A 57,671-nucleotide genomic window follows, 5' to 3' on the forward strand; every position below is an offset into this window, starting at 1 on the left:
GAGAGGAAGATATTCCTGAATAGTAAAAAACTGATCTGGTATAAAAAACAATACGACCGGATTGTACTAAAAATTATAACAATGAAAAGACTAACTCTAATTGCAGTGGCAGCATTATCTCTTACAGCTTGTCAACACGATCAACTGGCAGATTCATCATCTCCATTCGAAATGAAATCTACTTCTGCTGAGTACCTTACAGCTTCGGCTCTTCCGGTAACCAGCGTAAGCGGCGCTATTACTACCAATACTACATGGAGTGGTGTAGTTGAATTAGATGGAGTTGTAACCGTAAAAGATGGTGCTACCTTAACAATCCAGCCGGGTACATTCATTAAAGCTAAGCCAAACACCAGCAATACGGCTACAGGAGTTTTGGTAATTGCTAAAACAGGAAAAATCAATGCAGCAGGTACAGAAGCTCAGCCTATTATTTTCACCAGCTACAAATTGTTGGATGGAAACGAAGATACAACTGCTGCTCCTGGTGACTTCGGAGGGGTTATTATTTTAGGGGATGCTCCTACCAATACGCCTTTCACAAAAACAATTGAAGGATTATCCGGTCCTGATTTCTATTACGGAGGTACCAATCCTTCTCATAACGGGGGAACCTTGAAATATGTACGTATTGAATTTGCAGGATATGATCTTTTAGCTCCGAATTCAGGAAACGAAATCAACGGTCTTACATTAGGAGGAGTAGGAAACGGAACTACTCTGGATCATATTCAGGTATCTTTCGGGAAAGATGATTCTTTTGAATTCTTCGGAGGTACTGTAAACGCTTCCAACCTTGTTTCTTTTGCAGCGGATGATGATAACTTTGATTTCGATAACGGATATACAGGAACGATCACTTGTGCATTGGCTCTGGCAGATTACAATTCTACGCACAGTCTTAGCGGATCAAGCCCTGATTCTAACGGTATCGAGCTTGACAACAACGCCGACGGTTCTTCTACCTCATTGCTGACCCATCCGGTGATCAACAATCTTACCATCATCGGAGCAAAAAACTCAAATAAAGGTGCTTTGTATGAAAATGGTATCCACATCAGAAGACACGGAAGATTAACACTAAATAACGCCGTGGTTACAGGATATCCTGTAGGAATCAAAGTAGAAGGTACAGGTTCTGAACTTTCTTCAGCTTCAGCATACAACACCATTCAGATCCATGGATTTACTACTTCAGTTACGGGTACAGGAACATCAGGAATTCCTGCAGCTAATCTGTTAACAGGTACTCCTGCAGCACTGTGGGGGATGAGTCAGCCATTCTTCAACGAAGGAAGCTGGAATGTATCTCCAAGAAACTGTGGAAACTTCCAGGGAATCTGGACAAAATACAATTTCACGATTGTAGAATAACAAAAAACTTCAAAAAGCAGGGAACAGCATATGCTGATTCCTTGCTTTTACTTCAAAAATCTTAATCATCAGCATTATGAAAAAAATAATTTTATCATCTGTTCTGTTTTTATCTCATCTGGCTGCAGCGCAGTCTCTGGTGTGGGGAAGTTCTTTTGACACTCCTGCTGATCTTCAGGGATGGACCTTCCATGATCTGAACAATAATGGCAACGGATGGGTGCAGGGACAAAATATCTATCACAACGGAACATCGTTAACCTATGGAACGGCAGGTGTTCTCCGCCATTCGATCAGTTTGGTTCCAACCGGAAATGCTACAGGATTTGCAACGGAAAATGACTGGATTATTTCTCCTCAGATAGATCTTACAAATGTTTCAGGAACTGTCACTTTAGCAGCTTATATCGGAAGACAGAGAACTACCCATGTTCTTGTTGCCAGGGATCTTTTTATTTATGTAAGCACACCACAGAAAGAAGTTCCTGCATTATCAGACTTTCAGGCAATGACCGTGGATGCCAATGGGAATGATATTCCAAGTGCCTATAAAATACAGGTAGGAGATTCTGCCAATCCATTTCCGGCAGATCTTAACGAGTTTGTAGAATCTCTTGTAGACCTTTCTGCTTTTGCAGGGAAGAAAATCTATATCGGAATGTGGGCCAACAGAAAAGCAAGCGGAAATAATATCCAGAACATTAATATTGATGAAATAGGAATTTATGCCAATTCATTTTTAGGAACTAAGGACGTAAAAACAAACAAAACTGTAACACAAATAGCAGAAAATCCTGTAAAAGAATCTTTACAGCTGAAGCTTAATCCGGCATTAAAAGAAAATATAACCGTAGTCAGTATTTACAATGCAGCAGGGCAAAGAGTATTGGTTGCTCAGTATTCCAAAGTTATTGATATAGCTGGTCTTACATCAGGAGCGTATATCGCAGAAATTACAGACGGAAAGACTACGGAAAGGCTGAAGTTTATTAAGAAGTAATCATTCTATCCCCCTTAGAACCTGATGTTAGAAATACCATGAAATTTTAATATAAAATAATGGATAGCCTTGAAAAAGGATATCCGGAACATATCCAACTAGTTTTTTTATAATTATATATTGCCCGGCTCAAGGGTTGGGCAATATTTTTTAAGTTTTACAAGAATAATTGAAGAAAGATGAATAAAATCTTCGCATTACTGCTATTACTCACTGTACTGTTTTCATGCACAGACAGCAATACGATGGAGCTGTATGATAAAGTACAGAAACCGGGAGAGGTTAATATCAAAGGATTTTCCAAACCTGATGTACTTCAGCTGAGATTCAATGGACAGCCTGTAGCCATTGATGGGAAAACGTCTTATACCAACAAAATAGAAACCCAGCTTCAGTTTGTTCTTGATCAGGGAGAAACCAATAAACTCTCTGTGTATAACAATGAAACAGGAACCGAAATTGCAAAATACAATATTACCTATGACAATATAAACGATTATAAAAACCTTTACTTTTTTAACCTTCCGGGAATTTATCTGCAGACTTACGCTGTAAAACCACAGGTGAATCTCGGGAAAGTAGGTTTTGAATTTATTTTTCCTAACCTGGGCGAATTTTCCGGAACATCCCTGGTAAATGTGAAGGGCATTTTGAAAAGAGAAAATGGAGTGGTGCTTGCCGAGTTTGATAATATCGGAAAAGATAGTTTTACAGCAGTAAAAGTCTATAGTTTCTTCAGCTCTACAGCTCCGGTATATCTCGAATTATATAAACCGGGAACTACAGAACCCTACGCAGGATCTAAGATGGTTCAGGTAAAATTAAAACAACACACGGGCGCCAATATGATTGTTCTTCAGGAAAAAATGGAAAATGGAGAATGGGTAGTAAAAGGAGATATTGACGTATCAGAATATCTGTAATCACCTATGAAAAACTATTTAACATTTCTATGCTTTGCCATGGCAGCCTTTCTTATTTCATGCACGAATAATGATGAAAGTGCACCTGTTTTCCCTGAAGGAAGTACAGAATCTGTGAATCTCTGGGTTCAGGACAGTATGAAACGGTACTATTACTGGGCAGATCAGATGCCTGCAAAACCTGACTACAGCCTCCCCGTAAAAGATTTTTTTAAAAGTCTGCTGTCTTCACAGGACCGGTTTTCTTTTGTGGTTAATACTGAAGATTCCTCCACCTATCCACGCTCCATAAGAAATATGTATGGTTTTGATTATACTATTGTCCAGCTGGCCAATAATGAAGTGGTTACTGTGGTTAAGCTGGTTCTCCAAAATTCTCCGGCTTTCAATGCAGGGTTGGAACGGGGTATGATCATTACTAAAGTCAACGGAAAAGTAATGACGGCTGCAAATGCTGAAGCTATGGCAGCATCTATTAAAGATCAGACTGTTGTGGAACTTACGGTAGGAAAGTGGCAAAATGGAATGGTTACCAATGAAAACAATATTACTGTTTATTACGGTTTCTCTTTTGAACAGCCCATTTTATCTAAAATTTTTAATAAAAACGGTAAAAAAGTGGGTTACCTGTATATCTATGATTTCCCGGACGGAATGACGCAGGCCCTGAATCAGAAGTTTGCAGAATTTAAAGCCGCCGGAGTACAGGAGCTTATCCTTGATCTCCGATACAATTATGGCGGTTCAGTATCATCTGCGGCTGCACTTTGTTCCCTGATCCCTTCAGGTTTATCATCCGGCTCGCCGTTCATTATTTTTAAAGGAAATAAAAACGGAGGTGAAGTAAAAAGGACATTTGCAGAGCAAATTGCCTATGATTCCAAAGCTTTGGACTTTACCACCTTACGGGCCAATGCATTGGGGTTACAGAAAGTATTCATCCTTACCTCAAACAGTACAGCATCTGCCGCCGAAATTGTCATCAACAATCTGAAACCGTACATGCAGGTCATTCAGATCGGAAGTACTACACTGGGGAAAGATATGGCAGGATTTGTAGTAGAAGACAAGCGTAAACCCAGAAAAGTTTCCTGGCAGATTCACCCGGTGATTTATAAAGTATTCAATGCCAATGGTGCCGGAGAATATAGCAATGGGATTTCACCACAGATGATCGTGAATGAATACGCAGGGCTTCCGGTATTACCTCTGGGTGATCCTGATGAAACCCTTATTTCTTCAGCCCTCAACGGAGGTTATTTCAAATCTGCAGGTCAGGAAAAGAGCGGAAGCATTACAATTCTCTATCAGAGTGATGTGCCTCCGGTGATGATGGAAAAATAGAATTTGAATAGAGAAATGTAGTCATATTTTTAAACCATTAAGAAGTTTGAAGAATTAAAGTATAGTTAAGACCGATCATTCTGATTTTAAGTTAAAGCGAAGCTTATCTTAATAATCTTAACAACTTAATACAATCTTAATAGTTCAAGAAAAAATTAAAAGGTTTATTTAATAATAAAAAATAATATCGAATAGTAAGAGGCTAAAACCTTTTTGCCCTTTTACCTATTCAGGAACACCATAAAATCACAAAATCATGCAGGGAATAGAACCAAAACTTCACATGAACCTGACCAGCCGTATTGAATATTACCGTCTGCTGATAGAAGCTGCGGAAGATCCTGAAAGCCAGCCTTCAGAGGTGATTACCCAGATTTCAGAACTGAGCCATCTGTATGAAGAGTATCTGCTTAATAAAAAGAATCTGGAAAACAGCATCAAAAATTACCGGGAATATCATAATAATTTAAGAAAAAAGCTGACGTCAAGACTGCGGGAGCTTAGAAGAAAGGCACGACAGAAATAGCACAAATAAGGACTTATAGCTGACTTTACGGTGAAATTCATACCTTTATGAGGTCAAGTAGAAGGATGAGGGATTTATGAATTTTAATCAAGCTGAACTTTCCGGTTACCTAAATATATTCTGGCAGTTTTCCTGGCCACAATGGATTGTATTCAGTCTGGTTATGAATTTCATCCTGTACCTTTTTTCTATAGGTTTGTATATTTTTATTGAAAAAACCTGCCGTAAAAGCCAGCTACAGGAGAAAAATCATCCTGTAACAAGATCCGATTTTTATCTCAGCCTGTTGACTGTTCTATGTAACAGCTTTGTCATGTTACTGGGAGCTTTCTTGTGGAAGAGCGGATGGATTGTACTTGGAGAAAATCAATCGGGAATTGGGATAGCAGCTGAAGTCATTGCCCTGCTTCTTTTGATGGATCTTCTGATGTATTTTTTTCATTTTGCAGCTCATTTACCGTTCATCTATAAAATCCTGCATGGGAAACACCATGAGCATGTCAGTACGAATTTTTTGAGCCTTTTTGTGCTGCATCCTTTTGAAACGATAGGGTTCGGACTCATGATACTGGCTTTACTCATAGGATATGATTTTTCTGTCATTTCCATTTCAGTTTACCTTATGCTTAATTTGACCTGGGGAACCATAGGGCATCTGAACAGAGAATTTTTTCCAGCTTCCTTTGACCGCTTTTTTGTGGGAACAACAAGGTTTCACAATCAGCACCATTTGGATGAAAGTAAAAACTTTGGGTTTTATACATCTATTTGGGATAGGGTGTTTGGGACGTATAAGTAGAAAGGAAGAGGGGCTGGAAGATGGAAGTTGTTGCGGTGATATAACAATGCAATTATTATTCAAACGCAAAGTTTAAAAATTAAGCTTCTTATTTCTAAGGTTGCAAAGATTTGCCGCAAGCGGCTTGAAAACTTATGGATAAAAATTTAGCTTCATTAATTGAATGAAATGTCTATATAATTTTACTGTATAAATGAATAGAAAAATTAATTATAGAGTACTTACAAGCAGGATTAACTTGGCAAGAATTATCCAAACAGTTTAAAATGATGGCATTAACCCAAACAGTCTAAGTTCAATTGAAAAGCGAAACAATAAAATCAATGAATTTTATGAAGCAAAAGCATTGTTTCACCTTGCATGTATTCTATATAATAAAAAAGTTTTAGTAAATACTAATTCCCGTAAGTGTGATTAATAATTAATTCATATAATTGTAACCAGATTGCAATCACAAATATGTTATTAATTTAAAAATTAAACATTTATGAAAAAAACAATTTTATTAGGTGCTATTTTATTAGCTGGTGTGGTAAGCGCATTTCCATTCAGAACTTCATGTGGAACAGTAGTAAATGTTACCCAGACAGAAGGATATACAATGGAGCAAATAACAAACTTCTTACAATTTGTTAATTATAATGAATGTGGTACAAAACCTAAAGGAATAACTCTTTATATTCATTAATTAACTCTAATTCAAAGTTTCAAGCAAAGCTTTATTTATGCTTTGCTTGTATTATTTAAATCATGAAAATTTACTACAGCCTATTTTTCTTTTTCTTTATAATCATAATTAAATCTCAAGGAGGGTTTAATGTTGTATATGAAGCCGATTATAAATTGATTTATAAAAACCAAACCAAAAATGCTATTGTTCAAGATGCTGCGTTTGCTCTTTTGATGAATGAGAAAGAATCCTACTATAAAAATATTAATCAATATGTTGGGGATTCACTTCGTTTAGAAAAAAAGCTTCATGAAAACAGCCCGATTGACGAGCAAATGAAATATATTTCTGACTTTCCAGAAAATATAGGAACAACAACAGGAAAAATTTATGTGACCTTTAAAACATCAAATGAATACTTTAAATATGAAGAAACTAATGATATCAAGTGGCAGCTTTTAAATGAATTTAAAACAATTGGAAAGTATAAATGCCAAAAAGCTATAACAAAAAAGTATGGTAGAACCTGGATTGCATATTTTACAAAAGAAATACCCTTACCTTTTGGTCCATACAAGTTTAGTAAATTACCAGGATTGATTTTAGAGGTATTTGATGACAAAGATGATTATCATTTTACAATGTATAACTTTAGAAAAAGGAAATATTATTGTAGCTCTGCTAATTTACATCCTAATGCTAAATTAGTGGGAAAGGAAAAAATATTTGACTATCAGCGTAAAGAATTGACAAACCCAACTCTTTATAACAAATTTATTGAAGACCCTGAAGAGCGACGTAATCTCCTTAAAAAAGCAGAAAATAGAGCAAAAAATTACAATCCTATCGAGTTAAATATATATTAGGATTCATGGTTATTAGTTTTGAAAAAAGCACCTGCGAAGGTGCTTTTTTATTATTTATATTCATATAAGTTAAAAGAAAATTTAAAATTAAGCACTAAACATTTAAAGTAAATTTAACGTCTTTACTTTCTATTAATTGTTTTGTAGCATCACTATTATTTTCGTAAATATGGACGTTCCCTAAAAACAATGTTGGTTAAAATTATTTTTATTTACCAGCCTTCACAGCGGTTTTAATTGCTTTTTCAACCATTCTCCAGTCATAATAATGAAATACTCTGCCATTGCTCATCGCAACAAAAACGCCTTTTGGAAATTTCGGACCTAAGTTAGCATTGGTTACTTCGGAACCGTCACTTTCCAGTGTGGAAACCGGAATTTCTGCAATCCTTCCTTTAGACTGATCTTCCCTTAAATAGACATTGAAAGTATCATTCTGTTGATTCGAAACCAGAATATATCCTTTCCTTTTGGAAGTAGGATAAATGGAAATTCCTTCCACATCAGATTTAAAATCACCTTTTCCGAAAACTGCCAGTTCCTCATTTCCTTTTTCCGGATCAGCATAATATTTATGAACCCCGAACTGCTCATCAGAGTAATAGATATAACCCATTTCGTCATCTACGGCAATGCTTTCAATCTCCTTCAATCCGCTGTATTTCCCGAATTTACGGACAACTTCACCAGTGATAGAACCATTTTTCTCAGAAAGCTTATACTGCCATAGATAGCCGTCAGCCGGGCCGGATTTTCTTCCGACAATCACAAATATATCTCCCGTTTTCGGATTTTTATACATTGAGATCCCCATGGGGCCACGTTCTGATTCTCCTTCAAATACAGAGATTTCTCCCACTTTTTTCAGTTCAGGAAGCGAATATAATTTTATTGTATTGGTTTCTCTTTCAGTGACTGCTGCAATATCGATTTTCTTTCCATTTAAAGTAAAACCATATTCAAGATCAACATTGTTAGGACGTTTTAATCCTGAAACTTTATTGATGATTTTTCCGTTAAGGTCAAAGGCGTACAACCCACCGTCAGTATCTTTATCTGTTCCGATGATGATACTTTTTGAAGCGTCCTGCGGATTAATCCATATCGCAGGATCATCGGTGTCATGAACCACTGTCTCTGTAACTACCATTGGTTTTAATTTTTCTGTTATTTGCTGTTGCCCGTTACAGCTGATCACAAAAGGAAGAACTGAAAGAGCCAGTATATAATGTATGTTTTTCATGTATATATTAAAAATCAAATTTCACGCCCATCGTAAACCTCGGTCTGTAATATTCAGCCTGAGCGGTTCTGCCCGGGATTCCCTGATAGTATCTTAACGGCTGATTCGTCAGATTATTGGCCTCTGCAAAAACTCTGAGCTGGCTTGTAATTTTATAGGAAGCATTGGCATCAAGGAAAAACTGTTTGTCATAATAACGGTCATCAAATGCCTTGCCACCAAGCTCATCAATATAATGAGAAGCATAATTCATGGAGATTCTGGCTGAAAAACGTTTGTTTTCCCATGAAAGAGACCCGTTGAACATATGAGGCGCTGCTCCCGGAAAACCTACATCTGTTCTTTCAATGCCTTCTTCATTGGTAATTCCTTTTGCTTTAGATTTGGTGTATGTATAGTTGACGTACACTCCAAGTCCTTTCCAGAAAGCTCCGGGAATAAAGTCAAGCTGTCTTTGTAGAGCAACCTCGAAACCATAAATATCTACATTGTCACCGTTACGCTGCTGGGTAAATTTCCAGTTGCTTTCTCCGGCTGGAATCGGGTTGGTTTGTCCTGCAAAATCATTGGCAAAATCATTGGCCGTATAATTCCTTTTCGAATAGGTATAAATAAAATCGTTCAGGTTTTTGTAGAAAACACCTCCGGAAAGAATCCCGACAGATTTAAAATATTTTTCTGCCATAAAATCAAAATTATAAGCATAGGTTGCTTTCAGATTCGGATTTCCGGCGGCAACGATTTCATCTTCTGAAATTACATTCAGGTAAGGAACCAGCGAATAGTAATTCGGGCGTGCAAGAGCTGTCGTAAACGCTGCACGAAGTACAAGATCCTGCACTGGTACATATTTGAAGGAAATATTCGGAAGCACGTTTGTGTAGGTATTGGTATTATTGATTTGTCCTACCAGATCCTTTTCATTCATGACATAGTTTCCGGTGTAATCAATCTGTGTTGTCTCTATACGGGCTCCAACGATCATCGATAGTTGATCATTAAAATCCTGATCCCAGCGAATATACCCCGCATAGATCTGCTCTTTTGCATTGTAGTTGCTGGATAAATACTTTTCAGGCTTCAGCTTGCCATTGAATAGCGCCGGATTGAATAAATCCAGATTTCCAAGGTAAGAAGGATCAACGAATGTTCCCGGAACATAATTTCCCGGCTGGAAGTTCTGACCGTCAAGATTTATTGTCGGAACGGATAAAAGGCTTCCCATATTGTTGACAGGCGTAAAAGCGTAGAAATCATTCTCTCTTTCCTTTTTCTTCAGACGCATACGGAAACCTGTACGAAGACGTCCTTTCTGCCCCTCAATTACAGAAAACGGAAAACGTACATTCACTTTTGCTCCCAGTTCCTTCTCCTGTGTAAAGCTGTTGGCATCCGAAAGATCACTCAGTTTATAGCTGCCCAGATTATTTGCTGCGAGAAGGTTGATTATGGGTTTCTCGGGATTACTGAGGTCGGGAGAGAAATTCATTTTGCTGTTTTCAAACTCTATATAACGCTGGTGAGGCTTATCTTCACTTGCGATGGCATAGTTGACAGACCAGTCAAGATCTACTTTAGAGCCTAATAAATGTTCCCCTCTTAAAGCATAATTCTGAACTTTCTGCTTTTCCAGACGGGTGTTGTCATTATCAGCATCACCCCCTTTATTCTGTCTTGTAATGCTTCCTTTCCAGTCTGTAATTTCAGTTTCATCAGCACTGTAAACAGGTTTTATTTTATATCCTAGTGCGTATCGGGTTTCCCTGTCATTTCTGAAATTGTACATCGCAGAAGCATAGATCTTGTTTTTGGAATCGAATTCATAGTCCATATTAAGATCAAAGCTGTGTCTGATACGGTGCTCATTATAATAGCGTACTCCCATTTTACTTACATAGACCGTCTGCTTAAGATCATTGGCCTGGCTCCATACAGGTTCTATATTATCTGAACCAAAATTGTTGTTATTATAAGAAAAGCTGAATACAGCACCTAATTTTTTATCTAAAAACCGGTTTCCATAGACAAAACCGGCTGTATAATTTCCTTTTTCACGGATCGGGTTGTATCCTCCGGCAAGGGTAGCTGAGATTCTCTGTCCGTTAGGGGATGCTCTGGTGATAAGGTTTACAGAACCTCCGATAGCATCAGCATCCATATCCGGAGTCAGGGTTTTATTAACCTCTATCGTAGAGATCATATCTGAAGGAATCAGATCCATCTGTACATTCCGGTTATCACCTTCAGCAGAAGGAATTCTGTCGCCATTGAGGGTAACGGAGTTAAGGTTGGGTGCAAGTCCCCTGATAATAAGATTTCTTGCCTCTCCCTGGTCATTCTGTATGGTAATTCCGGGAACACGCTTCAGAGCATCCCCAATATTGGCATCAGGGAAGCGGCCAATCTGATCGGAAGAAATTACATTGGTTATATTGGCGTTGTTCTTTTGCTTGTTTAATGCTCTTGCCTGATTTTTTAATGTTGCTCCTGATACTACAACTTCTGCAATAGATGTTTCTTTCTTGTCAAAAATAATATTCTGACGGGTATTTTTTTCAGGCTCCACGGTCACTTTGTACTCATGAGTTCCATACCCCAGATAATCAATTTTCATGGTATAAGTTCCTGGAGGAACGTTTAGGAAAACAAAATTTCCGTGTTCATCAGAAGTTGTATAGATATTTCCCGGGCTTAGGGAGATCTTGGCTCCCGGCAGGGCTATTTTCGAATCATCGTTGATGTTTCCGGAAAGAGAGCCGGATTGTGCATAGAAAAAGACAGAGGCACAAAATAAAACAGTTGTAAAAATTTTTTTCACTTTTCCTTTTTTAGATAAAAATTGAAACAAAAGTAATCTTCAGTAAGGAAAAGGGGTTGAAGAGAAAATTAAGGTTTTTTTAATAATTGTTAATACAGAGAATTGATAAAAGATAAAAGATAAAAGATAAAAGATAAAAGATAAAAGATAAAAGATAAAAGATAAAAGATAAAAGATAAAAGATGTTCCTTTAAACATCTGAATTCAATAGGGATGGCTTTAGCCTAAAATTAAAATTCTCGTTTAATGTGGAGTATTAAGTAGGTCATATACGATGATCTTAGATTTTTCGATCAGCTCATTAGACCTGTAAAGCTGGCTGGTAAGTATAGAGCTTTCAAAAAGAAGATAGATATGAGCCGAAGTAATATCATTCTGAATATCCTCATTAAAGCCTTCTCTCAGTTTATTTTTATGATGACGGATGACCTTGTGGATTTCTTCTTTATCGGCAGGAATCTCAGACAGGATATTCAGAAAGCTGCATCCCCTGAAATCTTCTCTTTCATTCATATGAATCAGAAAATCAAAGGATTTCTGAAGTTTTTCCTGTAATGTTTTTGATTCTGATGTGAATTTTTCAAGTTCAGATACCCAATAATCGTACCTTCTGTTGAGGAATTCGATACAAAGATCATCTTTGGATTTAAAATGCTGGTAGAAACTTGCTTTTGATACATCGGCCTCATCAATAATCTGATTGATTCCCGTATTGTTATAACCCTGTCTATGGAAGAGTACCATTGCTGTGCTTAATATTCTTTCTCGGGGTTTGGGCATGATGTGAAATTTTTACAAAGGTAAGCAAAATATGAACAGACTTGTATGTATTGGTTTCTAAATGAATCCTCTGGCATAATAAAGCTGGACCACAAAAAAGAGGACTGTGAAAAACCATACCACATATGGGTGATAGCTGAAATTATTCTTCAGAATATAATGGAGCGCTTTGAATAGCTTAAAGACTCCAATAATTCCAATGATAATAAAAACCAGAAAGACCAGAAAAAACAGATAATCTCTTGTTCCATATTCATTCACTTTACCAAGACGGTCCAGATAAGCTTCTACATTCAATGTTTGCCCCAGAAACATAGCTGAACTGATTAATATAAAAAAAGGAGTAGAGGTATAAACGGTTGTATAAATAAAAGAAAATAATAATGTTCGGAAAGTTACTGTATTTACTTTCTCCCTTTTGTACCATAATAAAGCAACACTGAATATGACAGCAGTAATATTATTCATCAAAAATATAAAGAGTGCTTTTTCTACCATGCTTAATCCCTTAATCTTCGAAATAATATTGTGCTCACCGCTGTAATCCATTAAAAGCACAGAGACAATTACAGACGTATAAACAGAAAGCTTAATAGGAGACAGGTAGTCATGAAAACGTTCGGTTTCTTCTTTTTCCATTTCGTGTACAGAAAGATCGTAGCAGCGGCGGGGATCCTGAAACAACTTGAAAATGGTGACCGGAACCAATAGTATTTCAATAATGATCTGAAGGCATAGCTTCTCAAAGCTGTCTATCAACTTTTCAAACATATACGAAGTATTAAGGGAACATCTTATGCAATTTAGTTAATTTTTACGTTATATTTTAAAAGGGAAATAAAAAAGAGTGGATGCTTGAATCAAAATCACCCACTCTTTTTTATTTAAAAGTTTTTTTACTATTTGGGAAGCCCTTTTTTCAAAGCAATATTGGCTTTTTCTACGGCTTTTCTTTCTTTCCAGTCCATATACCTCTTTTTGTAACGGCCTTTCATAAAGTTGTCAAAATTACGCTGAATGGCAAGATTCCAGAGAGAGTGAGCTTTTACCGCCCAGCTTTTATCCCATGCTCTCAGAGAAATAGAGAAAGATCCGTCCAGATATTTCATCCAGTGCCACCATCCGGTAGGCATGAATAAAGTATCTCCGTGTTCCAGAAAACACTCAATCCCTTCAATCCCATCCAGTGCCGGGAATTTTTCAAAATCAGGATTGGCGATATCATAATCTTCCAGTGCATAGGTAGCATAAGGAAGTTTATACAGACGTGTTTTCCATTTGTATTCAAACAGAAGAACGTGCTTTCTTCCATTGAAATGGGTATGGAAAATATGTGGCATATCAATATCATAATGAAGGAAAGTTACAGAACCTTTACCTCCGAAAAACATACTTGGATATTTATCTAAAAACCCCCCCATCAGATTCTTTGGCGGAACATAGTCTTCTAAAAGTTTTGGGGCAAATTTGATAGGATCAAAGAAAAATATTCTCAGGTCTGTAGGCTCCTTCTGAATAAGATCAACATATTCACTGAAAGGCATTTTTGTCGTTGGCGTATTGATAGGAGCTGCAGGATCTGCTTTCGAACTGTCGTAAAGGGGAACTATAACATCACCAACCACTTCTTTCATATACTCCATCGTCCATTTTTGATAAGCAGGCCACTTTCTTGCCATATTTCTGATTACCACTGGCTTACATGGCTTTAGATATTTTTCACGGAATTCTTCTTGTGAAATGTCATCTACAATATCAATCGGTTTAAGGCGTATTCCCATTCGTTTAAATTATTAAGCTAAAGTATTAAATATTTACGATAATAAATGAAAATAATTGAAATTATTTGGAACTATTATAAATAGAATTAAAAAATAAAATAATCTGCCGGTTTTGATAAATAATTAAAAAGGTATATTTGTATTTCATAAATAAGAATATCTTTTGATGGGTATTAAGATATACCATTGGAAAACTATACCTGTTAATATTAAAATAACCATGAAACGCATTTCAACAATCATTCTTTCACTTGTATTTGCAAGTGCTTTCTCACAGAAATCAGCAAAAATTTTTACTTCAGATATTGACAATTTTTGGGTAGCCTATGACAGCATTCAAAAAACAAACGATCATACCCAAAAACTTGCTCTGATTAAGAAACTCTATACAGACAAAGGAACACCAGGTCTGAAAGCCTTTATGAAAGCCAGGGATTATAATGATACGGTGTTTGTAAACATCATTGAAAAGTATCCTAAATTCTTGAACTCAATCAGACCCAACACTCTGACGATAAAAACCAAAACAAATGAACTGGAAGCCAGTATTATCAAGCTGAAGGAGATCTATCCGGACCTTAAAGAAGCCGAAATGTATTTTACGATAGGCGGGCTTAATTCAGGAGGAACGGTGAGTGGAAAAATGGTGCTGGTAGGAGCCGAACTTGCTACAGGGCTTCCTTCTACAGATATTTCAGAATTAAAAGATGAATGGCTGAAAAGTGTTTTTGCAATGCAGTCTCTGGATAATATCGTCTCTTTAAATGTTCATGAATATATCCATACCCAGCAGACCGGGGACCGCAGAAGGGTTTTAAGCCAATCTATCAAAGAAGGTGCCTGTGATCTGATGGCCGAGCTGGTCATGAATAAGCCTTTGGAAAGGAAGTATCTTTCTTACGGAGCAGCGCATACAGCTGAGGTGAAAAACCTGTTTAAAAAAGAAATGTTCACCGGAAATTTCACAAACTGGCTTTATAATGGAAGACAGAAAGGAGAAAGTGCTGATCTTGGCTATTATATAGGATATGAGATCTGTAAATCCTACTACCGGAATGCCAAAGATAAAAAAAAGGCAGTTAAAGATATTATTGAACTTAATTATAATAATGATAAAGCTGTTGAAGATTTCCTTACCAGATCAAAGTTTTTTACTGAAAAAATAGATAAGCAAAAATTGATCAGTGAATATGAAAAAAACTTACCCTATGTTGTAAAAACCGACCCTGCAAACGGGACAGTGAATGTAAATGCAGATATAAAAGAAATAAGAATTACTTTCTCAAAAGAAATGGTGCCGGGAAATTATTCATTCAATCTTTCCGATAAAGGAAAAGAATATATGCCGATCACCAAAGTTATCGGAATGGAAAATGGTGATAAAACTTTGGTTCTGGGAGTAGATCTGAAACCAGGTAAAGAGTATGAGTTTGTCATTACGAATAAAAGTTTTGCTTCTAAAGACGGTTACCCTTTGAAAGATGAAAACCTTCTTATAAAATTTAAAACGGGGAATAAATAATTTGGTGATCAATGAATGAAAACCAACTTTTATATACAGTTTCAATAGTCTGTTTTTTATTTATGATCATATCCTTCAGACACAATTGGAAGCTTGGCAGTGTCAATATGATATTATTTTGTTTATACAATTCAATATTATACTATCATTTTATATATGACAGCAATGGAGGAGCCAGGCTTGTATGGTGGTTTTTTCTGCTTGTTGTGTCTGGAGTCCATATGCTTGTGCTTCTGATTTATTTTGTCGCAATAACTATTATAAAGGACAGTCGCAAAAATCAGGATCAGAAGTAAGCATTATTCCAGAAAAATCTAGAGTAACCATGTATGGATGGGTCAGTATGAAAAAAAATATTTTAAAAACATTTGTTGTAAACATTCTTATATTATCTCTTATAGTCTATATTCTGGGGCTTACTGATTCGGCTTTCCAACAGGTATATCCATCGGATAATGTTGTGTCTTATCCGATCAATTCCCTGAAATACTTTATTCTATGGGTTTTACCATACTGGTGGTTAATGATCATAATTGGGGCGGTATTGCTGACTTTTATATACAGTATCTTAAGAAAATAATATTAATAGCCTGAAACAAATTTATTCTAAGTTATTTATGTTATATTGCCTTTAAAACTATTTTTTTCTGAAAAGCAGCATAATCAGAGCAGGAACAAGACCTAGGATGCCTGACCACATTATATTTTCTATACCATAATGAACAATCCAGACTCCTCCAAACAGCGTTCCGGCTGTAACAGCAAAATTTCCGCAGGAAGTAAAAATACTGTTGATGAACTCAGAGGTTTCTGATGCAGATGATGTTACATTGATATTACTGATCAGAAATCCTCCGGAATGAACCAGACCCCAACATCCTGTAATCAAAATCGCAGGTGCAAAATCGCTGCCGTAATGCCCCATCAGGAGATGAATACCTGATAATAAAATTAAAAAAAGAAGAGTCGTCTTAAACGGAAATCTGCTCATATATTTTCCGGCAATTTTATTTCCGGCAATGCCTGCCGTTCCGAACAGGAAAAGCATCATACTGATTTGTTTTCCATCCATTTTGGTGACATTCTTTAAAAAATCTGCCATATAGCCGTAGCTTGAGTACATTGCTGCAATGGTAAAGAATGCAAGAAAGAGCCCATTCCATAGATTTTTATTCAGGAATATTCTGTTTGGAAACTTATTTAATGATATGCCTGTATTTTGAAGAGATGGCAAATAAAACCATACTCCGGCAAGAGCAATTCCATTAATGAAAGCGGTAAGTAAAAAAGAAGATTGCCAGGAAAAAAGATCAGACATAAAAGCGGCTAATGGAACTCCCAGAACAGTTGCTGAGGTAAGCCCGGAAAAAATGATGCTTACAGCTCTGGATTTTTGCGCAGGATCTGAGGTTTGTCCGGCAACAGATAAAGCAATGGACCAGTATACAGGATGGAAAAATGCAGGCATCATTCTGATACCAAGAAGCAGATAAAAATTAGTTATAAAGGCAGACAGGATATTGGCTGCCACAAAAACCGATAAAGAAAGGATCAATAAGTTTTTCCTTTTGAAAGAAGACAATACAAGAAGCATAAATGGCCCAAAAACAGCAACGATCAAGGCAAAAGCACTCAACAGCCACCCCGCTTTTTCAATGGAGATTCGGAATGAGGAAGCGAGTTCCGGCAATACTCCTATCACTCCGAATTCTGTAGTGGTGATTCCGAAAACACCCAGTGCCAGCACATAAAGATTTCTATTCATTTTCATTATTTTTTTGCAAATTTGCAGAATAGACTTTCAAAAAATGATATACTTACCTTTTGGTTCTATACTTACTTTTTTGAAAGTTCAATTAAAAATAAGATTGCCATGCCTCAGTTTTTCCATGATAAAAGATTATATTATACTCCTATTGAATTCGCATTAAGCCATATCGGCGGAACCTGGAAAATGCCGATTCTGTGGAGGTTGCAGGAAAAGCCACTCCGTTTCAGCGAGCTGAAAAAGGATATTCCCCATATTACAGATAAGATGCTGACCAGCCAGCTGCGTGAACTGGAAGCAAAAGGTATGGTTTATCGTGAAGTATTTCCCGTAGTTCCTCCGAAAGTAGAGTACAGCCTTACAGAGAAGGGGAAGAGAGCCATTCCGGTTATTGAAACCATTATGAGTTTCGGATATGAGCTGATCAGAGAGGAAGGAATTATCTTTCCGCCGAAAGAATAATAAATAAGTATTTCTCTATCAGATAGAGCTTTTTTTATAACTTCACCATAAATTCATTTGATACTATGAAGTTGAAATTAGGGATATTAGATCAGTCACCTACAACAATGGGAGATCATGCCGCATCTGCCTTGAAAAATAGCCTTAATCTTGCAGTATTGGCTGAAGAAACGGGGTTTCATAGCATTATGTATTCCGAACATCATGGAGTAGAGGCCTATGGAAGTTCCAGTCCTGAAATTCTGGCAGCAGTTGTCCTCAGTAAAACAAACCGTATCAAAGTAGGAACAGCAGGTATCATGATGAGAAACTATTCTGCCTATAAAATTGCAGAATGGGCCAAAATGCTGTCAACTCTATATCCCAAGCGTTTTATTCTGGGTTTGGGAAAAGCACCGGGAGGGCTAAAAGATGCTGTAATGGCTCTCAATAACAACAGGCCTGTGATTTTATCCAATATGGAGACTAAACTGGAAGAGATTATCCAATACATCAGAGATGAAGAAGGTCTGTATGACGGGCTTATTGCCCAGCCCGCCCATGTAGACCATATCCCTGAAATCATGTGGCTGGGGTCAGGAATGACTTCTGCCATGGAAGCTGCAAAGCATGGGATTGGATATTCGTTCGCTGCTTTTATGAACAATGAAGGTGGGATGGAAAATACCGATGCTTATCTCAGAGAATTTGACAGAATAAAGTATTTTCCACAGCCTTCCTTACAGGTAGCAGTGGCTGTATCAGTAGCAGATACAACTGAAGCAGCCAGAAGAAATGCTTATGGAATGGCTTATCAGTTTTTGCAGTCCCGGCAATTGGCAAGTCCCAATGCTGTTCTTTCTCCTGAAGCTGTGGAACAGAAGATTTTGGGAACAAAAGATGAAGAAGAGTTCTTTACTGTTTTAGACCGGATTATTACAGAAACACCGTCATCTGTCAGTCAGAGGCTAGATCAGGTTTCAGAAAAGTACAATACGGATGATCTTCTGATATTGTGCAATATGCACCGGGAAGAGGACCGGATTAACACCTATAAAAGTATCATTAGAAATAATAAATAGTATCTACAGTGTAAAATTTCTGTTGTGCTGTGTGGTTGTTTTTTAATATAATCCAAATCTATGAAGCAGAATATGTCAGCATTATATATTATTACCGGGGGCCCGGGAGCGGGAAAGACAACCTTACTGGATGAATTAAACCATCAGGGATTGATAACAGTCCCGGAAGAAGGAAGGAGAGTCATTAAGGAGCAGATGGGCTCCGGTGGTGAAGGGCTTCCGTGGCTCAACAAAGAACTTTTTGCAGAACTGATGTTTGAAGAATCTGTAAAAACCTATCAGAAAATAAGTCAGGCAGTTCATACAAAACCTGTTTTCTTTGACCGTGGAATATTGGATACACTTGGTTATATGAGACTTGAAAATATTCCCGTTCCGGCATCAATGGCATCAAAAGCTGGGGATATGGTTTATCAGAACAATATTTTCATTCTTCCACCGTGGAAAGAAATCTACGAAAATGATGCTGAAAGAAAACAGACCTTTGAAAAAGCAGGAGAAACCTTTGAATGCATGAAAGAAATTTATCAGGAATACGGCTATACTATCATAGAAGTTCCGAAGCTTCCGGTACAAGACAGAGTAAACTTTATTCTTGGTAAAATCATATAGAGAATATTCAAACTCATCATTTATCTATCACCAATGATCATTTATACTATGAATTATCTTCCTTTTGAAAAAGAACTGATTGATCTGGCTGACAAAGATCTGGTAGTCAGAGAAAAACTGTTAACAACCGGAGAGCTTTATGGAGGCTATCATCCTGAAATGGAAAAAATCCATAAGGCCAATGCAGTGCGGCTAAGGGAAATCATCGCTGAAATTGGTTATCCTACCATCTCAAAAGTAGGAGAAAAGGCAAATGATGCTGCCTGGCTGATTATTCAGCATGCCATCAGCGAACCTGAATTTATGAAAGCATGTTATGCCATGATGGAAGAGAATTATCCTGATATCAGCCCTGTTCACAAAGCTTATTTATACGACCGTATCCAGGTTTTTCAGAGCAAGCCCCAAAGATATGGGACACAGTTAACCGCCGATGGAACCATTTATCCTGTAGAAAAGAAAGAAAACTTAAACAAAATGCGTGAAACAGTAAGCCTGCCGGCATTATCCATGACAGATATCAATAAAATTCCGGAACCTGAAGACATTCCGGAAATTGACAGCAAAGATGTTGAATATACGGTTTGGAGAAAAAAAGTGGGATGGATTTAATTAAAAGATGTTCAATGAAAAACACTTCAATTGTCACAACTTCCAGTCCCAATCTTCCATCTTATTGATTCACCTTCAAAACTTCACGGACCTCAATATTTCCTCCGATTTTAAAAATGGGATTTTCCTTCGCCATTTCGACGGCTTCCTCAATAGATTCAGCCCTTACAATAATATATCCGCTGATGAACTCTTTAATTTCAGTATAGGGGCCATCCGTTACAATATGGTCAGGTTTTACGGTTTTAGCTTTTCCCGGAGCAGGTAATAAAGTATTTCCCTTATCCACCAGTTTATTTTGAGCAGCAATATTTTCCAGCCATATCATACGTTCCCGGATCTGTTCCGAAGTAGGTTTAAAATCAGAAATATCTTTCAGTCTGAAGATCAATGCAAATTCTTTCATAAAACTATATTCTTTTTTATATAACGACTAAGGGAGAGGAATGGAGACGATCTTTTTAATATTTTTAAAACCACCTTTTACCTGTTGAAATATCTGTGTCCAAAAATTATAATCGGATTCAGTATTTATCAGGATTTAAATCATTCTTTATTTGTCCAGTAAAGGTCTGGGATCAAACAGTACCTTTAATGTTACGATTTTCCCATTCTGTATATGATACCATCCTGAAGATTCTATTGTTTTTTTTCCCATGTTGATATTATACCAGAAACATACATCTTCTCCGGATGTAAAAGCCTTAAGAATTTCATATTTGAATTTCATCTGCTTCATATCTTTTATATAAATAGAAGCTCCCTCTCTTTTTCCCAATACTCCTGTAAATTTAAAATCAGGATCAAGACAGCTTTCCGCCTTATCAAAGTTTTCTTCATTTAAATACTGGATAAACTGTTCTGCAATGTTTTGAATGGTATGGTCCATAAATATTGTTTTTTATTGTTGAATACAAAATTAACAGATCAGTGAATGTCCCACTTGTGACTATAATCACAAAATGCTGTACCCGTTTTCTGATTTTATTTTAAAGCAGGGATTCTTCCTTTTGCATAAGCAATCTGCTCTTTTTCCTTTTCCTGGTCCGGACTGTTTTTAAGGTACATCTGATAATATATTGCTGCATTTTTAGGCTGCTTCAGATTGAGATCATAAAGAAGTCCTAAACGGTAATAAATAATATTGCTGGTGCCAAAGGTTAGTCCTCTTTTATAAGCTGTCACTGCGTCATTATACTGGTTTTTAGCTTCATGAATACCTGCCAGCGCAGCATAGTAAACAGTGGTGTGCTTTGAAACCGCTTCATCAATAGTCTTTTGTGCATAGATTTCAGCTTTATTGTAATCTTTCAGCTCACGATAGCTCAATGCCATGTAATAGAAAGTGCCTTCATTTTGTACACCTATATCTTCCAAAGTTTTGTAAAGCGTGATACATTTCTGATAATCCTTTACATAGAAATAAGCCTGTCCCATATCGTTCATTACATTGACATCAGCATGATTTTTCAGCAGCTTTTCACCAATTTCAATCACTTCCTGATATTTCGTGAGCTGGTTAGCAACCGGCAGTAATGCCTGTTGTAAAGTGAAGTTTTCAGGATCAGCTGCGATAGCCGTTTTCAATACATCATAAGCAGGTTGGTATTGTTTAAGACTGCTGTAGGCTAGAGAAAGATCATAAGCAACATCAGGATCAGCAGCATTAAGAGTATTTGCTTTTTTGAGATAATTGAGCCTGGATTCAGGATTGTCTGCATAGGCTGCAAGCTGTTTATAAGCACTGAAGTTAAGGCTGTCAAGCTGAATGATCTGCTCAAGATAAGCTTTGGCATTGGCCACATTTCCCCTTCTGGAATTGATGCTGGTCAGACTGAATAGAGTAGGCAGGCTGTTCGGCTGAATGGTATTGATTTTCTGATAATTTTTTTCTGCTTCCTGCAGCTTTCCGGCCATCATATTGCAATAAGCTATTTGTGAAAGGGCTTTTATATCCTGTGTCTCTCCGGGATATATGCTCTGAAGATAGTTAGCAGCATCGGCATAACGCTGTGTTTCATAATATTCAAGGAGCTTTTCAGTATCAATTTTTGTGGATTGAGCCGTGACACAGCTGAAACCAGATAATATAATACACAAAGATATTCCTATTTTCATCATGGTTATTTTTTAACTAAAATATCGGTTATTTACGGAGATTCCAAATTTTAATATCGCTTATTGGTGATTTTTTTAACCTTATGGATGATTTATAATAAAAATCAAAATCTTATTTTCATTAGATTTCTTATATTCACTTGATAGAACAGGACCTGACAAAACAAAAATATGGAAATAAAAACAGTACAGTCATTCATAGATTATTATGGAAAAATAAGAGAGAGAACCAACCGTATTATAGAAGCTGTTCCTCCGCAGCATATTGATTTTTCCTATAAACCCGGAAAATTTACCATTGGTGACCAGATAAGACATATTGCAGCCATTGAGCGATATATGTATGGAGAAACCATTGCAGGGAGAAAAAGTGCTTATCCTGGATGTGGAAAAGAACTGGCTGACGGTTACGAAAATACAGTTACGTTTTTTAATGAAATGCACAGGCAAACCCTTGGAATTATTAATGGGCTTACCGACGAAGACCTCACCAGGAAATGCCTGACTCCTGCTAACAGTGAAATTTCTATATGGAAATGGCTCCGTGCTATGATAGAGCATGAAATCCACCACCGGGCAGAACTATACATCTATCTGAACCTTCTGGATGTAAAGACACCGCAGATCTATGGTTTCTCCGCAGAAGAAGTACAGGAAATGAGTGTGAAATTATAGTGTTGAAAAGGAATGACTGAGGTTAATTTGTATATTAGCCCATTCAAAAAATAATAATGGCCAGACCTCTTATCATTCCTCTTTTACTGTTTTTAAACAGTACATATGCACAGACCAATTCTATAATCAAACCGGGTGATACCGTGAAATATTTGCCACAATCTCATAAACCTTCATGGATCTCAATACAGTCTGCTGATGCCAATCTGGGAGTTGCATTGTTGATGGATGGAAAAAAAATAAAAGAACAGGATGATTCCCGTGGAATAAAAAGTATTGAACGTTTATATTTTACTCCTGAAAAAGGAAAAAAATATGAAGTAAAAATATGGGCCAAATCTTATCTTGAAAAGAGCAAAGCGGTAAAAGTCACTATCACAGAATCCAAAAATGTACCTGTTTTGAATGGCCAGTTCACTTCCGATCAGTTTGTAGAAGATCTGAGAACATTCCGTTCTATCAGGGAAAAAGCAAATTCCGGACTGTATGTTTACAGAAATAAAAAACAAATAGACAGCATCTACCAGCAGGCGGAAGAAAAAGCCCGGAACAGTAAAAATATTTTCGATTTCTATAAAGTTATTACCCAACTTACCGGATTTGAAGGGAGCTGTCATAATTATACAGATCTACCCAATCATGCTTCATATTATCTTACTCAGAAACCAGAATACCTTCCCATCACACTGAAGAATATTGATGGACGCCTGCTTCAGGACTCTAAAGATACAGCCGTGCCTCTTGGGGCCGAAATCCTTTCCATCAACGGAGTTTCTGCAAAACAAATGATAAGACGCTTTTCCCAGTACTATTTTTCTGACGGGTATTCCATGCCTTACAAGGAAACCACAGGTTTTGAAAGAGGGATGCTGGATAAATTTTATATAGAATTCGGAAACCATAAAGAGTATTTGATCCAATATCAATGGAATGGAGTTGTAAAAGAAGTTTCCCTGCCGGGAATACCCTTGGAAAGCTTTAAAAAACTTCAGGAATCAAGATATTCACTTACTTTTGATAAAAAACTGTTGTCTGAGAAATATAGTTTTAGTAAAGAAGGAGAAGGAATTTACAGACTTTCTTTGAGAGGCTTCGATTTTGCAACCGGAAAAGAAGATCCTGCTTATAAAAAATTCAGTGTTTTTCTTGATCAGATGATGGATACTCTGGAGCAGGAAAAAATACAGAATCTGATCATTGATCTCAGAGGAAATACAGGAGGTACGGGAGCTCTTTATGAAAAAGTATTTTCCTATCTTACACAAAGACCTTTCCGCGACAGCCATTATGCTTATACTCAATTTAACGAAGTTCCCCTGGAAGAAAAACTGGTCATAACACCTCTTTTTCTTTCCAATGGAGTACAGGATAAACATGGATTGAATGCCTATCTGAAACAGCTTTATCCTAAAAACGTACAGGGAAAATATTATTGGGCGGATGGCAAAAATCCATCCATTATGCCTAATGAAAGAACGTTTAAAGGACAGATTTACCTGCTTGTAGACCAAAGGGTAGCTTCCGCAGCTTCACATCTGGCTTCACTTATTAAATCTTACACCAATGCAGTAGTGATTGGGAAAGAAACAGTAGGTGGATATTATGAACATAACGGACATCTTCCGCTGGTATATGAACTTCCCAATACAGGGATTCAGACAGGATTTTCTATTGTCCACGTGATTCAGGATGCGCAAAATCTTCCGGATCAGAAAAAAGGACAGGGAATCATTCCCCACATTGCAATACAGGAAACTGATCAGGATTTTCTTGACCAGACCGATGTTTATCTGAAAAAAGTATCAGAACTGAGAAAACAGTAAGAAAAATATATACCGAATTTAATATAAACCAGCTGTCGTAATGCAGCTGGTTTTTTAATTGTTAATGATTCAGTATATTTTAGTTTATTTCTATTGATAGTGATAAATAAATTGCTTTTGTTTATTAAAAAATGTTAAATACTGATCTGGTATTGAGATATTTGTTTGTTTATTTTAATCATTTGTTTTAGAATTATTAATGGAAAGTCGTAGAACTACTACAAAATTTCAGATTACATGTAGAAAATTTTCTGAATAGCGGTTGCCGTTTTATATTTGTAATACCACCAATCCAATTACAAAAATTAATAATGAGAAAAATCTGCTTACCATAAAGTAAAACCAGAAAGAGTCTTAAAATTCAACGGGGATTTAAGCAAGACTACAGCTTTACTTTATTCATATCATATTACCCTGCTTTGACCTCAACATCTGGTTTCACTATCATAGAGGAATGGAACACGGATGATATCTAACTGATTTTTTATTTCAGATAGATTCAGATAAAAAAACTTGACACCCAATCAATCAAAATATTACAATTATGTTTCAGGATGATCGTTCACCTAAAATGCCTGTTTCCAAAGATAAAATTTCAGCTGTAAACAGTGTTGAAGAAACATTGACAGAGCAGGCAGTCAGCAAAACTGCTCAGAAAGTACAGGAAAAATCTAGTGGAACCGTTAAGAAAGCTACTGAAAAAATGGTTCAGGCCCAAGCCTATACCGGAATGGTTCAAAACGGTTCTCAAATGTTTATGAATCAGGTTAAACAGCCTAATCCTCCCACTCTGGTAGAAGATAGAGTATGGGCAAAGCAGCCAACTTCCGGAATTTATAATGCCAATACTATTCCTGGAAATCAGGTGGCTGGTATTAATCGTGTGGTAAAACTTGAAATTGTAATTGACGGAAAAGTGATCAAACATTTCAAGAGTTTTCAGCTAAAACAGAGTGCCGTAAGACATCATGAATTTGATCTGATGCTGGCCCATGATACACTGGGAAGTTCAGAAAACCATAATCTGGAGGAAGCTCAGAATTTTCTTGGAAAAAGAATGACGGTGATCTTCAGATATAAAGATGTTGAAGACGGTCCGGAAAGGAATTTTGTAGGAGTGATTACAGAAGTAGGTTTCAGCCAGGAAAAAGGAAGCCTGGGAAATATAGTTCTTACTGGTTCCAGTCCTACTGTTCTTTTAGATGCTGCACCCCATATTCAAAGTTTTGGAGGGGCACAGGAAATCAGTCTGAACAGTATTGCGGATCAGGTCATCAAAGAAGGGCTGGGACAAAATACCTTTGATTTCAGGGTAGATGCAGCTCATGGAAACGTTTCCTACAGCTCACAATATGAAGAAACCCATTATAATTATCTGGCCAGAATTGCAGAAGCCTATGGGGAACAGTTTTATTATGATGGTGAAGTACTGCATTTCGGAAAGCTTCCCCCCCAGGAAAAACCTGTAAAACTTACCTATGGAAGCAGTGTGAGTGATGTCAAGATAAAAATGAAAGCACAGCACGTGAATCCGTCATTCTATGGGTATAACAGCAGCAAAAATGAAAAATTGATGGCCGGAAGCTCAAAGATCAGCCATACCTCAGATATTGCTAAAAGGGCTTATGAAATTTCAGAGAGGATCTTTACCACTCCATCGCTGAGAGTGGCTCCTATAAAAGCCGTTTCTTTCATGGATGTTGAAAACTCCCAAAAAGGAACAGCAGGCAGTAAAGCTGCTGAAGTATTTGTTATTTCAGGGGTTACAACGGTGCCATTTCTTTATCCCGGCTGTATTGCCGATATCGAGATGAGAAAAGCTGAAAGCAGTGAAACCACCTACTTTACCAAACTGATGATTACAGAGATGTATCACGAAGTAGATGCAAGAGGATATTATACAGGAACCTTTGAGGCCATTGCTTCCGATACAGGATTTATTCCCCGACCGGAATTTCACATCCCAAAAGCGGATGCTCAGTTTGCGAAAGTGATTTCTAATGCAGACCCTTTGAACCAGGGAAGAGTGAAAGTACAGTTTGACTGGCAAAATGGTTCTACCACTACTGAATATATCAGAGTGATGACTCCTGATGGCGGAGGAAGTGAAAAAGTAAGTAAAAACCGCGGATTTATGGCCATTCCGGAAGAAGGAGATCAGGTGGTTGTTAATTTTGCCCACCAGCACCCTGACCGTCCGTTTGTGATGGGTGGAATGTTCCATGGAGGAGTTGGCGGAGGCGGAGGGGCCGGAAATAATATTAAAAGCTTAAGCAGTAAAAGCGGTCACACCATGAGCCTGGATGATGGCGGAGGAATTACAGTGAAAGATAAGGACCAGAACTCTGTTTTTCTGGATGGAGCCGGAAATATAACCATAGACAGCAAGATTTCCATTACCCTGAATTGTGGAAGCAGCTCTATTTATATGGATAAAGATGGCAATATTCAGATTAAAGGAAAAGAAATATTGGTTCAGGGAATTAATATCGGAGTGGGAGGAACATCAAGTATTGGAGTTGGAGTAGGCCCTGAGGACGGTGATCCAACTTCGGGTGTCGGGATCAAATCAGATACACTGGATATCGGAACTAAAACATTGTCTATGAGAGGAGATACCGAGGCCAATCTCAGCAGTGGGAGTAAAATCAATATCGGTGGAGGAAGCGAGACGAATATTGTAAGTGGAACTGTAAAACTGAATTGATGCAGATGAATCCGGTAGATTTGGAATTGGTTAAATTAAAAAGACAATGGCAGAAAGTTGTTTCAAAGAACGAAGAAAAACCCATGCTGATCTGTTTAGGAGAAAAACACGAAACTGATCTTTTTGACGGGTTTATCAAATCGAAACTTTCTGAAGATGAAGAAGGTGATGATGTTTTTTTACTCCATTATCAGGAATTTAACGGAATGAATTCTTTTGGACAGACCTTATTGGATGAATGGACAGAGTTTTATGAAATGCTGAAGAAAAGTGAAGAGAATATTCCGGATTGGGAACTTAAATCTCCGGGTGAAACTTTTAAAACAGATGCTTACAAAGCATTTTATCCTCTGCTGGAACTGAAGAAAAATTTCCCCAATATTAAGGATTCCAGGATTTACATTTATATAGCTCCGTTAAGAATTTGTGATACCGAAGAGCTTTCTTTGTGGGTAAAAGAATGGTGCAGGATCTGTGAAGCTTCAGAAAATAAAGATATTAAACTGGTCTGGGCAGAGCATCACACTTATAGGACACTGTCACAGATTCCTTCAGCCCATAGCTTCAGGGTAGAAGTAGACATTCACCAGTTAATGCAGAATACTGCTGCTCATACCAACCGGAAGAAGAACAGCCCGGATACAGATTTTCAGCAGCAGATTCTTATTGCAAGTAATCACTTAAGCAAGGAAAGATTTAAAGAAGCGGAGTACGCCCTGAAAACAGCAGTAAAGCTGGCCAGGGAGCAAAAGAATAAACAGGGAGAAATCTCTGCCTACTTTATGCTTGCCCAAGCTTATACTGCAGACAGGAAAAAAGACCGCGCCGAAGATACTTACAGAACAATATTGGAAGAAGTAGAGCCGGATACGCCCCTGGAAATTCAGATGTATATGAATTATGGCAGCCATTTATTGGGGAACTCCAAAAAATCTGCTGCGCAAAAAGTATTTGAAAAAGCTGCAGAAACCGCTCAGAAGATTGGAGAATATGCAATGGCTATTGAATGTTACAGAATCATTGGTACATTGAATGACACTGTTCTGACAAAAGACAAAATGATCAGGTACTTTGAAAAGTGCCTTGATATAGCAAAAATAATGGATCCTTCAGCACGGGAACAGAGTAGTCTGAGGTTTGTAGCCTCAATGCTGATTCTTAAATATGAAGGTGACCAGGATAAAAAAGCATTACTGGAAAGTGAAATGACAGCTTATTTTGGTAATGACTGGAGGGTAAGCGTGGAAAGACCAAAAGCTGGGTAATCTCAAACTAAAAGAATCATGGCAGATCTGGACAAAAAAACAGTAAAAACCATAAAGGTTGAAAAACCGGATATGAATCCGGACCGCTCCTTGAAGGTGAACGCAGATGTTACCTCAGTGAGCTGGGATAAAACCACGCAGGGCTGGAAAAACGGAATGAAAAATAATTTTGATTCCCTGAATCCTCTTTCTATGGCTAAATCCATTGCAGGAGGAGACAGCGCCCAGCCGGAAAAAAGTGGAAGTGGAGGTGGTGGAGACAGTGCTGTAACAGCAGAAAAAGCTGCTCCAGAAAGTAAAGTAAAGCTGATCAAAGTTAATACACCGGCAATGTCTTCCTCAGCGATTCAGCATACAAGCAAGCATTTTGATATTGTGCTGGCTATTGATATCCATTGGACGCTCATTCCGCCGCCGCCTTCATTTATGCTGATTCCACTGCCATTACCACATCCGTTTATCGGGATTGTTTTTGATATCATGGATTACATTACAATTACCATCCCAATTCCTCAGTTTGCCAGAAATCTTATGCCGTCACTTCCGGAAAGTATTCCGATGGGAGGTTCTATTTATGTTCATGGAAGGCACAAAGCAACTACGACTACGAGTGTTATGGGAGTTTTAATTCCGTTCAGGCATATCACCTCTCTGATTCCTGTTTATATTATTCCTTTTCCTCAGGAAGCTCCTCACGAAGGAGAAGTCTATTATGGATCACAGACCGTTCTGGCGCAGGGAAGTAAGATGAGTGGAAACCAGCCTCAGCAGGTCCTTACCTGTATGGGATTTCCTTTCGGAATGACTATGCTGCCCGCCATGCCAAATAAACCAAAGAAAAATCCACTGGCCTATTTTGCTTTCTATAATAACTTCTCAAGTATGTATATCCAGATCAATACGGGAGGTCCCGTACTGGTGGGAGGAGCGTTTGTTCCCCATGTTTACACACCCGGAGAAATGCTGATGCGTCTTGCCGGAATGTTTTTAATGAGAAGCTTAACAAAAAAGATAGGAAAGTTGGGAGCTAATGGTTTGAGAAAACTTAATAATAGTGTCCTTAAAAAAGCCCCACTCAATAAATTCAAATTTGCGAATGCATTATCCAGGAAACTATGCCATTTTGGACTTGAACCTGTGAATTTTGCTACGGGTGCAATGGTTTTTGAATGGGATGATTTTGTCATCCAGGGGAGTACACCTTTAGCCTGGAGAAATATATGGCACAGCGACAGACCTTATGATTTTGGGCCACTTGGAAACGGTGTTTTCAATAATCATGATCTGTTTATTATTCCGGATGAGGAAAATAAATGCGCCGGATGGATGCATCCTGATGAAAATATCGCTATGCTTATTCCTGTTCCTGAAATTGGGGAGGGAATGACTTACTTCAGAGATCAGAAAATCTGGCAGTACAGGCCCAGCAGCAGTATCTGGGTTGTGCGTAAAGGAACAGATATTTATACCTACAGACGTTTTCATCATCCTACAGAAGGAACAGTATATAAGGTAGCCCGTATTGAATATGGAGATGGAACCATTAGAGAATATGAATATGAAGACCGGAATATTATACTGAAAAATATAAAAGATGTCAAGAGTGACTGTAGTATAGAAACTGTTATTCATCCGGAATATAAAAAAATAACGGAAGTTTATTATTGTTATAAAAAACAGAAAGACTTACAGGTTCGCTATGATTATGACGAACGCGGTAATCTTACCCACGTCTGGGATATTCATAAAAAGGCCATTGTTTTTGAATATGATGGAGAAAATCATGTCGTAAGAAGAACCAACCGTAACGGAATGGGCTATCAGTGGAAATATGATAAAAAAGGAAGGGTAATCTATACCAAAGGTTTAGATGGATATATGGAAGGAAGCCTCAGTTATGACGAAGAGGAAGGATTTACAGAAGTAATATATCCTAAACAAAACAATAAAACAGAACGTTATTATTATGATGATAATTTTCTTGTTTACAGGAAAATAGATGGAGAAGGTGGAGAATATTGGTATGATTATACTGCTCATAACGAATTGAAAATGACAGGAACCCCAGAAGGGAAAGTTCAGGGATTTACTTATGATGAAATGGGTAATATTAAGATTTTCCATACCCTGGATGGAGAAGAATATCATTACCAGTATAATGAATTTGGACAGGTCATTGCACGTTTATCTCCTTCAGGAGTTTCAGAAACATGGAGCTATGATGAAGATGGAAAACTGATAAGCTATACCGATCCTGCGGAAGACCGTATTTATTACGAATATGCTGATGGAGAAAGGCTTCCGGAAAAATGTATAAGAGAAAATATTACAGCATATTACGGATATAATAATAGAGGCCAGCTCCTTCAGTTGACTAATACTGCCGGAATTGAACAGTATTGGAAATATGATGAATATGGAAGACTTTTGGCCTTCAGCCCGGAACCTTTGAACAGAATCCTTTGGAACAGGGATGCTATGGGAAGAGTGGTAGAGGTGATTGAACAGGGACAATTGCCGTTAAAGCTCCGCTATGATGCCTATGACCTTCCTGTATACGCTACAGATGGGCGTGCAGAATGGCTGATGAGCTATACTCCAATGGGAAGCCTGAAACGACAGGTCCGCCGGAATGCCATTACCGGTAAAAAAGAAGAAACGTTGGCTTTTGGATATGATGCTTATGAAAACTTAATGAGCATTACCAATCAAAAAGGAGAAAGTTACTCTTTTGAAAGAAATAACAATAGTGAAATAATCGGTGAAACAGGTTTTGATGGTCAGAAAAAATTCTTTGTAAGAGATAAAGACGGTCTGGTAACCCAAACCAGAACCCCACAAGGCAAAAATATTTTTTATGAATATGATCTGGCAGGCAGACTGACACAGACCCATTATCCTGATGGTTCCTGGGAAGCTTACCAGTATAACACTTCGGGGCTATTGATCCAGGCTGATAATGAAAATAGCACTGTCGCCTTTCAGAGAAATAAACTGGGACTGGTTACGAGTGAACAGCAAGGTGAGCATTCCATTCAATATAAATATGACAATCACGGGAATCTGACCTCTCTGAAAAGTAGTTTGGGTGCAGAAATTAATTATTCCTATAATGATCTTGATCAGCTAAAAATGGTGACAGCTGCCAATCAAGGTACTGAAATGCCCTGGCAGATGAACATTGAGCTGAGCCGCAACGGACAGATGCTTTCCCGTAAAATGGCAGGTGGTATAGAAAGTACTTTTGAATTTGACCATCTGGGAAAACCAATAAGTCAGAAAATAACAGTCAATAAAACAAATACTACATTCCATAAAGATTATGATTGGGGTGCCGGAAACCGTTTGCTACACATTCTGGACAGGATAACCGGCGGGAAAACAAGATTTGATTATGATGCTTATGGGAGCCTTGTGGCTGCAGAATATTCTAATGGCGAAGTACAGTATAAAAACCCGGATGAAATCGGCTGCTTATATGAAAGTGCCAGACAGAGAGACCGTATATATGATAAGGGCGGAAGGCTGATGCGTGATAAAAACTGGTTTTATCATTATGATGATGAAGGGAACCTGCTCTTAAAAAGTAAACGTCCTGTCAACAATATTAAGCCGGAGCGTGCCGAAAAACAAGATGAGGCTCACCCTTATTACAAACCCATAGCTTCAGACTGGCTGAACAATCCGAAAATGTCAGAAGGAATTAATTTGCCTGATGTATATACAGATTCCTTATCGGAAATTGAGAAGGCCGAATGGGAATCCGGGGACTGGGCTTACGCTTGGTATGCGAACGGAATGCTTGCCAGAGTAAAACGTCCTGATGGAAAAGAAGTGAACTTTGAGTATGATGCGCTGGGACGGAGGATTTCAAAAATTACAGAAAATAAAGTAACGCGGTTTGTATGGGATGCTCATCTTATTTTGCATGAATGGAGCTATGATACAGAAGGCATTCCTAAAACGCACATCAGTGATGCCGGTGAGTTAGAATCTGAAGATGAAATAACAGACAATCTTATCACATGGGTATACGAGAGAGGAGAATTTTTTCCCTGCGCAAAAATTATAAATGGAGAAAAATTCAGTATTGTTTCAGATTATATTGGCAGACCACTACAGTCCTATAATGAAAGAGGAGAGTTAATCTGGAGTGCTGAGTTTGATATTTATGGAAATATGAGAAACAGTATAGGAGATGCTTCTTTCATACCATTCCGGCAGCTCGGCCAGTACGAAGATCAGGAACTCGACGGGCTTTACTATAACAGATGGAGATACTATGATTCTTCTTCCGGATTGTATATATCAAAAGATCCCATCGGTTTATTAGGAAATAACGATACCATGTACGCCTTTGTGAGTGACACTAATACCTGGGTAGATATTTTTGGACTGCATAATGATCCTGTTAACTTTTTACAGGAACTGGTGAGGGATGCACACAGTACACTTGGTGATGCCAAAGGATTTAGTGTTACTGCGGTAGGAACTGATGGTAATGGTAACTACTACGTTTCTTCAAGTAAGAAATATGTGCCAAGGCAGATAAAAGAATGGGCAAAAGAAATGGGAGTCACTGTGATACAAAGTAAAGCAGACAATGTTCACGCTGAAGAAGCTTTAATTAATGCTAAAAAAGGAATTAAGGAAATTGAACCCAGCACGAAAATTTGTATTGATTGTGAGCATCACATGAACAATAATAATGTTAAATTTGAAGAAGGTACAACAGGTAAATTTAGTAAAAACAGACAGGAAGGAGGAAAGTACCATATTCCTGAAGGAAAATATCAACCAAAATATAAATAAACAGACATGAGCGAAAAGTCAGTTAAGGAAAAATCATTAAACCTAAGTAAAGAAAATAAAATCAAATTTAATCTGTCATCACTTATAAGAATTAAAGATCTTTATCAGCTTTTTGAAGAAGAAATTCAGGATGATGACTATGATTATGCCCAACGTTTTAAGAATGGAAGCACACAGCTTACTGAGTTTTCAGATTATGTTTTAAATAATGTTTTTAGTCGTAGCGAACTGAATTCCTCAGATATTGAGAGGTTTAATACCCTTGATAGTTTAGCTCCTGAAGACGATGAATATAGTAGCTATCAGGCCGCAATTGCTGTAAATATTGTCCTGATAGCAACCAATATTATAAAAATTGTAAAAGGAGAGGAGGCGAAGATAAAATCAACAATAGATTATACTTTGGATGTAATCAATAACCTGAAATCTGAAGAATTTTTTACTAACAATCCTGATGGAGATGATGAAGAAAGTGAAGAATATCTTGAACAGTTTTATGATAAAGAAATCTCAGCAGAAGATAGGTTGTTAGATACAATTGACAATATTTCACAAAATGATTTTATAGCATTTAATGAAGAAAATATAATCAATTAATAAAAAAGAAATATTTGTTAATCGACTAGTTTCAAAGATAAAACTGCTGGATTAAAAAACTCAGCAACATATTGATCAATAAGCACTATCTTCTATTTATGATCATCTGACAGACAATATAACTGCCTGTCATGCTTAAAATGGCAGGCAAAATCTAATCCAAATCCAATCCATATATGAAGAAAATATTCTCTGAACTTAAAGGTTTCGTTATATTTAGCCCACAACTTTTAGCAAACTATCTGCAGGATCATCATCTTTCAGGTAACAACATTTTAAAATATTTTGTAGAAAATGAACATGGAGATGAAATCACCAAATCCGGAATTGCTATTCCTATCATAGGAGTGGAAGAGGATTATTATGCATTCCAGATTTCGGTAAATGATGAAAAGATTTTGAATGATGATGAGGTAGAGGTAGAGTCGAAAGGATGGATATTTCAGACTGCCAATAATGAAGTAAAAATTGTTGGCATTGGTTATTTAAAAGATATTGCTGCTATTAATGAAGGTAATAGCATAACCCTTCCTCTGGAAAACGGATGGCATTCTTTGAAAATACGGGGTGGAAATAAAAATGGTGAAAGAGTATTTGAGCTGAATATGCAGAAACAGGGCATACATCCGGCTTTTAGCGGTGATGTAACTACAGAATATTACTATGATTAAAGATATTTTAGAAGATGGTAGTGTTTATGATGAGGCTAAATGTCTGATGCAGAGTAATTAACAGCTGTTTTTTTTCTGTTCAAAAAAGCGCGATTCTCTTTAATGCTGTAGAAATACAAATTTTCTTGAAAAATATTTTGTCAGTAATAAAAAACTTTCTATATTTGCACCACTGAAAACAACGGTATAGCCGGAGTTTAAGGAGAGTTGGCAGAGTGGTCGATTGCGGCAGTCTTGAAAACTGTTGACTGTAACAGGTCCGGGGGTTCGAATCCCTCACTCTCCGCAGCAAGGTACAAATCAAAGATTTGTACCTTTTTTATTTTCGACCTTCAAATAGGGTAGAGATTGGGGATCAGATGCAAAAGTTAGAGGCCAAGCAGAAAGTTTGGTTAATCTGAACAACAAAAGCTAAAATTCACCAGGAAATCTGAACAAAAGAAAAAATAAGCGAATTGAAAAAAGACAAAGGGAATAAATAAGATATTAACGATCAAATGATTTTATTTCTAAGTTCTTTATATTTTGATCGTCCTATCGGGAGTATTTCACCGGTTTTAAGCTGAAGTCCATACCGGGTACCTGGATTGATGAGTATTTTTTCAGCCTGCTGGAGATTGACGAGATAGGATTTATGAATTCGTTCGAAATCACCTGGAAGAAGTTGCTGCAACAGCTCTAATGATTTATCATGCAGTTCCTGTTGTCCGTTGTTCAGATGAAGCTCAGTATAAATTCCGGCTCCTTTAATATAAATGATATTGGTAATATTGATGAGGCGGATTTGCCCTGCTCTCTTTACTGCCAGATATTTAATGCTGTCATCAGATTTTAAAGAAGGATTGATAAAGCGATTCAAAGCCCTGAAAAGCCTTTCCTCATCAAAGGGTTTAGGAACGAAATCAAGCACGCCATAGGCAAAAGCGGTAATTGCTTTATCAGTATTGGCTGAAACAATAATTGTATGAAAAGAAGCCGCTACCATTTGTTCTAATACCTCAAAACCATTGTCACCATTGAGATTCAGGTCTAGGAAGAGCAGGTCCGGAATTTCCTTTGCTATATGCTCAAGCCCTTTTTGTAGGGAATCGCAAATGGTAATTTGAGCAGGTGTACTTCCGAAGAAATTAGCTGTCATACGCTGTATACGGTGAGCAATTCTGGATTCGTCTTCTATAATGAGTATATTCATGGCCTAATAATTTTGATGGTGGATATCCAGCCACTTTCCGTTTTACCCGAATCGAATGTCCAGTTCGTTCCATAACTTTCAGTTAAACGTGCCCGGATGTATTTAAACCCATTACCGCCCACACGTTCTGTTACGATTTGACGGTTTTGGGCAATGGTTTCAAATAGATATCCATAACTCTCTTTCGATACAAAATAACGAAGCACGAATTTAACGGTGTTTCCTGGCAGTGGTTCGCTATGGGTAATACCGTTTTCAAGCAGTGTATGAATAATCGCTGGTGGAATCAATTGTGTTTCGTCTATTCCAACCTGTTCCCATACATAATTGATTTCTTTGCGGAAGCCCATTACGGACAGGTGCTGACGGCAAAGTGCTAATTCCTTGGTTATCGGGATCAGGGTCTGCTCAGAAATTTCGTTCATGATATCAAACTCTGAAGCAAGTGCCTGTATAAAGCGTGATCCTTCTTTGGGAGATTCTTCTACCCAATCCATCATGGATGTCAAGGTATTCCTCAAAAAATGCGGCTGTATATTTTTTTTTAATAATTCCAACTGCAGTTTTGAAGAAAGCAGAATGGCATTCCGATGTTCTGCTTCTATCACATTTGTCCTGATCGAATGCAGGTAAAGCATGCACAATACAATGATCGTAAAGCTAATGAACAGGCTGTAATCATAAAACATAAATTTATTCATCAGAGCGCTTATCAAAAGACCCATCAATACAATGAAACCGCCCTTTTCTTTTTGAAAAATGCCATTAAGCACTATAATAAGAGAAGCGATGAGCATGGCCAGGCTGTAGAACCGGGCAGTAAGATCGTAATGTCCGTAATTATAAACATAAAGTAATAAAAGAGTGACGAGAAGGGCTGTCATTAACCATCTTCTCCATTTAAAATTAAATTGGATGATAAAATATAAAGGAACCAATACGGCATTGGTAAAGGTTAGCCAACCAATAATTTCTAATCGGATAAAAAAATCAGAGTAAGGAATGACCACATGAAATTTCAGGTATTCCATTATAAGTAAAGCAAAAAATAGCAGGCATATAGTACCAAATATCAGAATGTCCCAGGGCCTGCGTTTGCTGTTCAGATAGAGAAAAAAATAATACACAGCTGCAATAAGAAAGGCTCCGGCCATCAGGTTCATATAAGACATTGTGACCAATGGTTGAGTCAGTAATATTTTATAAGGATCTATTTTAAATCCAATGCTGCGTTGAACATGCGGAAGTAATGACTGTGAGCTCCGAAGGGCAACGGTATGAAAGCCGGGCGTGATCAGGTTGTCGGGAATTCTGTAGTAACTGCTCTCAGTGCCTGGTACTTCCGGCTTGCCATTTTGAGGTATTCTGCCATTATTCCCAATAAGTACCCCGTCCCAGTACACCTCAAAGGCACCAAAGGATTCGATCTGAAGCCCCAGTGGTAATGCCTCATTTTCAACCTGGCGAAGATCCAGATGTGTTCGTGACCAGAATATATTATGGGCAGTATTACCTCTATCTTTTGACCAATCCTTATCATCATAATTTTTGGCTGCCCATGCCGAATTATCGCCTGTTTTATAAACAGGGACGGGCTCCTCATTACGAATGGCGGGAGGGTTGAGTATACTGAGCCATATTAACAAAAACATAAAATTATGCATCATGTAAATATACAAGGTATTTGCATAAGATAATAGCAGTTTGAAAGTTTATAGAGCCGTTCACATGGTTTTGTTTACGATGGGAATAAGAGCGTTTTAATTTTACATCATGAAACAGATAATAACCTTTTTGCTGACCATGATCATTGCTCAATATTCCTTTGCCCAGGAAGGTCAGATAACCGGCATCATTCATGAAAATCCAGGTATACCATTACCTTATGTAACGGTAACATTAAAAAATAATGAAGAGAAATCAGTTATAGTGAGTATTTCAGATAACAATGGAATATTCAGATTGGAAAATATCCCTGCTGGAAATTATAATATCATATATAGCCTTATAGGATTTCGAACCTTAAGTAAGCCGATACACATTGTGTCAGGGGCTATGGCTAATGTTGGAACCATAATTTTAGAACCTGATGCAAAAATTCTTCAGGAGATCGCATTGACAAGTAAAAAAGGGCCCATCAGCTTAAAACTTGATAAGAAAATTTTCGAAGTAGGCAAAGATGTCCTCTCACAATCGGGAGCGGTAACAGATTTGCTGAATATCGTTCCGTCGGTAAGTGTCAGCCCTGGCGGTGGGATTAGTTTACGGGGAAATAGTAATGTGCTGGTATTGATAGACGGACGACGAACAGGATTAACTCAAGGGAATGCTTTGGAGCAATTGCCGGCGGATCAGGTAGAACGTGTTGAAATAATTACTAATCCTTCTTCCAGATTTGATGCAGCCGGTTCGGCAGGGATTATTAATATTATTCTGAAGAAAAATAAAAAAGCAGGTTTCAGCGGACAGTTGCGTTTGGTTGGTGGTATTCCCAATGAAACCCGCATGAGTCCCAGCCTTAATTATAAATCTAATAAACTTAATGTGTTTGCCACTTATGGACTGAGGCTGTCTGATTATGTCGGCTTGTACACAATGCAGCAATTGACCGGAATTTCAGGAACGCCGGTCTCTCTTAATCAGCGTCAGGATGAGAACAGGCATGATGATGCCAAATTACTCTATTTTGGAGCAGATTTTCAGATTAATGATCATAACTCTATAACAGCAGCCTTTCTTAGGAATTCAACACGTGACCATGACAAAACTCAGCTAAACTATCTTTATTCAAACAGGAACGGAACCCTCGACAGCAGCCTGAGCAGAAGGGGAGAGTCATGGGAGAGACGGAGTTATAATCAGCTGGAATTTAATTATACCAGAAGTTTTGATAAGGCTGGGAAGAAACTGACGGTGGATATGCAATACGATTTTTGGGACAGTGATAAAGAGTGGAATTTAACAACCAGTAAGGACTTTCCCTCCCATCAGATCTTTCCGGTGATCAGAACAGGGTCCATTGGAAGCAGTAAGGATCTGATGATTAAAACAGATATGATACAACCTTTAGATAGTACCTTTACCCTTGAGTATGGCGTGAAATTGGAGGATCGCAGGGTCAACAGTGACTTTATTGCCGAGCAGCAAAACCTGTCAGGCTGGGAGGTTATTGATCAGATTGATAACCATCTTTTATATAAAGAATTGATTGGAAGTGCCTATTTGCAATTTTCCGGAAAGAGGAAAGATTTCAGCTATCAGGCAGGGCTGCGAGGTGAGCTTACCCGTATCGGTATTGAAGATCGGGTGGGTACTTATGCCAATAGTAAGAATTACAGCCGGTTATTTCCAACGTTAAACGTGAGTTACCGCTTTAATGAGGCAACAACCTTACAGGCAAGTTATAGTAAACGAATCAACAGGCCATCACTGAATATGATCTATCCCTTCAACGAGCTCACTGATCTGAGCACCCGTTATATGGGTAATCCTGATCTTAATCCTTCCTATGCCCATGTAATTGAACTTGTTTTTTTGAAGAACTGGAAAACGCTTACTTTTAATCCTTCTCTTTATTATCAGCGTAACAATGGTGTGATTGAGGATTATACCTACAGAAATGCTGATGGACTGTTTATTACCCTGCCGGTCAATATCAATAAAGAAACAAGGAGCGGCATGGAACTGTCAGTATTATATAATCCTGTTAAATGGGCACAAATAAATTCAGAACTTAATGTATTTCATTATGCTAAAGAAGGTGTCTACCAAAATCAGATTTTCGATTATTCCGGGAATACCTTCACAGCCCGTTTAAGTACTCAGCTGAAATTGAAGAATAAACTGTCTTTTCAGATCCTGTATAATTTCAGAGGCGCTAATGCTACTGCTCAGACACGTACAAATGCTGTTCACAGTATTGATTTTGGATGCAGTAAAACATTCTTAAAAGATAAAGCAACGGTCACATTCGATGTGAGTAACCTTTTTGAACTACGAAAGCTGAGCAGTAGAACCATGGGGACAGATTATGTGATCAATCAGACCAATATTCCCAATGCAGCCCGTTATCGGTTGACACTTGTTTATCGTCTTAATCTCAAAGATAACCAGAGTATAAGACAAGCTAAAAGTGGTAACCGTAATTAAGGGTCATCTGTAAAAGTAGAATTTCAGCTAAGATAACCCGAATAAAATACCCTGCAATTCCGACGAATTGCAGGGCTTATTTTTTAGAGAATAAGTCTTTCTTAACTTAAAATCTCACAGGGTACTATACAAATCACCCATGGGCATCTTTTGATTCCCGGAGGTGGGCAGCATGCTTCAGAGCAGCTTACCGCTCCGCCGTTAATACTCTTTAACTGGTCTCTTGAAATTTTTTTAGAATTTTTCATAGTCAAGTCATTGAATTAAACGAAATTATGGCTGGTTGCCGCCTCCGCATCCATCATATGGCATGCATTGCCATTTTCCCCCAATTAAACATAGCTGACCTCCTCTGCAGTCAATACCGCCTTTAATAGTTTTCAATTCCTGTCTTTCGATTTTCTTTAAATTTTTCATAATATTTTGGAGTTTAGTTCAATCCGAAATTAGTAAATTTTTATCAACTGTTGTAGAATTATTACAAAAATATTTATTTATTAAAAAATGCTCGTATGGTATTGGGCTTAAATTTTATGAATTTATATAAATTTTGGAGCACATGTGCCTTGCTAAAAAAATCATAAAGGCCTGATGTATTTACCAAAAATCTTGTCTTGTGGCAAGTAGTATATGATCATCACTTGCTACTTTTGACTAAAAGTTTAATTGACCCAATACCAATACGATTATGAAAACTACATTCAAACTCTCCGCGCTGGTGAAACCATTATTGATGGTAACCCTTATCGTTACTGCATCCCATATGTATGGACAGAAATTAAAACCTTCTGAAAGCGGCTATGCGCCGGTTAATGGAATCAAAGTGTATTACGAAGTCTATGGAAAAGGGAAGCCTGTCGTGTTATTACATGGTGCTTTTATGACAATTGATACCAACTGGGGCGAACTGATTCCGGAACTTTCAAAAAACAGAAAAGTAATCGCTGTTGAATTACAGGGGCATGGACATACTCCGTTTTCCGAGCGAAAATTATCACATGCCATGTTAGCCAGTGATGTTACCAAAGTAATGGACTATCTGAAAATTGATAAGGCAGATGTTGCAGGATATAGCTTTGGTGGAGAAGTGGCTTATCAGCTGGCTATACAGAGTCCCGAAAGGCTGAACAAGCTGGTAATTATTTCGTCAACCTATAAGAGCAGCGGCTGGCTGCCAGAAGTAAATAAAGCATTTGAAGGGATGAAACCGGAACTCTTTACAAACAGTCCCATGCATACCGCCTATAATGCTGTAGCACCCGATAAAACAAAGTGGACAGAATTTCTGGAACAGATGATGGCTTCTGCCGGGAAGCCTTTCGACCTTGGAGACGATCATATTTCTAAAATTCCGGTGCCTGTTTTAATCATTGCAGGTGATAATGATGGACTGGATAAAACTGAGCTGTCAAAAACTTATCAATTATTGGGTGGCGGAGTTTCTGCAGACATGGGGCCTATGCCGAAATCTCAGCTGGCGGTTGTTCCGGGACAAAGCCACGTCAGTCTGATGATGCAGACTGCTACGATTCTGAACTATTTGAACAGCTTTTTGAAATAGTCTGATACAAGTAGTCTATTGAAATTAATTTACAACAGTAAAAACCTATCCTATGAATATAAAATTTGAAGCCGGAATTAATATTGCCATAAAAATTCCCAAAAATAAATATGAAAAAACAGTTCGCTTTTATAGAGATATTTTAAAGCTGAATGTTGAGGAAAAGCCGATAGATAACCCCACTGTTTCCAGAACCCATGAAGTGAAATTCGGAAACAATATCATCTGGTTAGACTGTGTGGACAATTATACTCATTCCGAAACCTGGCTGCAGCTTACGGTTGCCGATGTAGAAGCTGCTACGCAATACTTGCAGTCGAATGGTGTGGAAACCTGTGACGAAATTGAAGAACTGCCGGAAAATATGCACTGGATAACTGATCCGGCTGGTACCGTATTTAATGTGCAGCAAATGCATTAGATCCTAACTTTAACTATTATTAATGGAATCTGTTTTTGTATTCATTCCGTTTGCAAAATTGAAGAAATTTCTCATTGAAAAAAGAGAAATGAACTGTAATTTTAAACAATAAGCATAATTACAGTTTAGGAAAAATGTATAAATTTTTGTATTATAGGTATTTATGTTGTAAGTTGAAGAACTTATTAAATTTGAAATATGAAAGTATTAAATATCAATTTTTACTGGATAAAATTTTTTACTGCTGTTCTTATATGGAAAGCAGTATCCTTTCCTGCTCAAAATAAATTGAGCAAAATTGATGACTACTTTTCAGCCTATGCCAGGCATGGAGATTTTAATGGAATTATTCTTATTGCAGAAAAAAGTAAGATTTTCTACAAAAAAGCTTTTGGTTTTTCAGATTTTGAAAACAAAATACCAAATGCTTTAAACACCCGTTTTCCTATAGCTTCAATAGGTAAATTACTGACGGCAACCGCAGCTCTTCAGCTTGTAGAGAAAGGACTCTTGAAGCTTGATAATCCTGTTCAGGAGTATTTGCCTGATTTTCCATATCAGGATGTTACGCTGCTACATCTTCTGTCCCATACTTCTGGTTTACCTTCCTGGGATGTTGTATTTAAGAAGAAAATTCAGGAGGTTCCAAAAGCTGTTTTCAGAAATAATGATCTTTTAAAAGAATATTCAAAGGCAAATATTCCATTGTCTTTTACTCCAGGCTCAGCACATGAATATAATAATGTTAATTCTGCATTTGTTGCCTTATTGATTGAAAAAGCTTCAGGTATACCCTATGAGACTTATATGAAGCAAAATATCTTTATCCCGTCCGGAATGAAGGATGCTTTTATACCTGAAATTCCTTTTTATAATTATACCCCTTCAGAGCAAAAAAATATGGCCAAATTATATGTAGATCACATGTATACTTCACTTAAAGAAAGTGTGGATAGCATGAGATCCAACAGAGATTATTGGCGGAGGTTCAATTTTAAAGGCTTTGGAGAATTTGTGATGACAGCTGAAGATTTATTCAGATTCAATAACGCATTAGCCGCAGGGAAGCTTCTGTCTCTTTCGATGTTAGAAAGAGCTCAGACAGCGATACAGCTCAATAATGGTACACCACTAAGAATCGGGCTTGGCTGGCAAGTTGAGCAGGATCATATTTTAGGGAAAACAGTAGGACATACTGGAGGAATTACAGGCTTGTCAACCGGTTTTATTTATCAACCTGATACAAAGCGTCTCGTTATTGTTTTTGATAATACACAGCAAAATGTGGAAGAACTTGAAAATGATGCTTTAATGCTTATGATGGAACAGCGTTTAATTCCACCTAGAGAAAATATTGCTCGTATTTATGGACCTATTTTACTCCAAAAAGGTCCGGAGGCAGCTGATAATAAGCTTAATGAATTGAAACAAATTCCTGTTCGCTATCAATTGTCAGAACAGCAGTTTAATAAATTGGGCTATGATTTTTTACGTTCTGGCAAAATGTCTCAGGCCATTGAAACCTTTCGTATCAATACAGAACTCTTTCCTCAGAGTTATAATACATTCGATAGCTATGGTGAAGCACTTTTGAAAGATAATCAGAAAGAAAAGGCTTTAATAATGTATCGAAAGTCAGTTGAACTTAATCCCGAGCATGAGAAAGGAAAAAACATAATCAGGGAATTGGAAAAATGATTTTATTCTCTTTTTATAGATTAGGTTAATTTTAATATCTTTAGCAATGAAATCATTAAAATTTTAAATAACCTATGAAGATGAAGTCTTTCCCTTTTATTATAACAGTGTTTTTTCTGGTATTGAGTATAAGTGTATTTTCTCAGAAAACGGCAGCTTTAAACTCATTATTAGACAGGAACTCAGAATTTATTTTTCCACAGACTGCTGATAAAATCTCAAGAGCACTGAATATAAAGCCTGTTTTTTATGAAGATGCGAATGAAGAAAAATATGTAAAATGGCCTATGAAAACAGGATTGGAAATGTATAGCAGCCTGGGAAAGGATAATACTGTTAATGAAATGTTTTTCGCCACTTCAGATAACAAACCTCTGGTAGTAGAAGGGCTGCCTTTCGGTCTTATCATGAACAAAAGTACTTTGCAGGACTGTAAAACCAAGTTCAGTAAATATGGTGCGAAGACACAGAAAATGGGAACAGGCAGTGAATTTCCGGGAGGATCAAAACTGATTTTTAAAAAAGGGAGACATTATGCAACGTTGCATTTTGACAGTAAAAACCTGTTAAAATCATTAAGCTTAACAACAGAAGTTATAAATCCGGCAGCAAATTAACCTGAACCGTAAAAAATATTACAAAATCCGTCATTATTTGATGGATTTTCATTTTAAGGTGAACTTTAGAGAAGATTATATCGTCAGCCCATGGTTGTTTTTCACCTCAGCCATGACAAATGTACTGTGTGTACTTCCTATAGAATCTACAGATCCAAGTTTATTAAAGACAAAATCCTGGTAATGCTTCATATCCCTTACCTGTACTTTCAGAAGGAAATCAAAATCTCCTGAAATATTGTAGCATTCGGCTACTTCTTCAATTTCCAGAATTTCTTTTACAAAATCATAGCCAACAGATCTGTCATGGATTTTCAGCTTGATCTGACAGAAAACCGTGAAGCCACGGTTTAGTTTTTCAGCATCCAGAACTGCTGCATACCTTTTAATAAAACCTTCCTGTTCCAGCCTTTTTACTCTTTCAAAAACCGGTGAAGTAGAGAGACTGATTTCTTTTGCAAGTTCTTTGACGGTCAGTTTGGCATTTTTCTGGAGCAGCCTGAGCAGCTGTAAATCCTTGTCATCGAGTTGTTCCACAGAATATTATTCTTTTAAATTATAAAAACATTCAAATGTACAGAATTATATGCTTTTATATGTGATTTTTGAAGTTTTATTTGCTTAATTTTATTTCTTTGATTGTATTTTTATTCTGTATTGTTAATTTTACGCAAAATTAAAGACTTTTACTGATGATGGTGTCAGAAGTAAAAGTACGTTCTTTATAGATACTTCATCAAACAGGAAAGGTTTTACTTAAGGTAGATTAATAGGGAATCGTGTGAGAATCATGAGCTGTCGCGCAACTGTAAGTAACATGACAAAGGTTTCTGTCCTAGCATATCCACTGCCAAAAACGGGAAGGATGACAGAAGCTGTTACAAGTCAGGAGACCTGCCTTTACTGAATTGACAATGCTTTCGCGGTCTGAAGCTTTTAGGTCATACAGATGATATATCAGATAATACATGCTCTCCTGGGAGAAGCTGTATTCTGCTATGTCACTTTCCTGAAATTTCTATTCGTTAATGCATTCTGAAGCATTTAAAAAAGACTTTACATCAAGTTTAATATAAAAGTTTAAAAAATGCAAACTCACATTCTGGGCTATCCGCGTATTGGTAGCAAGAGAGAACTCAAAAAAGCCTGCGAGCAATATTGGTCAGGCAAAATTCTTCTGGAAGAACTTCTGAATACAGGAAGAAATATCTGTAACCAAAACTGGAATATTCAGAAAGAGGCAGGAGTAGATCTTATCCCGTGTAATGATTTTTCATATTACGATCAGGTATTGGATATGAGTCTTGTTGTAGGAGCAATCCCGGCACGTTATCATGAAGTAATACTTAAAAAGAATAATTCTGAGCTGGATCTTTACTTTGCGATGGCAAGAGGATACCAGAAAGAAGGACTGGATATTACAGCGATGGAAATGACCAAATGGTTCGATACCAATTATCATTACATCGTTCCTGAATTTTATAAAAACCAGCAGTTTAAACTGAGCTCAGATAAAATTTTCAATGAATTTGCGGGAGCAAAACAGTCTGGAATTATTGCAAAACCAGTCATTATCGGTCTTGTTTCTTATCTGTTACTGGGAAAAGAAAAAGAAGAAGGATTTGATAAGCTTGATCTGGCCGGAAATCTTCTACCGGTCTATACAGAGATTTTGGCCAGGTTACAGGATCAGGGTGCGGAGTGGATTCAGTTTGATGAACCTTTTTTAGCACTGGACCTGACAGAAAAAGCAAAAGAAACCTATCATTTTGTTTATGCTGAATTAAGAAAACGTTTTCCAAAGCTGAAATTTATTATTGCCACTTATTTTGAAGGATTGAGAGATAATGCCTCATTGGCTGTTTCACTTCCGGTGAATGTACTGCATATTGATCTTGTCAGAAATCCTGAACAGCTGGAGGGTATTCTGAATAGTATTCCTGAAAATTTAAGTCTTTCATTAGGAGTGGTTGACGGAAGAAATATCTGGAAAAATGATTATGAAAAGTCACTGTCTTTCATCGGAAAAGCTGTTGAAAAATTAGGATCTGAAAGGATTTTGATTGCTCCATCATGTTCATTGCTTCATTCTCCTTGCGATCTTGATTTTGAGACCGGCCTAAATCATGAAATTAAGAACTGGCTGGCTTTTGCTAAACAGAAAGTGAAAGAAATTGTCACGCTTAAAGAACTGGTATCAGGTACAGAAAGTAAAGAAATTCTTGAAGCATTGAAAGACAATAAAAAAGCAATTGAGAGCAGAAGAACTTCTTCTCTTATTCATAATGAGCAGGTGAAGAAAAGAGCAGACACTGTAACAGAAAAGGATGCCCAAAGAATCAATACCTTCAGGATCCGTAAAGAACAGCAGCAGAAAGTATTACAGCTTCCTTTATTCCCGACAACTACTATCGGATCATTCCCGCAGACGGCAGAGGTAAGAAGCTGGAGAGCGAAATTTAAAAAAGGAGAACTGACAGCAGAGCAGTATGACACGTTACTGAAAGAAGAAACACAGAGAACAATCCGCTGGCAGGAAGATATCGGAATTGATGTGTTGGTTCATGGAGAATTTGAGCGTAATGACATGGTGGAATATTTCGGAGAACAGCTGGAAGGATTTGTATTTACTAAAAACGGTTGGGTACAAAGTTATGGAAGCCGCTGTGTAAAGCCTCCTGTGATCTTCGGTGATGTTTCCCGACCGACTCCAATGACGGTATATTGGTCCCAATATGCACAATCCCAGACTGAAAAGTGGGTAAAAGGAATGCTTACAGGACCTGTTACGATTTTACAATGGTCTTTTGTACGTGATGACCAGCCCCGTTCAGAAACATGTAAGCAGATTGCATTGGCGATTCGTGATGAAGTAGCAGATCTGGAAAAGGCCGGAATCAGAATTATTCAGATTGATGAGCCTGCAATAAGAGAAGGTCTTCCACTAAGAAAAACTGACTGGCAGAGCTACCTGAAATGGGCAGTGGAAGCTTTCAGAATTTCAGCAAGTGGAGTGGAAGATGCTACCCAAATTCATACCCATATGTGTTATTCTGAGTTTAATGACATTATTGAAAATATCGCTGATATGGATGCAGACGTGATTACAATAGAATGTTCCCGTTCCCAGATGGAGCTGCTGAATGCCTTTGCAGACTTCAAATATCCCAATGAAATAGGCCCCGGAGTATACGATATCCATTCACCAAGAGTTCCGTCAAAAGAAGAAATGATCGGACTGCTCAGAAAAGCTCAAAATGTAATTCCTGCTGATCAGCTTTGGGTAAATCCGGACTGTGGGCTTAAAACAAGGCATTGGGAAGAAACCGAAAAAGCTCTGATTGCAATGGTGGCAGCAGCTAAAGAAGCCTCTGTAGAATATGCACTTTAAAAAAACTTACAATAATTAGATTCAATTCAGATCGTGTTATGATTTTCATAGCACGATCTGTTATTGTAAAGGATAAAACATGGATAAAATGTAATACTGTATTTGTTTTTATATCTTATTTTTGCTGACGAAAAACCTATAACCAACAAACTACATATTTTAAAATCATGAAAGAATCATTTCGTGAAATGAGATCAGAAACCTATAGTCCCGAATATATAGCCAGATGGAGATGGAGCATTGTTACTCTTTTTGCAGTCATCGCTGTTATTTTATTGGGTTTCTTTATTGACGCTGTTTCATCCCCCTCTACAGGTGAGGCTGTTATGATATTCCTTTTCCTTTTTTGTATTGCAGGATCACTGGCGGGTTGGCTGGCCTATGAAATGATCAGAAATAAGGATGAGAAAATCAGCGGTCTGCTCATCAATCATCAGGGAATTCTGTTTCTTAACAGGAACGATAAAGTATTGTCAGCAATCAAATATTATGATCTGGTAAAAAGTGATAATCCCTATACAAAGGATATATTTTCTGAATCCCGGGCTTCCGGAAAATACAGTGATTTTAGAAAAAATCTCTATGTATATGAAAAGGATGAAAACCAGAAATCTAAAAAGAAACTGGTCAGCCTGGATGTGATTCCACTTAAAAACCGATATGATCTTATCGGACATTTTCTGAAGGGTATACAGGCATTTCGTCCCGATCTGAAAATTGACCCGGAAGTGTACAAAGATTTTTATCTTGATGAAAAAACACTGCGTTACGCTCCGCAAAACCTTAAAAGTGATATGAAAGTGAAGATTGTGACCATAGCTGTAGTCATTATGGTAATTCTGGCTTTCAGGTACTTTTTTTTGGATGAGGTCTAATTATTTAACCTGTAATGAGCTTGGAGGATATCCAAATTGTTTTTTAAAGGCAAAAGAGAAATGGGATAAATTTTCAAATCCCAGATCCAGGTAGATATCAGAGACAGATCTCCCTTTTTGGGTAAGCAGAAAATGAGCTTCCTTTAATCTTCGGAGCTGCAGCCATTGTCTGGGTGGAAGACCAAATATTTTTTGAAAATCCCTTTTAAAAGCAGACAGGCTTCTTCCCGTTAAATAGGCAAACCGCTCCACATTGACATTGAAATGAAAATTCCTGTTCATAAAAGATTCAATATCAATTTTATGAGGTTCCGAGAAATCAAACAAAATATCCTTAAGACCCGGATCATCATTCAGCATCAGAAGCAGGGCTTCTTTTTGTTTGAGACGCAGAAGCTCTCTGGAAGAAGGAAGTTCCTCATAGGCAAGCAGTGAGTACATAAAAGAAGTTAATGCCTTTTGATCAGGTTTTATATACGCAGGTACATTTTCTTTCTTCTCAGCCTGATATCCATATTCACGGCTGAAATCCCTTAAGATGTCTTCATCAAAATAGATCGTTACTGTTCTTATTTCTCCATCTTTAGGAGGATATTTGGCAAACTTCAACAAGCGGTTTTTCCTCGCAGAATAGAGTTCCCCTTCCTTAAATATCGTTTTTGTGATACCATCATTCAGTTCCATTTCTCCGGAAAGAACAAGCCCCAGGCTATGGATCTGTGCAAATTGTTCTCCCTCCCTGAATTCTGTAAAGTGGCAGGAGTAATTGATGGGAAAAGGAATTGTATTTTCACTCATAGGTCAGGCAGTTATTTTTTTGATCGATTCTTTTTCAAACTTACAAAACTTTAAGCATCATCACAGCACAATATTCCTGAGAATATTGTGCTGTGATGATATAATGTTACATAAGGATAGCCTTTGGCTCCAGATAGGCTTCCAATCCGAACACCCCATATTCACGGCCGATTCCGCTTTGTTTGAAACCTCCGAAAGGAGCGTAAGGATCATGTGAAAATCCGTTGATACAGATTCTTCCGGCATCAATACGGGCAGCGATACGTTCCGCATGTTCCTGATCAGACGAGCTGATGTAAGCTGCCAGGCCATAAGCCGTGTCGTTGGCTATAGCAATTGCTTCCTCTTCATTTGCATAAGGAATGATAGATAGTACAGGACCAAAGATTTCCTCCTGAGCAATACGCATATCGTTGCGTACATTGGTGAAAATGGTAGCCTTTACAAAATTACCTTCTTCAAGACCTTGCGGTTTACCTTCACCACCTGCAAGCAGAGTAGCTCCTTCTTCCTGCCCCAGACGGATATAGCTTTGTACTCTTTCAAATTGTCTGGTACTCACCATAGGCCCGACAAGAGTGTCCTCTTCATCAGGTTTTCCGACTTTTACCTGTTCTGCAGCTTTTTTAGCCAGTTTGTTTACCTCATCCAGCCGGTTTTCAGGAACAAGCAGACGGGTAGGAGCTATACAGGCCTGTCCGTTGTTCATATAAGCCCCAAAAACAGCCATAGGAATCACTTGATCAAGATCGGCATCTTCAAGAATGATATTGGGAGACTTTCCGCCAAGTTCTAAAGTTACTCTTTTCATCGTATCTACAGCTCCTTTAGCAATGGCTTTTCCTGTCAGGGTAGAGCCAGTGAAGGATATTTTAGCAATATCAGCATGCTGGGTAATTTCTGCTCCCACCACATTCCCTAATCCGTTAACGATATTGAAGACTCCTTCAGGCAAACCGGCTTCATGGAAACACTCAGTGAGCAGCTGGGTCTGGGCTGCGCTCATTTCGCTGGGTTTGATGACCGCTGTACATCCTGCGGCAATGGCGGTTGCCAGTTTGTTACAGATGAAGCTGTTGCTGGCGTTCCATGGAGTGATGATCCCAACGACGCCCAATGATTCAAAGCGTACTTTAGAATGTCCCACGGTTTTTTCAAAGTCATAAGATTCCAGTGTATTAATGGTGGCTGTAAATGCTGATATTGCATTCTGAACACTCATTCTGCAGAATTGTAATGTTCCTCCATATTCATTAACCATCACAGAAACAAGCTCATTTTCACGCTTGCTTACCGATTCATGCAGCTTTTTAAGAAAATTAATACGCTCTTCTTTTGTCGTTTTCGAAAATGTTGTAAAAGCTTTTTTCGCAGCAGCGATGGCCATTCGGGTATCTTCTGCGTTTCCCAGAACAACTTCCCCTGTTTTTTGATTGGTAACCGGACTTATAAGATCAAAAGTTTCTGTTCCTTTTGGCGTAACAAATTCGCCATTGATGTAAATTTTATTAATCTGATTCATTTTGATGATTTTAATACCACAAAGTTCGGCAGAAACAGAAAAATCAGGTTTGTTGTATGGTTCAAATTTTGTTTGTTGTATGGTTCATTTTTTTCTAGCTAAATGTTTTTGGTAAATGAGGCAGTAAATTTTTTTTGAATTTAATATAAAAACATGCTGTTCTTTGATAAAATTAATTATTTTTACCATAACCAAGTAAATAACTCGTTTTGAGGACCACTCTTAAACTTATTATAGCTTAGTATCAGTCTCAGTAACCACAGGCTGATCATTCTTTCGTTCGGGTAATCCTATCCGGGCAGGTTTTCATTTCATCATATTATTTATCGTATTACCTGTTAAAGTTGACTTTATATCAGCTATTTTGGCTTTGACAATATGGGGCAAAACTGAAATATGCAACAAGATATAGCTTAAGAAATAATCTTTGAGCTATAATCCGGATGCATCTAATCCTTGTAATGCGTGAATAATATGGAAAAATCCAACAAAGAATATTAAGCACGATTATAAGTAATGAGTACAATATATATTTGGGAGGTAAAAGTAAAAAATACTCCCTTACTAAAAAAGAAATGCAGTCATTGTAGCAGCAACAGATTCCAGTGCAGTGATAAATTCAGACTGAATGCCCAAAAAAAGAATATTGATATATGGCTGATTTACCGATGTGTAAAATGCAACAATACCTACAATATGACAGTATTTTCAAGAATCAGGACCGAATCCATCAGTAAAGATCTTTTGGATAAGTTTTCAGAGAATAATAAGAAACTGGCATGGGAATATGCATTTTCACAGGAAATAAGAAGAAAAAATAATGTGGATGCAGACCTGGAAAATGCAGAATATGAAATCCTTTATGATGATCTTTCTATCGAAGATCTGATGAATAAGGACGGCGAAATGATTTTCTTTCAGATAAAGTACCTTTTGGATTTTAATATAAGAGCTTCAACGGTTATAAGAAAATGCTTAGGCCTTTCATCTTCTCAGTTGAATCGGATGCTGGATACAGATTCTGTTTACTGTAATGAAAAACCGCTGCAAAAAAAATATAAGATTAAAAATGGTGATGTACTTCAGATCAACAGACAAGAGCTTATCAACCTTTATCTCATAGGAAAAGAGGAATTGTTTCTCAGTGCCATAAATGATCAATAATACTGAAGAAAGCCTTCAGTCATTAACTGGAGGCTTTTTATTTTGATTGTCTTAAAAGATCAATCTGTTTCTGTATGGCTTGTTTTTCCGGTTTTGATTTAGTCAGGCGGATGGCTTCTTCATAATGATAAATAGCTTTATCTGTATTGAGTTCACTATATAAATAGCCCATTAATCCATGATAATATTCGCTGTTGATAAGGTTGATTTTTTCTGCTTCAATGACTGCTTTCTCTTTTCCATAGACTTTTGAAAAAGCAAAAGTTCTGTTTAAGCCTATGACAGGGGAGTATTCAATAATAACAAGCTGATTGTACAGATCTAAAATGTGCTGCCATTTATCTTCAGCTGATGAAGTATGCCAATAGGCAATACCTGCTTCCAGATGATATTTTGAAACAGAAGAGTTATTGCTCTGGCAAGCCTCTATCAGGTAATAATTCCCTTTTTCTATTAAAGCTTTATCCCATAATGTTTCGTCCTGTTCATCAAAAAGAATGGCTTCACCTTCATCATTGGTTCTGGCCTCGAGTCTTGAACTCTGAAAACACATCAGGGCCAGTAATGCGTTGGCTTCAGGGGTGTTGGTGAACGGGTTATCAGTGAGGATCAACGTGAGTCTTATGGCTTCCAGGCAAAGATCTTTACGGATTAAAAAATGATGGGTTCTGGAAAAATAACCTTCATTAAACAGTAAATACAAAGTAGTTAATACAGTTTCCAGACGCTTATGAATATCCTGCTCACTTAAAGAATTTATTTTGAAATGATGTGCTCTTAGAGCTTCTCTGCCCCGTTGTAAACGTTTCTTTATGGTTTCATGTTTGGATAGAAAAGCATTGGCAATCTCTTCCACACTGAAGCCACAAAGAATCTGCAGAGCCAGGCATATCTGGGTTTCCTGGGAATTGATGGGGTTACAGGCCGCAAAAATCATTTCCAGTTGGCTGTCTGTAATGCTTTTGGTGTCAAAATCGATCATTTGATATTCATGATCAGATGTTTTTACTTCTTGCTGCTTGTTTTTTTCAATAACGGAAAGGTGTTTGAAATAATCTTTTGCTTTATTCTTTGCTACGGTGTAAAGCCAGGCCGCAGGATTATCGGGAAGACCGTTCAGTGCCCAATATTCTGAGGCTTTCAGAAAGGTTTCACTGGCAATATCTTCTGCAATTTCAATATGCTTTATATCAAAACTTCTGCACAGCACAGCAACAATTTTGCTGTACTCGGTCCTGAATAAATGCGGTGTTATTTCATTGGGATTTACCATAGTTTGTGAAAGGCTGTACCAAAGATAATTATATTGGTTCTGGAAAAACAAAAACACAATAAAAAATGAAATCATAAAGATCTTGTGCTTTTGTTTTTTCCAAAATAAATTTACAGCTTACTGATTGCTCTCACTTCTACACTTCCACCCAGTAGAAGGATAGGACATTCCTTGCATAAAGCTGTTGCTTCTTCAACAGATTCTGCTGTGATGATTGTATACCCCATAATTGATTCTTTAATCTCAGTATATGGACCATCGGAAATTAATCCGTCAGATTTCAGGACCTGTCCTGTGCTTTCCAGGCGGTTGCCTCTGTCTGCCAGTTTATTCTGAGCAGCGATTCCCGCAATCCAGTTCATCCATTTTTGAGTATTGGCCTGCATTTGTTCCGGTGATGTCTTAGGCATAGACTTGTAGTCTGCACGAAAGACTAATAAGAATTCTTTCATTGTATTCAATTTTTTGATTCACCTTAATGACGACTGATTATTTTTGACAGGGACATTTTTTTAATTTAAATATATTATTACAAATCCATGGTTGTTCTGAAAACACTTACTGCGTTCCCGGTAATACGGATTATATGGGGCTGGCTGTCTTGTATACTGACTTGTACTTTCACTTTACCAATTCTGTTGATGGCTTCGCCCTGTTTTCCGGTAAACTCAAAAATGGCATCAGAGGTTTCTTTGATTTTGTTCTGAATAAGATAACCTCCCAGGGGACCATTGGCATTTCCTGTAACAGGATCTTCAGCAATGCCTATGGCAGGGGCAAACATTCTTCCATTGGTTAATATTTCTTTCTCTCCTGTTTCAAAAGTAAATACAAAATACCCGTTACAGCCGATTTCTTTGCTAAGCTTTGCCAAAGTATTAAGGTCGGGTGTCAGATGCTGTAAAGTCATATTGCTTTTGATGCCGACCATTACTTTTGAATGGCCTGTAGAGGCAATTTGTACGGGACATTTTTCATCAAGGTCATCCATTGTCAGTCCCAGAGCCAGCAGGATTCTTTGGGTCATTAAAGGATCAAAAGAAGGGCTCAGCTCAAATCTTCCCTGAGTCATGGTGATGAGATAATCATCGTCATTTCTTTCAATATGAATCGGTAATATCCCGATTGGTGTATGTATTCTAATGGTACAGGAATCCAGTTGATCTTCCTGTGCTTTTGCATAGAGTGCAGCAATCGTAGCATGTCCGCAGGAAGGAACTTCTGTAGTAGGAGTAAAATAGCGGACGTGATAATCAAAATTTTCTTCAGGATGATGGGGTCTGAAAACAAACGCTGTTTCAGAATTATTAAGTTCTCTGGCAATCAGCTGCATTTCTTCAGTCGTCATATTTTCAGCATTTAATACAACTCCTGCAGGATTTCCTTTGAATTTTTCTTTGGTAAAAGAATCAATTTGATAGACGATTACTTTTTTCATCATGACGATTAAGTTTACTGTAAAAGTACGGAATGAGCAGGAGAATGAATGTTTTATTTTAATCATCATTCAGCCATTGCAGGAAGCTCTGAACTCTTACACGGCTTACAATCACTTCATGGGGACATTGAGGATTAAACTCAATATTCAATCTGCTGTTTGCTGCTTTTTTTATACCTTTAATTGATTTAATGTTAGTGATACAGTTGCGGGAAACCCTGAAGAATAAATCTTCTCCAAGCTGTTCTTCCAGCTGATCCAGAGTATAATTGACAATATACCTTTTATTCTCAAAGGTATGAAGCATGACTACCTTTTCTTCACTGTAGAAATAAGCCACATTTCCGGATTCTATATACAGATATCCATCGCGGGAATGTACAAGAAATCTGTTTTTTACCTTTTTCATCAGTGAAGATTCTACCATCCGGATGCCTATTTCCTTTTGCTCTTTATCAAAATGCAGGCCTTCAAGTTTAATGACTGCCTGTTCCAGATCTTCTTCAGAAATAGGTTTCAGCAGATAATCTATACTGTTTACTTTGAAAGCCTGTATTGCATATTCATCATAAGCCGTTGTAAAAATAATAGGAATATCCAATTTAATATGATTGAATATCTCAAAACAGCTTCCATCCGAAAGACTGATGTCCATCAGAATAAAGTCCGGACTGTTTTCCTGAAGAAATTCAACAGATTCCAGAACGCTTTGGGTTCTTTTCATCAGCATGTGCTCCGGACGGAGTTTATCCATCATTCTCTTCAGCTCAGAAAAAGCAAGACGTTCATCCTCAATAATCAGGTATTTTTTCATTCTACAAAAGGTATTTTGACAATAAATTCATTCTGCTCCTTCATTATTTCCAGCTTTTTGTGATAGCGGATGTACTGAGTATTCAGAAAAGACAGACCTATCCCTTCTCCTCTGGTTGTGTCATTTCGCAAAGATATTCTGTTTCTGAAAGATATTCCGTTTTCATCAGCAGAAATAGAAATCTGCAATGGATCTGCGGCTGAACTTATATTGTGTTTGAAGGCATTTTCAAGAAGAAGCTGAAAACTGAAGGCAACCAGTTTACGGTGCTCCCACTGTTGAAGAGAAGGGATCTCAATGGCAAAACCTTTTTCAAATCTGATTTCCATTAAAAACAGGTACTGCTGAAAGAAATGCATTTCTTCCTGTAATGTATTCAGCGGTTTTTTGCTTACAGAAAGAACTTGTCTGTATATCTGTGACAGGGCCTTGGTATATTTGTTGGCCTGTTCCTGATTTTCATAGATCAGAGAAGAAAGTACATTCAGGGAATTGAAAAGAAAATGTGGGTTTACCTGAGCTCTCAGTGCATTATACTGATACATCAGCATGTCATGTTTTGCCTTTTCAGACGCTTTAATGGCTTTACGCTCTGCCTGAAAATAAAACAATAAATCAAGCACCAGCAGAATGGGAAGATTGGCGGTGATGTTAAGAATAAGGCCTGACTTATAAGAAAGCGATTGCCTGATTCCTAAATCAAATATTTCAGTAACAATAAAGTTGAAAGCAAAATACAAAAGGATGCACAGCAGAATATTGCTTACAAATAATGAAGAAGCATGTCTGTACATACTGGTGTGCATAGGAGTGATCTCATTGATGAGCCTGATCAGCAGATAATCCAGCAAGGTCATCACCAGGACAATAGGGTATATCAGTACAAACTGCAGCAGGAAATTATCCCACAGGCTGACTTTTGACAGAATACTGCTTTTCATAATGGTGTTGAAGAAAAAAATCTGGTAAACAGTATAAATCGAGGTGACTATGAAATAATAGAGGATGATCACATATTTTTTAGCCTTTGTTTCCTGATCACTGAAGATTTCAGCAAAATCCATATTTAATGTTGAGTTGATTATAAAAGTTGATAATAAGATAGGGTGGCCATTTCTGTAAATAGATAGAGAAATTAGTTTTATTTTCCTGCAAAGTTATACTTAATCCCGGCAGAAATGTAAAAAGAAGGATCAAAAGTAGCATTTCCCCATTTCAGGAATTGGGAGGGGTGCCTGTCTCTATATCGGTCGGTACGCCCAAAATTAGCTCCAAATGCACCATTTACTGTCCAGTTTCTTATTTTATACTCAGGTTCCATGCCCAGGCTTACATAATGGTGATCAAAATATTTCTTCTGACCATCAATTTCAGTTAACGCAAAGAAAAACTTCGGACGGTTTACAATGCGTAAAGCAAGTGCTTCATTAAATCGGTATCCTACAGAAAATTTCGGAGTATAGCTCAGCTCAGCATGATATTCCATGCCTTGTGTTTTTTCACTGTGATACTGAAAATACGGCATGGGAATCAGCATAGGTTTATCAAATGCATTATTGGCGATAAGAGCTGCGCCCACTTTTATCTTGGGGCCTATCTGCCAGATCAATGAAGAATGGATATTCACAACAACCTGATCTATTCCCAGTTTCTTAAGATCAGTGTGGGTAGAATATATTCCTGTAGAAAGGCCTCCTATTAACATCAGTTTTTCATGAAGTGGAGTCATGTAAAGAACCCCCAGATCTGCTGCTGCTATTTCTTTAGGCAATGCCACTGCAGCAGCACCGTTATTACTGAACGAGGTATAGGAAGCATTCATAGTTACGGCCCAAATTCTGGGCTGATGATAAACGGTAGGTTTTACATTGACAGGAATAGTTGCTGTGAGCGTTGTTGTAAAGGCAGAACTTTTTCCATCTGTTTTGT

Annotated in this window: 48 protein-coding genes, 1 tRNA gene and 1 riboswitch (1 of these 50 cut by a window edge); of the genes, 29 read left to right on the plus strand and 20 right to left on the minus strand. The window is 37.5% G+C overall.

Annotated elements, in window-relative coordinates; translation table 11 throughout:
- Positions 1 to 81 precede the first annotated feature (81 nt).
- The 8 genes from CRS_RS01200 (at position 82) to CRS_RS01235 (ending at position 7,502) form a co-directional block, all read left to right on the plus strand.
- Complete coding sequence (locus tag CRS_RS01200) at positions 82 to 1,374, plus strand: hypothetical protein (RefSeq protein WP_142722275.1); 1,293 nt, start codon at positions 82 to 84, stop codon at positions 1,372 to 1,374.
- Positions 1,375 to 1,450: 76 nt separating this feature from the next.
- The gene (locus tag CRS_RS01205; RefSeq protein ID WP_142722276.1) at positions 1,451 to 2,374 is read left to right on the plus strand and encodes a T9SS-dependent choice-of-anchor J family protein; all 924 of its coding nucleotides are present in this window, start codon (positions 1,451 to 1,453) and stop codon (positions 2,372 to 2,374) included.
- Positions 2,375 to 2,553: 179 nt separating this feature from the next.
- Entirely contained in the window at positions 2,554 to 3,297 is a 744-nt protein-coding gene (locus CRS_RS01210) for a hypothetical protein (protein ID WP_228451141.1), read from the plus strand.
- 6 nt (positions 3,298 to 3,303) lie between these two features.
- The gene (locus tag CRS_RS01215; RefSeq protein ID WP_142722277.1) at positions 3,304 to 4,641 is read left to right on the plus strand and encodes a S41 family peptidase; all 1,338 of its coding nucleotides are present in this window, start codon (positions 3,304 to 3,306) and stop codon (positions 4,639 to 4,641) included.
- Positions 4,642 to 4,897: 256 nt separating this feature from the next.
- On the plus strand, positions 4,898 to 5,167 hold the full coding sequence (locus CRS_RS01220; protein WP_142722278.1) for a hypothetical protein: 270 nt from the start codon (positions 4,898 to 4,900) through the stop codon (positions 5,165 to 5,167).
- Between the two features lie 76 nt (positions 5,168 to 5,243).
- Positions 5,244 to 5,966: a sterol desaturase family protein gene (locus CRS_RS01225; RefSeq protein ID WP_142722279.1), complete on the plus strand. Its 723-nt coding sequence runs from the start codon at positions 5,244 to 5,246 to the stop codon at positions 5,964 to 5,966.
- A gap of 487 nt (positions 5,967 to 6,453) precedes the next feature.
- On the plus strand, positions 6,454 to 6,654 hold the full coding sequence (locus CRS_RS01230; protein ID WP_142722280.1) for a hypothetical protein: 201 nt from the start codon (positions 6,454 to 6,456) through the stop codon (positions 6,652 to 6,654).
- A gap of 62 nt (positions 6,655 to 6,716) precedes the next feature.
- Positions 6,717 to 7,502 carry a GLPGLI family protein gene (locus CRS_RS01235; protein ID WP_142722281.1) on the plus strand — a complete coding sequence of 262 codons (786 nt, stop codon included), beginning with the start codon at positions 6,717 to 6,719 and terminating at the stop codon, positions 7,500 to 7,502.
- Positions 7,503 to 7,710: 208 nt separating this feature from the next.
- On the opposite strand, the gene CRS_RS01245 is transcribed toward CRS_RS01235, so the two are convergent.
- From CRS_RS01245 to CRS_RS01265, 5 genes are all read right to left on the minus strand, one after another.
- Positions 7,711 to 8,745, minus strand: a complete 1,035-nt coding sequence (locus CRS_RS01245; RefSeq protein WP_142722282.1) for a phytase — start codon at positions 8,743 to 8,745, stop codon at positions 7,711 to 7,713.
- A 7-nt stretch (positions 8,746 to 8,752) separates the two neighbouring features.
- Positions 8,753 to 11,563: a TonB-dependent receptor gene (locus CRS_RS01250; protein ID WP_142722283.1), complete on the minus strand. Its 2,811-nt coding sequence runs from the start codon at positions 11,561 to 11,563 to the stop codon at positions 8,753 to 8,755.
- Positions 11,564 to 11,806: 243 nt separating this feature from the next.
- Positions 11,807 to 12,343 (minus strand): TetR/AcrR family transcriptional regulator, encoded by a 537-nt coding sequence (locus CRS_RS01255; protein WP_142722284.1) that lies wholly within the window; start codon positions 12,341 to 12,343, stop codon positions 11,807 to 11,809.
- 57 nt (positions 12,344 to 12,400) lie between these two features.
- The gene (locus CRS_RS01260; protein ID WP_142722285.1) at positions 12,401 to 13,114 is read right to left on the minus strand and encodes a hypothetical protein; all 714 of its coding nucleotides are present in this window, start codon (positions 13,112 to 13,114) and stop codon (positions 12,401 to 12,403) included.
- A 128-nt stretch (positions 13,115 to 13,242) separates the two neighbouring features.
- Complete coding sequence (locus tag CRS_RS01265) at positions 13,243 to 14,124, minus strand: cupin-like domain-containing protein (RefSeq protein ID WP_142722286.1); 882 nt, start codon at positions 14,122 to 14,124, stop codon at positions 13,243 to 13,245.
- 220 nt (positions 14,125 to 14,344) lie between these two features.
- Between CRS_RS01265 and CRS_RS01270 the strand changes: the two genes are divergently transcribed.
- Positions 14,345 to 15,646 (plus strand): Ig-like domain-containing protein, encoded by a 1,302-nt coding sequence (locus CRS_RS01270; protein ID WP_172616975.1) that lies wholly within the window; start codon positions 14,345 to 14,347, stop codon positions 15,644 to 15,646.
- 637 nt (positions 15,647 to 16,283) lie between these two features.
- Here CRS_RS01270 and CRS_RS01280 read toward each other — a convergent pair.
- The gene (locus tag CRS_RS01280) at positions 16,284 to 17,411 is read right to left on the minus strand and encodes an MFS transporter (RefSeq protein WP_228451142.1); all 1,128 of its coding nucleotides are present in this window, start codon (positions 17,409 to 17,411) and stop codon (positions 16,284 to 16,286) included.
- Positions 17,412 to 17,519: 108 nt separating this feature from the next.
- Here CRS_RS01280 and CRS_RS01285 point away from each other — a divergent pair, with 108 nt between their 5' ends.
- From CRS_RS01285 to CRS_RS01300, 4 genes are all read left to right on the plus strand, one after another.
- Positions 17,520 to 17,876 (plus strand): helix-turn-helix domain-containing protein, encoded by a 357-nt coding sequence (locus tag CRS_RS01285; protein WP_142722290.1) that lies wholly within the window; start codon positions 17,520 to 17,522, stop codon positions 17,874 to 17,876.
- 65 nt (positions 17,877 to 17,941) lie between these two features.
- The gene (locus CRS_RS01290; protein WP_142722291.1) at positions 17,942 to 18,937 is read left to right on the plus strand and encodes an MsnO8 family LLM class oxidoreductase; all 996 of its coding nucleotides are present in this window, start codon (positions 17,942 to 17,944) and stop codon (positions 18,935 to 18,937) included.
- Between the two features lie 60 nt (positions 18,938 to 18,997).
- Positions 18,998 to 19,549, plus strand: a complete 552-nt coding sequence (locus tag CRS_RS01295; RefSeq protein WP_142722292.1) for an AAA family ATPase — start codon at positions 18,998 to 19,000, stop codon at positions 19,547 to 19,549.
- Between the two features lie 33 nt (positions 19,550 to 19,582).
- Entirely contained in the window at positions 19,583 to 20,161 is a 579-nt protein-coding gene (locus tag CRS_RS01300; protein ID WP_228451143.1) for a DUF6624 domain-containing protein, read from the plus strand.
- Positions 20,162 to 20,222: 61 nt separating this feature from the next.
- Here CRS_RS01300 and CRS_RS01305 read toward each other — a convergent pair whose 3' ends face one another.
- The 3 genes from CRS_RS01305 to CRS_RS01315 form a co-directional block, all read right to left on the minus strand.
- Positions 20,223 to 20,567, minus strand: a complete 345-nt coding sequence (locus tag CRS_RS01305) for a YciI family protein (protein WP_142722293.1) — start codon at positions 20,565 to 20,567, stop codon at positions 20,223 to 20,225.
- A gap of 147 nt (positions 20,568 to 20,714) precedes the next feature.
- Entirely contained in the window at positions 20,715 to 21,050 is a 336-nt protein-coding gene (locus CRS_RS01310; protein ID WP_142722294.1) for a nuclear transport factor 2 family protein, read from the minus strand.
- Positions 21,051 to 21,145: 95 nt separating this feature from the next.
- Entirely contained in the window at positions 21,146 to 22,282 is a 1,137-nt protein-coding gene (locus CRS_RS01315; protein WP_142722295.1) for a lipopolysaccharide assembly protein LapB, read from the minus strand.
- Positions 22,283 to 22,450: 168 nt separating this feature from the next.
- Here CRS_RS01315 and CRS_RS01320 point away from each other — a divergent pair, with 168 nt between their 5' ends.
- The 8 genes from CRS_RS01320 to CRS_RS01355 all read left to right on the plus strand — a co-directional run bounded on the left by CRS_RS01320 (position 22,451) and on the right by CRS_RS01355 (position 35,115).
- On the plus strand, positions 22,451 to 22,954 hold the full coding sequence (locus CRS_RS01320) for a DinB family protein (RefSeq protein ID WP_142722296.1): 504 nt from the start codon (positions 22,451 to 22,453) through the stop codon (positions 22,952 to 22,954).
- A gap of 56 nt (positions 22,955 to 23,010) precedes the next feature.
- Complete coding sequence (locus CRS_RS01325; protein WP_142722297.1) at positions 23,011 to 24,777, plus strand: S41 family peptidase; 1,767 nt, start codon at positions 23,011 to 23,013, stop codon at positions 24,775 to 24,777.
- 544 nt (positions 24,778 to 25,321) lie between these two features.
- Positions 25,322 to 27,484, plus strand: a complete 2,163-nt coding sequence (locus tag CRS_RS01330; RefSeq protein WP_142722298.1) for a type VI secretion system Vgr family protein — start codon at positions 25,322 to 25,324, stop codon at positions 27,482 to 27,484.
- A 5-nt stretch (positions 27,485 to 27,489) separates the two neighbouring features.
- On the plus strand, positions 27,490 to 28,749 hold the full coding sequence (locus CRS_RS01335; RefSeq protein WP_142722299.1) for a M48 family metallopeptidase: 1,260 nt from the start codon (positions 27,490 to 27,492) through the stop codon (positions 28,747 to 28,749).
- A gap of 18 nt (positions 28,750 to 28,767) precedes the next feature.
- Positions 28,768 to 33,561 carry an RHS repeat-associated core domain-containing protein gene (locus tag CRS_RS01340; RefSeq protein WP_142722300.1) on the plus strand — a complete coding sequence of 1,598 codons (4,794 nt, stop codon included), beginning with the start codon at positions 28,768 to 28,770 and terminating at the stop codon, positions 33,559 to 33,561.
- Between the two features lie 6 nt (positions 33,562 to 33,567).
- Positions 33,568 to 34,158, plus strand: coding sequence for a hypothetical protein (locus CRS_RS01345; RefSeq protein WP_142722301.1), 591 nt, complete (start codon positions 33,568 to 33,570; stop codon positions 34,156 to 34,158).
- A 176-nt stretch (positions 34,159 to 34,334) separates the two neighbouring features.
- The gene (locus CRS_RS01350) at positions 34,335 to 34,829 is read left to right on the plus strand and encodes a hypothetical protein (protein WP_142722302.1); all 495 of its coding nucleotides are present in this window, start codon (positions 34,335 to 34,337) and stop codon (positions 34,827 to 34,829) included.
- 201 nt (positions 34,830 to 35,030) lie between these two features.
- Positions 35,031 to 35,115, plus strand: a tRNA-Ser gene (locus CRS_RS01355).
- A 207-nt stretch (positions 35,116 to 35,322) separates the two neighbouring features.
- Here CRS_RS01355 and CRS_RS01360 read toward each other — a convergent pair.
- A complete protein-coding gene (locus CRS_RS01360; RefSeq protein WP_142722303.1) occupies positions 35,323 to 36,021 on the minus strand; it encodes a LytTR family DNA-binding domain-containing protein in 699 nt (232 codons plus the stop codon).
- A complete protein-coding gene (locus CRS_RS01365; protein ID WP_228451144.1) occupies positions 36,018 to 37,673 on the minus strand; it encodes a histidine kinase in 1,656 nt (551 codons plus the stop codon). Before CRS_RS01365 ends, CRS_RS01360 begins: the two co-directional genes overlap by 4 nt.
- 121 nt (positions 37,674 to 37,794) lie before the next feature.
- Between CRS_RS01365 and CRS_RS01370 the strand changes: the two genes are divergently transcribed.
- The 5 genes from CRS_RS01370 (at position 37,795) to CRS_RS01390 (ending at position 44,467) form a co-directional block, all read left to right on the plus strand.
- On the plus strand, positions 37,795 to 40,170 hold the full coding sequence (locus tag CRS_RS01370) for a TonB-dependent receptor domain-containing protein (protein ID WP_142722305.1): 2,376 nt from the start codon (positions 37,795 to 37,797) through the stop codon (positions 40,168 to 40,170).
- A 688-nt stretch (positions 40,171 to 40,858) separates the two neighbouring features.
- The gene (locus CRS_RS01375) at positions 40,859 to 41,731 is read left to right on the plus strand and encodes an alpha/beta fold hydrolase (RefSeq protein ID WP_228451145.1); all 873 of its coding nucleotides are present in this window, start codon (positions 40,859 to 40,861) and stop codon (positions 41,729 to 41,731) included.
- A 52-nt stretch (positions 41,732 to 41,783) separates the two neighbouring features.
- Complete coding sequence (locus CRS_RS01380) at positions 41,784 to 42,152, plus strand: VOC family protein (protein ID WP_142722306.1); 369 nt, start codon at positions 41,784 to 41,786, stop codon at positions 42,150 to 42,152.
- 198 nt (positions 42,153 to 42,350) lie between these two features.
- Entirely contained in the window at positions 42,351 to 43,850 is a 1,500-nt protein-coding gene (locus tag CRS_RS01385) for a serine hydrolase (RefSeq protein ID WP_142722307.1), read from the plus strand.
- A gap of 74 nt (positions 43,851 to 43,924) precedes the next feature.
- A complete protein-coding gene (locus CRS_RS01390) occupies positions 43,925 to 44,467 on the plus strand; it encodes a hypothetical protein (protein WP_142722308.1) in 543 nt (180 codons plus the stop codon).
- Between the two features lie 75 nt (positions 44,468 to 44,542).
- Here the strand turns inward: CRS_RS01390 and CRS_RS01395 are convergent, their stop codons facing one another.
- On the minus strand, positions 44,543 to 45,004 hold the full coding sequence (locus tag CRS_RS01395; RefSeq protein WP_142722309.1) for an Lrp/AsnC family transcriptional regulator: 462 nt from the start codon (positions 45,002 to 45,004) through the stop codon (positions 44,543 to 44,545).
- 193 nt (positions 45,005 to 45,197) lie between these two features.
- Positions 45,198 to 45,384, plus strand: a riboswitch (cobalamin riboswitch).
- Positions 45,385 to 45,554: 170 nt separating this feature from the next.
- Between CRS_RS01395 and metE the strand changes: the two genes are divergently transcribed.
- On the plus strand, positions 45,555 to 47,858 hold the full coding sequence (gene metE, locus CRS_RS01400; protein ID WP_142722310.1) for a 5-methyltetrahydropteroyltriglutamate--homocysteine S-methyltransferase: 2,304 nt from the start codon (positions 45,555 to 45,557) through the stop codon (positions 47,856 to 47,858).
- 167 nt (positions 47,859 to 48,025) lie between these two features.
- Entirely contained in the window at positions 48,026 to 48,733 is a 708-nt protein-coding gene (locus CRS_RS01405) for a hypothetical protein (RefSeq protein ID WP_142722311.1), read from the plus strand.
- Here the strand turns inward: CRS_RS01405 and CRS_RS01410 are convergent, their stop codons facing one another.
- Complete coding sequence (locus CRS_RS01410) at positions 48,734 to 49,531, minus strand: AraC family transcriptional regulator (protein WP_142722312.1); 798 nt, start codon at positions 49,529 to 49,531, stop codon at positions 48,734 to 48,736. It lies immediately after the preceding gene.
- Positions 49,532 to 49,637: 106 nt separating this feature from the next.
- Positions 49,638 to 51,053 carry an aldehyde dehydrogenase family protein gene (locus tag CRS_RS01415; protein ID WP_142722313.1) on the minus strand — a complete coding sequence of 472 codons (1,416 nt, stop codon included), beginning with the start codon at positions 51,051 to 51,053 and terminating at the stop codon, positions 49,638 to 49,640.
- Positions 51,054 to 51,569: 516 nt separating this feature from the next.
- Here CRS_RS01415 and CRS_RS01420 point away from each other — a divergent pair.
- Complete coding sequence (locus tag CRS_RS01420) at positions 51,570 to 52,217, plus strand: DUF1062 domain-containing protein (protein ID WP_142722314.1); 648 nt, start codon at positions 51,570 to 51,572, stop codon at positions 52,215 to 52,217.
- Positions 52,218 to 52,254: 37 nt separating this feature from the next.
- Here the strand turns inward: CRS_RS01420 and CRS_RS01425 are convergent, their stop codons facing one another.
- The 6 genes from CRS_RS01425 to CRS_RS01450 all read right to left on the minus strand — a co-directional run.
- A complete protein-coding gene (locus CRS_RS01425; protein WP_142722315.1) occupies positions 52,255 to 53,490 on the minus strand; it encodes an RNA polymerase sigma factor in 1,236 nt (411 codons plus the stop codon).
- Positions 53,491 to 53,600: 110 nt separating this feature from the next.
- Positions 53,601 to 53,942: a YciI family protein gene (locus CRS_RS01430; RefSeq protein WP_142722316.1), complete on the minus strand. Its 342-nt coding sequence runs from the start codon at positions 53,940 to 53,942 to the stop codon at positions 53,601 to 53,603.
- Positions 53,943 to 54,019: 77 nt separating this feature from the next.
- Positions 54,020 to 54,931 carry a PhzF family isomerase gene (locus CRS_RS01435; RefSeq protein ID WP_228451146.1) on the minus strand — a complete coding sequence of 304 codons (912 nt, stop codon included), beginning with the start codon at positions 54,929 to 54,931 and terminating at the stop codon, positions 54,020 to 54,022.
- A 55-nt stretch (positions 54,932 to 54,986) separates the two neighbouring features.
- Positions 54,987 to 55,742, minus strand: a complete 756-nt coding sequence (locus tag CRS_RS01440; RefSeq protein ID WP_142722317.1) for a LytTR family DNA-binding domain-containing protein — start codon at positions 55,740 to 55,742, stop codon at positions 54,987 to 54,989.
- Positions 55,739 to 56,806 carry a sensor histidine kinase gene (locus tag CRS_RS01445; RefSeq protein WP_142722318.1) on the minus strand — a complete coding sequence of 356 codons (1,068 nt, stop codon included), beginning with the start codon at positions 56,804 to 56,806 and terminating at the stop codon, positions 55,739 to 55,741. Before CRS_RS01445 ends, CRS_RS01440 begins: the two co-directional genes overlap by 4 nt.
- Before the next feature lie 77 nt (positions 56,807 to 56,883).
- On the minus strand, positions 56,884 to 57,671 hold the 3' portion of the coding sequence (locus CRS_RS01450) for a DUF6268 family outer membrane beta-barrel protein (RefSeq protein WP_142722319.1). Its footprint extends 115 nt past the window's final position; only the last 788 of its 903 coding nucleotides appear in the window; its start codon lies off the right edge, out of view; its stop codon occupies positions 56,884 to 56,886.

Source organism: Chryseobacterium sp. ON_d1 (assembly GCF_006829085.1).
Lineage (GTDB): Bacteria > Bacteroidota > Bacteroidia > Flavobacteriales > Weeksellaceae > Chryseobacterium.

Excerpts from the sequence above, each read along its gene's own strand:
- CRS_RS01200 (WP_142722275.1), top strand. The coding sequence starts at position 82 with ATGAAAAGACTAACTCTAATTGCAGTGGCAGCATTATCTCTTACAGCT.
- CRS_RS01205 (WP_142722276.1), top strand. The coding sequence starts at position 1,451 with ATGAAAAAAATAATTTTATCATCTGTTCTGTTTTTATCTCATCTGGCT.
- CRS_RS01210 (WP_228451141.1), top strand. The coding sequence starts at position 2,554 with ATGAATAAAATCTTCGCATTACTGCTATTACTCACTGTACTGTTTTCA.
- CRS_RS01215 (WP_142722277.1), top strand. The coding sequence starts at position 3,304 with ATGAAAAACTATTTAACATTTCTATGCTTTGCCATGGCAGCCTTTCTT.
- CRS_RS01220 (WP_142722278.1), top strand. The coding sequence starts at position 4,898 with ATGCAGGGAATAGAACCAAAACTTCACATGAACCTGACCAGCCGTATT.
- CRS_RS01225 (WP_142722279.1), top strand. The coding sequence starts at position 5,244 with ATGAATTTTAATCAAGCTGAACTTTCCGGTTACCTAAATATATTCTGG.
- CRS_RS01230 (WP_142722280.1), top strand. The coding sequence starts at position 6,454 with ATGAAAAAAACAATTTTATTAGGTGCTATTTTATTAGCTGGTGTGGTA.
- CRS_RS01235 (WP_142722281.1), top strand. The coding sequence starts at position 6,717 with ATGAAAATTTACTACAGCCTATTTTTCTTTTTCTTTATAATCATAATT.
- CRS_RS01245 (WP_142722282.1), bottom strand. The coding sequence starts at position 8,745 with ATGAAAAACATACATTATATACTGGCTCTTTCAGTTCTTCCTTTTGTG.
- CRS_RS01255 (WP_142722284.1), bottom strand. The coding sequence starts at position 12,343 with ATGCCCAAACCCCGAGAAAGAATATTAAGCACAGCAATGGTACTCTTC.
- CRS_RS01260 (WP_142722285.1), bottom strand. The coding sequence starts at position 13,114 with ATGTTTGAAAAGTTGATAGACAGCTTTGAGAAGCTATGCCTTCAGATC.
- CRS_RS01265 (WP_142722286.1), bottom strand. The coding sequence starts at position 14,124 with ATGGGAATACGCCTTAAACCGATTGATATTGTAGATGACATTTCACAA.
- CRS_RS01270 (WP_172616975.1), top strand. The coding sequence starts at position 14,345 with ATGAAACGCATTTCAACAATCATTCTTTCACTTGTATTTGCAAGTGCT.
- CRS_RS01280 (WP_228451142.1), bottom strand. The coding sequence starts at position 17,411 with ATGAATAGAAATCTTTATGTGCTGGCACTGGGTGTTTTCGGAATCACC.
- CRS_RS01285 (WP_142722290.1), top strand. The coding sequence starts at position 17,520 with ATGCCTCAGTTTTTCCATGATAAAAGATTATATTATACTCCTATTGAA.
- CRS_RS01290 (WP_142722291.1), top strand. The coding sequence starts at position 17,942 with ATGAAGTTGAAATTAGGGATATTAGATCAGTCACCTACAACAATGGGA.
- CRS_RS01295 (WP_142722292.1), top strand. The coding sequence starts at position 18,998 with ATGAAGCAGAATATGTCAGCATTATATATTATTACCGGGGGCCCGGGA.
- CRS_RS01300 (WP_228451143.1), top strand. The coding sequence starts at position 19,583 with ATGATCATTTATACTATGAATTATCTTCCTTTTGAAAAAGAACTGATT.
- CRS_RS01305 (WP_142722293.1), bottom strand. The coding sequence starts at position 20,567 with ATGAAAGAATTTGCATTGATCTTCAGACTGAAAGATATTTCTGATTTT.
- CRS_RS01310 (WP_142722294.1), bottom strand. The coding sequence starts at position 21,050 with ATGGACCATACCATTCAAAACATTGCAGAACAGTTTATCCAGTATTTA.
- CRS_RS01315 (WP_142722295.1), bottom strand. The coding sequence starts at position 22,282 with ATGATGAAAATAGGAATATCTTTGTGTATTATATTATCTGGTTTCAGC.
- CRS_RS01320 (WP_142722296.1), top strand. The coding sequence starts at position 22,451 with ATGGAAATAAAAACAGTACAGTCATTCATAGATTATTATGGAAAAATA.
- CRS_RS01325 (WP_142722297.1), top strand. The coding sequence starts at position 23,011 with ATGGCCAGACCTCTTATCATTCCTCTTTTACTGTTTTTAAACAGTACA.
- CRS_RS01330 (WP_142722298.1), top strand. The coding sequence starts at position 25,322 with ATGTTTCAGGATGATCGTTCACCTAAAATGCCTGTTTCCAAAGATAAA.
- CRS_RS01335 (WP_142722299.1), top strand. The coding sequence starts at position 27,490 with ATGAATCCGGTAGATTTGGAATTGGTTAAATTAAAAAGACAATGGCAG.
- CRS_RS01340 (WP_142722300.1), top strand. The coding sequence starts at position 28,768 with ATGGCAGATCTGGACAAAAAAACAGTAAAAACCATAAAGGTTGAAAAA.
- CRS_RS01345 (WP_142722301.1), top strand. The coding sequence starts at position 33,568 with ATGAGCGAAAAGTCAGTTAAGGAAAAATCATTAAACCTAAGTAAAGAA.
- CRS_RS01350 (WP_142722302.1), top strand. The coding sequence starts at position 34,335 with ATGAAGAAAATATTCTCTGAACTTAAAGGTTTCGTTATATTTAGCCCA.
- CRS_RS01360 (WP_142722303.1), bottom strand. The coding sequence starts at position 36,021 with ATGAATATACTCATTATAGAAGACGAATCCAGAATTGCTCACCGTATA.
- CRS_RS01365 (WP_228451144.1), bottom strand. The coding sequence starts at position 37,673 with ATGTTTTTGTTAATATGGCTCAGTATACTCAACCCTCCCGCCATTCGT.
- CRS_RS01370 (WP_142722305.1), top strand. The coding sequence starts at position 37,795 with ATGAAACAGATAATAACCTTTTTGCTGACCATGATCATTGCTCAATAT.
- CRS_RS01375 (WP_228451145.1), top strand. The coding sequence starts at position 40,859 with ATGAAAACTACATTCAAACTCTCCGCGCTGGTGAAACCATTATTGATG.
- CRS_RS01380 (WP_142722306.1), top strand. The coding sequence starts at position 41,784 with ATGAATATAAAATTTGAAGCCGGAATTAATATTGCCATAAAAATTCCC.
- CRS_RS01385 (WP_142722307.1), top strand. The coding sequence starts at position 42,351 with ATGAAAGTATTAAATATCAATTTTTACTGGATAAAATTTTTTACTGCT.
- CRS_RS01390 (WP_142722308.1), top strand. The coding sequence starts at position 43,925 with ATGAAGATGAAGTCTTTCCCTTTTATTATAACAGTGTTTTTTCTGGTA.
- metE (WP_142722310.1), top strand. The coding sequence starts at position 45,555 with ATGCAAACTCACATTCTGGGCTATCCGCGTATTGGTAGCAAGAGAGAA.
- CRS_RS01405 (WP_142722311.1), top strand. The coding sequence starts at position 48,026 with ATGAAAGAATCATTTCGTGAAATGAGATCAGAAACCTATAGTCCCGAA.
- CRS_RS01410 (WP_142722312.1), bottom strand. The coding sequence starts at position 49,531 with ATGAGTGAAAATACAATTCCTTTTCCCATCAATTACTCCTGCCACTTT.
- CRS_RS01415 (WP_142722313.1), bottom strand. The coding sequence starts at position 51,053 with ATGAATCAGATTAATAAAATTTACATCAATGGCGAATTTGTTACGCCA.
- CRS_RS01420 (WP_142722314.1), top strand. The coding sequence starts at position 51,570 with ATGAGTACAATATATATTTGGGAGGTAAAAGTAAAAAATACTCCCTTA.
- CRS_RS01425 (WP_142722315.1), bottom strand. The coding sequence starts at position 53,490 with ATGGTAAATCCCAATGAAATAACACCGCATTTATTCAGGACCGAGTAC.
- CRS_RS01430 (WP_142722316.1), bottom strand. The coding sequence starts at position 53,942 with ATGAAAGAATTCTTATTAGTCTTTCGTGCAGACTACAAGTCTATGCCT.
- CRS_RS01435 (WP_228451146.1), bottom strand. The coding sequence starts at position 54,931 with ATGATGAAAAAAGTAATCGTCTATCAAATTGATTCTTTTACCAAAGAA.
- CRS_RS01440 (WP_142722317.1), bottom strand. The coding sequence starts at position 55,742 with ATGAAAAAATACCTGATTATTGAGGATGAACGTCTTGCTTTTTCTGAG.
- CRS_RS01445 (WP_142722318.1), bottom strand. The coding sequence starts at position 56,806 with ATGGATTTTGCTGAAATCTTCAGTGATCAGGAAACAAAGGCTAAAAAA.